Here is a 56,306-nt window from a genome sequence, read left to right as displayed (position 1 = left end):
CTGGCGTAGTGCACCAGGGTGATACCGAGATCAGCGCAGACGATGGCCAGCAGCGCCTGTAGCGCGAATGGCCACTGCAGAGGCCAGGCCTGCCACGGAATGATTGCCGCCAGCAGCGGCACCGCCGCGATCGACAGCAGGTTCAGGCTTTCATTGACCAGTGCATGCAGGGCGTCACGCAGGCTGTCGCCGTGGTCGTGATTGAACGCGGGGTCATACGGCCACGCGCGCTCGGCGGCGAACGAAACCGCAATGGCGGCCGCCAGCAAGGCCAGCAGCCACAGCGGGTCACCGTGGCAGTGGCCGATCCAGACGACGGCAGTGGCGACGAATCCAAGCAGGAACAGCGGGGCATACAGGCGGAGCATCCAGTGCTTCATGGGCAACCCGGGAAGTGAGGGGCCTGCATGCTGGCGTGGCGTGTGGGTTGCTGGCTTGAACAAACGGCGCAACCCTGCGGGCATCACGCTTCCCACATCCACGCATGGCGTGGATCTACAATGACGCTCTCATCGCGCCCGGGACCGGCATGGACTCCTTCAACCTGATGCGTGCCTTCCGTCGCATCGTCGAACGCGGCGGGCTCGCTCGTGCCGCCGAAGACCTGGGCATGTCGCCGGCCGGGCTCAGCAAACAGCTGCGCACGCTGGAAGCGCATCTGGGCGTGGTACTGCTGCAGCGGACCACGCGGCGCATGAGCCTGACCGAGACCGGCCACGCCTATTACCGCGAATGCTGCCGCCTGCTCGACGAACTGGACGCATTGGAACGTGGCATCGCCGAACAGCGTGGCGAGGTGGCCGGGCGCCTGCGTGTCAATGCACCGCAGTCGTTCGCGCTGAGCACGCTGTCGCCGCTGCTGCCCCGCTTCCTGCAGCAGCATCCGCAGCTGTCGCTGGACCTGGTGATGGAAGACCGCCTGCTCGACGCGGTCGGCGAAGGTTTCGATGTGTCGCTGCGGCTGCGTGCCGAGCTGGATGATTCACGCCTGGTGGCGCGCCGGCTGGCGTCGCTGCAGCAGGTGCTGTGCGCGGCCCCGTCCTACCTGCGGCAGCATCCGGCACCGCAGGCGGTGAACGATCTGCAGGCGCACAGCGTGCTGGCCTACAGCCTGTCCGACTCCCCCGGCAGCTGGCCGTTGCTCGGCCCTGATGGCCAGGTGACGATCACCCTGCCAGCGCGCGTCACCGTCAACAACAGCCTGCTGCTGCGCGACCTGCTGGTGGCCGGCATGGGCATCGGCGCCCTGCCCTCGTTCCTGGCGGCACCCGCACTGGCCCGTGGCGAACTGCAGCAGGTGCTGCCCGACCACCGCTATCCGCCGCGCTTCGTGCATGCGGTCTACCCCACGTCGCGCCATCTGCAACCCAAGGTGCGTGCCTTCATCGATTTCCTGCACGCCGAGCTGCCCGGCTGCGCTGGCCTGGATTCGTAACCGCCAGCGAAAACTGAGCTGCCCGCGGCGTGCTGTTTCGGCCACGCCGCGCTGCCTACTCTGCCGCCTCCCCTCTCACCGATGGCAGGCAGATGTCTTCCGTTCCTTCCCCCGCCACCGCCGCGCCGGTGGTCGATTTCTTCCACGACGTGGTCTGCGGCTGGTGCTTCGTGCTGGCCCCGCGCCTGCAGCAGGCCTGCGCCGAACTCGGCATCCAGGTACGCCACCGCAGCTTCGTGCTGCAGGACTCGCGCGCGCAGATGGTCGAAGTGTTCGGCTCGATGGAGCGCGCCAAGGCGATCATCCTGCGCCACTGGACCGACTGCGCCGCGCATGAAGACACCGCGCGCATCGATATCGAGGGCATGCGCGCACAGGACTTCGAGTATCCGTCCGGCTGGCTCGGCGCACTGGCCTGCCAGGCCGCTGGCATGCTCGGTGGCAACGACGCCCATGGCGCGATGTTCGATGCCGTGCAATGGGCGCACCTGCACCAGCACCGCAACATCGGCGACGCCGAAGTACTGCTGGATATCGCCGAATCGCTGGGCCATCCACGTGGCGCCTTCGCTGACCACATGCGCAGCGACGCAGTAGCCCGGCGCGTGCAGGCCGACCGTGCCGAAGCCGCGACCCTCGGCATCCGCTCCATTCCCACCGTGATCGGCGGCAACGGCCTGCGCCTGCAGACCCTGCCGCTGCCACACCTGCGCCAGGCCCTGGCGCCCCTGGTCGCGGCCAGAGCCGCGCCCTCCACACTCTGCAAGGAGATTTCCCCATGACCCCACGTACCCTGACCACCGCGCTGGCCCTGCTGCTGGCCGGCACCGCAGCTTCCACCACCGTATCCGCGCACGAACGCGTCCCCTCCGGCCAGCAGGTCGGCACCAGCCCCTGGGGGCCGAAGGACGAGATCGGCCGCCTCAACCTGATCACCGAGGCCTCGCGTGCGGCGATCCTGTCGCGGGTCAGCGGCGGCAAGGCCTATGACCTGGCCACCGAGTACTACGTCGGCATGCCCAGCTGGCAGGATGCCGGCGACCCGCACTACCAGTTCTGGATGACCCACACCCCGCGCGGCACGGTGATGGACGACCCGATGGGCGTGGGCGAGACCATGAACCTCACCCGCAGCTACACCGGCACCGCGTTCTCGATGTACAGCCACACCGGCACCCACATCGATGCGCTGAACCACTTCGGCATCCACGGGAAGATCTGGAACGGCTTCGAGGCCGACAAGCATCTCGGCGATCGTGGCTGGAATGTCACCGGCATCGAGAAGTTCCCGCCGCTGATCGCGCGTGGCGTGCTGATCGACGTGGCCGCCGCCAAGGGCGTGGACATGCTGCCGGACAGCTATCGCGTCACCCGCCAGGACCTGAAGGATGCGCTGGCACGCCAGAAGGTGAAACTGCAGCAGGGCGACGTGGTGCTGATCCGCACCGGCCGCATGCGCCTGTTCGAACAGCCCAGGGCCTACATGGCCAACCCGCCGGGCATGGGCCTGGATGCGGCACGCTTCCTGGTCGAGGACGGCGGCGCGATGATCGTCGGTGCCGACAACCTCAGCTTCGAGACCTTCCCCTCGGAGGTGTCCGACGACTACGTGCCGCTGCACACCTACCTGCTGGCACAGCAGGGTGCGCCGATCATCGAGCTGGTGGCGCTGGACGAACTGGCCCGCGACAAGGTCTACGAATTCGCCTTCATCGGCGGCCCGCTGAAGATCCGCGGTGGCGATGCCGCGCCCCTGCGCCCGGTGGCGTTGCCGGTCCACCCGTAACCGCATCCTGTGGGTGCCGACCTTGGCCGGCACTCCTACCGCCTTCAGCAACCTGAAACCCGGCCCTCGGATTTCATTAGTAATTCTACTTACAACGCGAGTAGCATGTCTGGTCTCAGCCCCTGATACCGGCCCGTCGATACTCGCGCCATGCCCGCCGTTTCCGCCCGTTCCTGCCGTTTCCAGCCCACCCGGCGCCTCCCCGGGAGGATCGGCTGATGGGTGCGGTCGTTGCCCTCGACCGGCTGCTGGACGGGCGCCAGCTGTGGCGCGGCCCGGCCCGCCAGGGCCCAGCCAGCGACCATCTGGCCAGCGGCCATCCGGCACTGGATGCACGCCTGCCCGGCGGCGGCTGGCCGGCCAGCGGACTGTGCGAGGTGCTGCAGGCGGCGCCCGGCGTTGGCGAACTGGCGCTGGTATGGCCGGCACTGGCCAGGCTGAGCCAGCGCGACCGCCCGATCGTCCTGGTCGCTCCGCCCTACCGTCCGCATGCCCCGGCCTGGGCCGCCGCCGGGCTGGACCTGGGCCAGTTGCAGATCATCCACGCCGCGCCGAAGCAGGCACTGTGGGCCGCCGAACAGTGCCTGCGCTCTGCGGCCTGCGCGGCGGTACTGTGCTGGCCGCACCAGGCCGACGACCGTTCACTGCGCCGGCTGCAGGTGGCTGCCGACAGCGGCCAGTGCCTGGGCTTCGTGTTCCGCGAGGCGCAGGCCGCGCGCAATCCCTCCCCGGCCAGCCTGCGCCTGCAGCTCGACCACGGCCAGGTGCGGGTGCTGAAGTGCCGTGGCGGGTTGCCGCCGGCGCAGCCGTTGCCGCTGGCCATCGCCCACTGAGGACGCGCCATGCACTGGGCCTGCCTGTTGTTGCCGCAGCTGGCGCTGGACAGCGTGCTGCGCCTGCAGCCGGATCCGCAGCGGCCGCTGGTCCTGCTGCAGGGGCCGGCGCAGCGTCGCGTGCTGCGCGCGGTCAGCCCGTCGGCACGTGCAGCAGGGCTGCGCCCGGGCATGCTGCTTTCGGCTGCGCAGGTACTGGTGCAGGACATGCAGCTGCACGACTACGACCCGAGTGCCGAACAGCACACCCGGCAGCTGCTGGCCAGCTGGGCCTATGCCTACAGCTCGCAGGTCAGCCTCGATTTTCCGCATGCGCTGGTGCTGGAAATCGGTGCCAGCCGCGCCCTGTTCGGTGACTGGCTGACGATCCAGCAGCGCCTGCGCAACGAACTGCACGAACTCGGCTTCCGCCACCGCCTGGTGGCCGCGCCTACCCCACATGCCGCGCGCGTGCTGGCCAACGTCCACGATGGCCTCGGCCTTGATGCGCAGCAGCTGCCGGCGGCGCTGGCGCAGCTGCCCCTGGCACGTTGCGGCCTGCCCAGCGAGGCGGTGACCGTGCTTGGCCGTTCCGGCCTGCGCACGCTGGGGGCGGTGCTCAAGCTGCCGCGCGACAGCCTGGCCCGGCGCTTCGCCCCCGAGGTCCTGCAGCAGCTGGATGCATTGCGCGGGCTGCCCACCGCGCCATTGCGCTACTACCAGCCACCGGACCGTTTCGATGCGCGCATCGAATTCGAATACGAGATCGAATCCAGCCAGGCCCTGCTGTTCCCGCTGCGCCGCCTGCTGCTCGACCTGGCCGCCTTCCTGTGCTCGCGCGATGGCGGCGTGCAGCGCTTCGACCTGCATTTCGAGCATGACCTGTTGCCGGCCAGCGTGCTGACCATCGGCCTGTTGGCGCCCGAGCGCGATCCCACGCTGCTGTTCGAGATCGCACGCAACCGCATGGAAGCGTTCGCCCTGCCGGCCGGCAGCCGCGCACTGCGCCTGCAGGCCGAGCAGCTGCCGCCGTTCGTGCCCGCCGCGCGTGACCTGTTCGATACCCGGCCGGCGCAGGCGATGCCGTGGAACCAGCTGCGTGAGCGCCTGCGCGCGCGGCTCGGCGATGACGCCGTGCAGCCGCTGGCAGTGCAGGCCGACCATCGTCCCGAACGCGCCAGTGGCACCCAGCCACCGGCCAAGCCCCCGTCGTACTGGCCACTGCGCCCCGGCTGGTTGCTGGATGCGCCGCAACCGCTGCGTGATCCGAGGCTGCGCATCGTCACCGGACCGGAGCGGATCGAATCGGGCTGGTGGGACCAGGCCGACGCGCGCCGCGACTACTACGTGGTGGAAACCGCGCATGGCCAGCGCGGCTGGGCTTTCCGTGACCGCAACAATCCACATGCGCCGTGGATGCTGCACGGCTGGTTCGGCTGAGCCGCCATGCACAGCGAACTGCCCGGCTACGCCGAACTGCACTGCCTGTCGGCCTTCAGTTTCCAGCGCGGTGCTTCGATCGCCGAAGAGTTGTTCGCGCGCGCCGCGGGCCAAGGCTACCGCGCGTTGGCGATCACCGACGAATGCTCGCTGGCCGGCATCGTGCGCGCCTGGCAGGCAGCGAAGACACATGGCGTGGCACTGATCGTCGGCGCCGAATTCCAGGTCGAGGACGGGCCGAAGCTGGCCCTGCTGTGCACCGACCAGACCGCCTATGCCGGGCTGTGCCAGTTGATCACGACCTGTCGGCGGCGGGCTGCCAAGGGCGAGTACCGCTGCCTGCGCGACGATCTGCTCGGCCTGCCCGACGGTTTGTTGTGCCTGTGGCTGGACCGGCAGCCATCCGCCACCGATCTCGAGTTGCTGCGCACCGGCTTCGATGATCGGCTGTGGCTGGCGGTGGAACTGCACCGTGAACACGATGACGCACGCCGCCTGCAGCAGCTGCGGGCCTTCGGCGAACGCCACCGCCTGCCCCTGGTCGCCAGTGGCGATGTGCATATGCACGTGCGCCGCCGCCGTGCCCTGCAGGACACACTGACCGCGATCCGCCACCGCTGCAGCGTGGCCGAGGCCGGCTGGCGCCTGTTTCCCAATGGCGAGCGCCACCTGCGCCCGCGTACCGCGCTGGCCCAGCTGTATCCGCCCGAACTGCTGGCTGAAACCCTGCGCATCGCCGAACGCTGCCACTTCACCCTGGAACAGCTGCAGTACACCTATCCGCGTGAGCTGGTGCCCGAAGGACACGATCCGGACAGCTGGCTGCGCGTGCTGGTCGAGCGCGGCATCCGGTGGCGCTGGAAAGGCGGCATCGAAGCGAAGCAACGCACGCAGATCGAGCACGAACTGGCGCTGATCAAGCAGAAGAACTACGCCTCCTACTTCCTCACCGTGCAGGACATCGTGCGCTTTGCGCGCAGCCAGGACATCCTCTGCCAGGGCCGTGGCTCAGCGGCCAACTCAGCGGTGTGCTTCGTGCTGGGCGTGACCGAGATCGACCCGGCACGCAGCAACCTGCTGTTCGAGCGCTTCATTTCCGCCGAGCGCGACGAGCCGCCGGATATCGACATCGACTTCGAGCACGAGCGTCGCGAGGAGGTGCTGCAGTACGTGTTCAAGCGCTACGGCCGCGAGCGCGCCGCACTGACCGCGGTGGCGATCAGCTACCGTGGCCGCAGCGCGATCCGTGACGTGGCCCGCGCACTGGGCCTGCCGATGGACCAGGTCAACGAACTGGGCGCGGCGATGGACCACTGGGGCGGCAACATCCCATTGCCGGAAACCCTGCGCGAGCGCGGTTTCGATCCGGACACGCCGTTGATGCGGCGCCTGCTGGCGCTGACCGCCGAGCTGATCGACTTCCCGCGCCACCTGTCGCAGCATCCGGGCGGTTTCGTCATCTCCGAGCATCCGCTGTCGACCCTGGTGCCGGTGGAGAACGCGGCGATGGCCGATCGCACCGTCATCCAGTGGGACAAGGACGATCTGGATGCCACCGGCCTGATGAAGGTCGACTGCCTGGCATTGGGTATGCTTACGGCCATCCGTAAGTGCCTGGCGATGCTGAAACAGCATGGCCTGCACGAAGGGCGCATGGACGCCATCCCGCCCAAGGATGCAAAGACCTTCGACATGATCTGCGCCGCTGACACCATCGGCGTGTTCCAGATCGAATCGCGCGCGCAGATGGCGATGCTGCCGCGCATGCAGCCACGCACGTTCTATGACCTGGTGATCGAGGTGGCGATCGTGCGCCCTGGCCCGATCCAGGGCGACATGGTGCACCCCTATCTGGAGCGGCGCCGGATCCTGCGCGAACAAGGCCCGGACGCGTTGAACGACCCGGACAACCCGCTCTACCCACCGCAGCTGGAACGCGTGTTCGCACGCACGCTGGGCGTGCCGCTGTTCCAGGAACAGGTGATGCAACTGGCGGTGGAAGCAGCCGGCTACACGCCGGGCCAGGCCGATGCCCTGCGCCGCTCGATGGCGGCGTGGAAGCGCCGTGGCGGTCTGGAACCGCATCGCGAGAAGCTGCTGGCCGGCATGCTGGAGAACGGCTTCAGCCGCGAATACGGCGAGCACCTGTTCGAGCAGATCAAGGGCTTCGGCGATTACGGCTTCCCGGAAAGCCACGCCGCCAGCTTCGCCCTGCTGACCTATAACAGTTGCTGGCTGAAATGCCATCATCCCGCCGCGTTCACCGCCAGCCTGATCAACAGCCAGCCGCTGGGTTTCTACAGCCCCGACCAGCTGCTGCAGGACGCGCGGCGGCATGGCATTACCGTTCTTCCCGTGGACGTACGCCACAGCGACTGGGACTGCACGCTGGACTTCAGCAGGGGGCCGGCGGCGATCCGCCTGGGCCTGCGCCTGATCGACGGCTGCAACGAAGGTGCCGTGCAGGCCATCATGCGCGAGCGCGCGCGGCGCCCGTTCGACGACGTCGGCGACCTGTGCCAGCGCACCGCACTGGACCGCCGCCAGCAGGGCCTGCTGGCCGATGCCGGGGCACTGCGCGGGCTCAGCGGCCATCGCCATCGTGCACGCTGGGATATCTCCGGCGTGGAAAACCGGCTGCCGCTGTTTGATCAGGCCCGCGCCACTGCCGAAGCCCGCGTGCCGTTGCCCCTGCCCAGCGCCTGGGCGGACATGCAGGCCGATTATCGCAGCACCGGTACCACACTTGGCCGCCACCCGATTTCGTTCCTGCGCGCGCAACTGCGCAGCCGTGGCTGTCTGGACGCTGCACAGCTGGCCGGGCATGGCCATGGCCGTCGCGTGCGCATCGCCGGCCTGGTACGCATGCGCCAGCGCCCGCAGACCGCCAGCGGCGTCACCTTCCTCACGCTCGAAGATGAGACCGGCATGGTCAACGCCGTGGTCTGGCGACACCTGGCCGATCGCCAGCACCGGGTGCTGGTCGATACCCAGCTGATGCAGATCGATGGCCGCCTGGAACGCGTCGATGGCGTGCAGCACGTCATCGTGCAGCGCATGCACTGCCTGGATGAACTGCTGCAGGGACTGCGCAGCCACAGCCGCGATTTCCACTGACGATACACAACGTCACACAACGAACTGGCCATTGCCGGTCCGCATCCGCTATCGTCGGCACATCCAAGGAAGGACGACCCGATGCCCCGTGCGCTGCTGCTGACCACCCTGGTGGTCTCGACCCTCGCCCTGCTGGTTTCCGGCTGGACCGCCTGGAGCCTGCATCGCAGCCAATCGCCACAGCGCATCATCGAAGCACGCGGCCTGGTCATCCGCGATGCAAGCGGCCAGCCGCGGGTGATCCTCGGCGCACCGGTCCCCGACCCGCTCAGCCAGGGCCGCAGCCAGGGGCCGCGCGCCACTGCGCTGTCCGGCCTGATCCTGCTCGATCCCGACGGTTCCGAGCGCGGCGGTTATGGCACCAGCGACCGCGGCGGCGAAGCCCTGCTCACCCTTGACGATGCCACCGGCACCACCGAGGTGTTCAAGGTCGTCGCCAACCCGGACCGCGGCGCCAGCCTGATGGTCAAGCACCAGAACAACACCGGCGCCATGCTCACCTCCTGGCAGGGCAAGCCGGAGCTGATGTTCGTCGATGACAGTGGCCAGTCCTACTACGTGCGCCCGGGCGCCAACGCCGCGCCCTGATCTGCTTGTGTAGAGTCGAGCCATGCTCGACTGCTTCTATCAACAGCAGCCGAGCATGGCTCGGCTCTACAAAGGCGAAGCAACGTCGAGCATGGCTCGACGCTACAGAGCGAACACCGCCGCCAGGTCATCCGCCAGCTGCCGCAGCTGCGTTGCCCCCAGCGCAGCGCAGGTGATGCGCAGGCCATGCCCCGGCGCTGCCACCGCGAACACTTCGCCCGCGCGCACATGCCAACCGCGCGAAGCCAGCGCCAGCACCTGTGGATGGCTGTCGGCCTGCAGCGGCAGCCACAGGTTCAACCCTTCCATCGGCTGTGGCGTCGGTACGCCACGCGCACGCAGCAGCTCCTGCAACGACCGCAGGCGTTGCTGGTAACGCTCACCTGCCGAGGCAATCTTCGCCCGCTGCATTGCCGACGCCAGCACCGACGTCGCCGCATCCTGCAGCAGATGACTGACCCAGCCGGTGCCGGACGCCAACCGCAACCGCAGCCGCATTGCGGTCGCTTCATCGCAGGCCAGCCAGGCCAGCCGCAGGTCCGGACCCAACGGTTTGGACAACGAACGCAGCAGTGCCCAGCGCCGGCCATCCAGCGGCAGTACCGAGTGATAGGCCTGCTGCGAGAGCAGCGCGTAGTGATCGTCGATCAACACCGCAACCTGCGGATAGGCGGCCAGCAGCTGCCGCAACGCCCGCGCCCGCTTCGCATCCAGGCTGGCCCCGGTCGGGTTGTGTGCCCGCGGGGTCAGCAACACCGCGCGTGCACCGGCCTCCAGTGCCTGCCGCAGCGAATCGACCTGCATGCCATGCGCGTCCACCGCCACCGGCAACGGCGCGTGACCCACCGCGTTGAGCACGTTGAGGCTGCCGAGGAAGCACGGATCCTCCACCGCGATGCGATCCCCCGGCAGCAGCCACGCCGACAGCAGGCGTTCGATGCCATCGACCGCGCCATGGGTCAGCTCCAGCGCATAACCCGCCGGGCAGTCCGCATCCAGCGAGGCGCGTGCCAGCGCCTCCAACCTCGGTTCGACCGTGCCCACGCCATACAGCCGTGGTGCGGCCGGGGCCAGGCGCAGGTTCGGCAGCAGGCGTGGATCCGGGTTGCCACCGGCCAGGTCCTGCAGGGCCAGCCCGGGCGTACTGCCTTCACGCGCCAGCGGCGGCGGCAGGCCACGCACCACCGTGCCGCGGCGGCCCGCCGTGCTGGCCAGGCCCGCCGCATCCAGGCGCTTGTAGGCAGCGGCCACGGTGTTGCGGTTCACGCCCAGCTGCTCGGCCAGTTCACGCACCGGCGGCAGCACGCTGCCGGCCGGCAGGCGGCCCTCGCCGATGCCCTCACGGATGCTGTCGAAGATCGACTCGGCACTGTGCCCGGTGATTTTCATTTTGTCCTATGCCAAAATATCTCTTGTCCTGTGCCAGTGTATCCCACCCTGGCCGCCCTGCATTGGAGGTGCCCGCATGCCCCTTGCCGCCGCCGACTGGCCCGTCGCCCAGTCCGTTGAACAGATCGCCGCCAACCTGGTCACGGTGCGCCAACGCATCGCCGATGCCTGCGCCCGCGTCGGCCGGGACCCGGCCAGCGTGCGCCTGCTGCCGGTCAGCAAGACCGTCGATGACGCCCGCATCCGCATGGCGGTAGCCGCAGGCTGCCACGAACTGGGCGAGAACAAGGTGCAGGAGGCACAACGCAAGGCTGAAACGATGGCCGACCTGGGCGTGCACTGGTCGGTGATCGGCCATCTGCAGACCAACAAGGCGCGCTACGTGGCGCGCTTTGCCAGCGAGTTCCAGGCGCTGGACAGCCTGCGCGTGGCCGAAGCACTGCAGCAGCGCCTGCAGCTGGAAGACCGCACGCTGGATGTGTTCGTGCAGGTCAACACCTCCGCCGAACCCAGCAAGTACGGCCTGGAACCCGCTGCCGTCGAGGCCTTTGTGCAGCAGCTTCCAGCGTTCGATCGCCTGCACGTGCGCGGCCTGATGACCCTGGCCATCTTCACCCCCGATGTCGAGCGCGTGCGCGCCTGCTTCGTGCGCCTGCGCGAACTGCGCGACCAGCTGCAGCGCACCGCCCCGCCCGGCCTCGACCTGTCGCAGCTGTCGATGGGCATGTCCGGTGATTTCGAAGTGGCCATCGAGGAAGGTGCCACCGTGGTCCGCGTCGGCCAGGCCATCTTCGGTGCCCGTGCCACCCCGGACAGTTTCTACTGGCCGAACAGCGGAGCACCGGCATGAAGCACGCGGTTGTCCTGCAACACGTTGCCTTTGAAGACCTTGGCACCCTGAAACCGTTGCTGCTGGCGCAGGGCTGGCAGCTGCACGTGCTGCAGGCCGGCGTCGATGTGCTCGATGGCGCCGAAACCGCCGATCTGCTGGTCGTGCTGGGCGGTCCCATCAGTGCCAATGACACAGGGACCTATCCCTTCGTCAACGACAGCATTGCCCTGCTGCAGCGCCGGCTGCAGCGGCAGCGGCCCACCCTCGGCATCTGCCTGGGTGCACAGCTGATGGCGCGGGCACTCGGTGCCAGTGTCGCTCCCAGTGGTGGCAAGGAAATCGGCTTTGCGCCACTGCTGCTGACCGATGAAGGCCAGCGTTCTCCGCTGCAGTCCCTGCAGGGCATTCCGGTACTGCATTGGCATGGTGAAGCGTTCGAACTTCCGGCCGGTGCACGCCGCCTGGCCAGCACGCCGGCCTGCCGTCACCAGGCATTCGCCATCGGCAGCCACGCACTGGCCCTGCAATGCCATCCGGAACTGGACGCCCGCCAGTTCGAGCGTTGGCTGATCGGCCACACGCTGGAGCTGGCCCAGGCCGGCATCGATCCCAACGACCTTCGCGCGCAGGCGCGTCGCTATGGCGCACCACTGGCTGCGGCCGCCACCGCGATGTTCGACCATTGGCTGCAGGACCTGCCGGAGACACCACAATGAACTACCGATTGCAGATCCACCGCGATGGTGCCCACTGGGGTCACTTCGACTGCAGCGGCCCCGATGCCCTGCAACGCATGGACGCCATCGCCGCACAGCTGCCTGCCGATCAGGGCTTCCAGCTGAAACGGCAGAAAGGGGTCAGCGAAGAGCGCATCCTGTCCAGCAATGCCGATGGCCTGCGCGTACTGGCTTCGCAGATCCAGTACCGCGACCTCTGACGATCGTCACGGTAGTGCCGGCCGCTGGCCGGCACCCGACGGGCAACAGATTTGCCGGCCAGCGGCCGGCACTACCCCGGCTGTTCGCCCGCGTGCGAAGCTTCACCCATGCTGACCCTGCAACGCGGCAGCCACCACGGACTGCTCATCGCACCGCGCTGGCCCTCTACCCGCATCCAGCTGGAAGAAGAAGTGCTGCAACGTTTGCTCGACGCGCAGGCATTGCTGCCTGCCGGGCTGGGCCTGCTCGTCACGCGCGGCTTCGAACCCAGCCACAGCCGGCTCGGCGGCTTCCGTCGTGGCGTGCGTTGGCTCGGCATCGCGGTGTTCCGCGCCTGCTATCCGCAGCGCCATGATGAAGTCGATGCCATCTTCGGCGCCAACGGCCACGACATCGATGGCCGTCATATCGATGTCTCAGTGGTATTGCACGGCAAGCGGCTGCGGCTGCTGCCACTGGGCGTGTTCACCCCGCCGCGCTGGCAGCAGCGTCGCACCGCCCGCCATGCCGAAGCGATCGCCCGGGTGAAGCGCAGCCTCCAGCACTGCGGTTTCGAGCTGCATCACAACCCCACCGAAGCCCTGCAGATCCACTGCGATTATCGTCCGCGCTGACCTCGCAGTCGGCCACGCATGCCGTGCCTTGTGCTCACGGATGCAAATGCTTCTCTTTTGCTGTAAGGTGCAGCCGCTGCCCTTGCCGCCGCGGGCTGTTCCCTTTCCCAGTTGTCGCCCGCCCCGTGTCCACGCCTGTCGAACCGACGGATGTCGCGCAGCTGTGCGCGGCCCACTACCAGCCGCTGCACGCCCATGTCCGCCGTAAACTCCCGCAACGCAGCGACGCCGATGATGTCGTCCAGGAGACCTGGCTGCGCGTCGTCAGAATCGCCGCCAGTGGCCTGCTGAGCAATGGCCGCGCCTACCTGTACCGCGTCGCCCACAACCTGATCGCCGATCACTACCGGCAACGCCAGCGCCGTCGCGAAGAGGTGCTGGATGACACGCAGTTGAATGCCATCGCCGATCCTGCGCCGCTGCCCGAGCAGCGACTGCTCGACGCCGAACAACTGCGCCACCTCGACGCGATCATCGCCGCGCTGCCACCACGCTCGCGCCAGGTGTTCCTGCTGGCCCGTGTGGAACAGTTGGCGCTGGCCGAGATCGGGCGCCAGCTGGGGATCAGCCGGCAGACCGCGCACGGCCATCTGCTGCGCGCCCTGGTCGCGTTGCAGCAGGTGCCGGGCGCATGAGCCAGGAGACCATTGCACGCGAAGCTGCACGCTGGTGGCTGGATGCGCACGACGGCGACCGCGATGAGAACGCGTTCGAGCAATGGTGCCGGGCCGATCCACGCCATGCGGCGCAGTACCTGCACCTGCAGGAGTTGTGGCAGGCCGGTGCGGCGACGCCCAGCCTGCAGCGGCAACAGCAGCGCAGGCAACGCCGTCGCCTGCGCGAAGCCGGCATTGCGGTTCTGTTGCTGTGCGCGCTGGGTCTCTACAGCCGCCATGCCTCGCCACCCGTGGCACAGGTACTGCGTACGGCCGCTGGCGAGATCCGCGAGGAAACTCTTCCGGATGGTTCGCATGTCCTGCTGTCACCTGGCAGCGAAGTGAAGGTGCGCATCGATGGGCAGCGCCGCCAGCTCCAGCTGCAGCGCGGCCAGGCCTGGTTCCAGGTCGCCGCCGATGCCGACCGGCCCTTCCAGGTGCATACCCCACAGGGCACCGTCACTGCACTGGGGACCGCATTCGATCTTGCCGTGCAGGGCAACAGCAGTGTGGTCACCGTTACCGAGCATCGCGTGCGCGTGGACAGCGGCAACGCCAGCATGCTGGCCAACGACGGCGAGCAGCTGCGCTTCGATGGGCAGTCAACAGCCCATGCAACAACCACCGCCCCCGGAACACTGGCCTGGCGCGAGCGGCGCCTGCACTGGGCCTCGGCCCCGCTGGCCGACGTCACGCAGGGCCTGGACCGCTGGCACGGTGGGCACACGTGGGTCGTCGGCGAGCAGCTGCGCCAGCAGCCGGTCACCCTGCTTGGCAGTGCCGACGGTGCAGCCAGCAACCGCGACCAGTTGGCCACTCAGTTGCAGGTGCGCGTGCTGCACCTCGGCGCGGGGATACAGGTGTGGCTGCCGCCACGCCGGGAACGGCGTGATGGACCCTGACATCCGGCCTGCGGCTGCGTCTACCCAGGATGACGACGCTCTGCGTCAGCCCCTGGAGCCCCCGATGCTGTGCCCCCGCCCCCTTGTCCTTGCCCTGTCGCTGGCCTGCACCAGCGCCCTTCCGCTGCTGCCCGGCAGTGCCCACGCACAGACCGCCACACGCACCTACGATCTGCCCGCCCAGCCGCTGGCGGCCGCGCTGGACGCCTACAGCCGGCTGACCGGTGTCGACCTGGTGATAGGCGCGGCGCTGCCTGCCGGGCATTCGGCCCCTGCTCTGCGCGGTGACTTCGACGATGCGCAGGCCCTGTCGCGCCTGCTGGCAGGCAGCGGCCTGCGACCGCGCTTCGTCGATGCGCGCCGCGCCGCCCTGGAACCGGCGCCGGCTGAACGCGCCGATGGCAGCCGTCGCACCGGCCCGCTGCGGGTGCAGGGCACTACCGCGCACGGCCAGGCACCGGGGGGCGGCGCCAGCCAGTATGTACCGGCCACCCGCGATGGCTTTGCGCCCTCGGTCGGCAGCGAGCGCGTGGCGATGGCCGAACGCCAGGAAGGCAACAGCCTGCTGCGCTCGATGCCCGGCACCCACAGCTTCCATTCGCGCAGCCAGCCGGGCCTGCAGGTCAACATCCGCGGCATGACCGGTGCCGGCCGGGTCAACACCATGATCGACGGTGTCACCCAGACCTTCCGCAACAATGCCGGGCATGGTTCGGGCGGTCCGTTCGCCTATGTCGATCCCTTCCTGCTGGCCGGTGTGGACGTGCAGCGCGGTGCGGTCGCTGGCGGTGACGGCGCTGGTACGCTGGCCGGCAGTGCCAACTTCCGCACCCTGGATATCGACGATCTGCTGGGTGAGGGCCGTGACTGGGGCCTGCGCGCCGGCTATCGCCATGGCAACAACGGCTATGGCAGCGGCCGCACCTTCGCCGGTGCATGGCGCCACAGCGAAGAAGGTGGCGACCGTCAGTTCGGCCTGCTGGCCGCCGCCAGCAGCAGCCGCAGCAGCGAATACGCGACCGCGCGTGGGCAGAAGAACAGCGCCGACCCCGGCAGCCAGCAGCCCAGCAGCTGGCTGCTGAAAGCACGCCTGCAGCCCAGCGACCAGCATCGGCTCGACCTGAGCCACATGCGTTACGAAAACGACTTCTACCACAACTACCCGTGGCAGATTTCCGCGCGCAACCAGCGCGCCAGCTACCAGTACACGCCCTATTCGCCATGGATCGACCTGCGTGCGACCTTCGCGAGCAACAAGACCCGGCTGTTCTATCCGCCGGTGGAAGATTCAAGCTACATCGGCCGCCGCACCCACAGCAGCCTGAGCAGCTGGACCGTCGACAACACCAGTCGCTTCGACATCGGCGCACTGCAGGCGCGCTGGAACACCGGCATCAAGCACCAGTCGGACATCTATGTGGCCGATACGCCCATCCTGCGCGGTGCCAACCCGCAGGGTCGCAGCCAGCTGGACAGCGTGTTCAGCACGCTGGAACTGCAGTACGACATCTACGCGCTGACTGCCGGCCTGCGCCAGGACCGCTTCGGCATCCGTGGCCACATCCCGGTGTGCTCGGATGTACCCGGCCAGTGCGCGGAGATCAATGGCGGCGACATCGACGTGCGGCGCAGCGAGCGCGCACTCAGCCCGAGCCTGGCGGTTTCACTGCAGGCCACTGACTGGCTGCAGCTGTTTGCCGAGGTCTCGCGCACATCACGGCCGCCGCGCGTGCAGGAGATGTTCTTCGAGAAGATCCCGCTGGAGGACGCCAGCGTCGCCGACGGCATCGGCGCCAATCCGTTCCTGCGCCGCGAGCGCTCGCGCAACCTGCAGTTCGGCGCCAACCTCAGCACCGACTCGCTGCTGGTCGACGGTGATCTGGCACAGCTGCGCATCACCCGCTTCGACAACCGCATCCGCGACTACATCAAGCCGCAGTACCTGCTGATCGTGCATCCGCCGGAAGTGGAACCGTTCGTGGTGCCGATCGACGGCGATCCGCAACTCACTGCCTGGACCGATGCACTGGACGTGGACGACTTCAGCACCACCACGCGCTGGATGAACCACCCCGGCGTGGTGCGCATGCGCGGTATCGAACTGGAAGCGCATTACGCCAGCGAGCACTACCACACCACGCTGAGCTGGACCCGCTCGCACACCAGTGCGCCGGCCATCGAGTTCGTCAACCTGGAAGACATCACCTCCCTGCCCGACCGCTACTGGACGCTGGACGTGGGCGGCCGCTGGTGGCAGCAGCGCGTGCAGGCCGGCCTGCGCGCCGAGTACTCCGGGCCGACCGAGGAAGGCTACGACTTCTTCCAGACCCGCAAGACCGGCGGCACCGGCGTGCTGCTGGACTTCTACGCCAGCTTCAAGCCCCAGGCCAACACCACGCTGTGGCTGAACATCGAAAACCTGCAGAACAGGGCCTATGACAACAACGCCTCGATCGACAGCATCTTCAGCCCAGTCCTGGACCGCGGCAACGGCCGTGGCCGCACCGTTTCGATGGGCGTCAATGTGGCGTTCTAGCCGTCGCTGGCTGCCCGTATGCCTGCTCGCGCTGGCCGCGGTGGCTGGCGCGCAGCCGGCGCCCGGCACAGTGATCGACCTGGCCACTGGCCAGCACCTGGACGAAGCCGCATTCGTGACACGCGCGGCGGACGCCCAGCGGCTGTTGCTGGGTGAACGCCATGATCTCGCCGGAGACCACGCCGCCCAGCGCTGGCTGCTGCAGGCCCTGCAGCGGCAGCGCCCGCAAGGTTCACTGGTGCTGGAAATGATCGCCAGCCAGCGCCAGCCACGCCTGCAGCGGGTGCAGCGCTGGCTGGCCAAGGGCAACCAGGCCGAAGGTGCACGCCTGCGGGAACTGCTGGACTGGGATACGCGCTGGCCGTGGGCCGCGTATGGCGGGCTGGTACGGGAGGCTGCCGATGCAGGCACGCCGTTGTTCGGCGGAAACCTGTCGCGTGCCGAGGTCAACGCGCTGCTGACCTCGACCGAGGGCGTGCGATTCCCGGTGGTCGCTGCCCGCCAGCGCCTGTCGGCGGTGGTGCTGGCCCAGCACGCAGACGCGGCACCGATGCTGGAAGGGATGCTGGCCGTGCAACAGGCCCGCGATACGCGCATGGCGCGGGTGCTGCTCGATGCGCCCGCGCCAGCGCTGCTGGTAGCAGGTCGCTGGCATGTACTGCGCGGTACCGGGGTACCGGGCTACCTGTCACAGGATACGCCTGCGCTGGTGATCGCATTGGCTTCACCGGGTGAAACCGTCGATGCAGCTGATGCCGATCTGCTGTGGGTGCTGGACGATGAGTGAGCGTGGCCAACACTGGCAGGCGATCGCGATCACCGTCGTCCTGCATCTGCTGCCACTGCTGCTGTTGGTGCACTGGGTCGCGATGCCGCCATTGCTGCCGCCGCCGGAGCAGGACGTGCGCATCAGCCTGCGCCTGCTGGCACCGGCCACGCCGCCGCAACCGGTGGAGGAACGCCAGGCCGAGACCCCCAGCCAGGCGCAGCAGGCCCGCGCCTCGCAGCCCACGAAGTCGCCGCCGCCACCCAAGCCTACGGCGGCACGCGAGGGAGAGCTGGCCGCCAGCGAAACGGGTGGGACGGGCCGCCAGCCACTGCCAGTCGCCCCGCCTGCGGCCGCGACCGATGCAAGTCCCGCACCGGCATCGATCACGGCCGCGCCGCCCGCTCCAGACGCGCCACCGGCAGACTTCCAGGCCGGCGCCGCCAGCGACCAGTGGGAAGCCCGCCTGATGGCGCGGCTGGAGCGTTACCGCTACTACCCTGCCGCCGCGCGCTCGCGCCGGCAGCAGGGCACTGCGTGGGTCAGGGCCAGCATCGACCGCGAAGGTCGCCTGCTGGCGCTGCGGCTGGAGCAGTCCAGTGGCCAGCCGATGCTCGATGACGCCGCGCTGCAGACCTTCCGTCGCGCGCAGCCGCTGCCGCCCATTCCCGATGAACTGAAGGCACCGCAGGAGCTGGTGGTGCCGGTGGAGTACTACCTGCGCTAGGCGGCATAAGCCTCCGCCTCGATCTCGAACAGCATGCCGTCCAGCGCCAGCCGCGGCACCGGGATCAGCGTGCAGGTGGGCGCCGAGCGGTTCGGCCAGCGCCGCCGCACCTGATGGGCGATGATGCCCAGCCGGTCTTCGTCGTGGTCCACCACCAGGATGCGCAACCGTGCGACATCGGCCAAGCTTGCCTGCGCCGACCGCAGCGCGATCTCCAGGTTGTCCAGCGCTTGCCCGACCTGTTCCTCGAAACCGGGGGAGAGATGGCCATTGGCATCCTCACCGCCCTGCCCGGCAATATGGATCACCCGCGCGGGCAGGCGCACCACCGCCACGTGCGAGTAGCCGTTGGCCGAAGGATCGTAAAGCCCCGCAGGATTGAACAGTTCCAGCAGGCCATGGCCGAGGCCCGGGGTGGTCAACAGGTTCATGCCGCGCGCCTCGTGGGGGATGCGAGGCAGTCTGCGACCTCAACATTGGTTCAGGTCAAACAGATCCGGTGCAACAGACCGGTCCGCCACGCGCAACGATCGCGCCCACGTGTAGATCCCGGCTCACGTCCACGCCGGATCGGCAGTGAAATCGATGGTCAGCCAGAACGTGCTGCCCCGCGCATCCAGCCGCACGGCGATCTCGTCGCGCATCGCATCGACCTCCCCCACTGAGCCGAGCGGCGTGGCCGGATCAGCCAGCACATGGATCTCGATGAAGCGCATCCGCCCCATCTTCGCCACGTGGCTGGTGAAACCGAGGTAGCCACGCTCGGCCACGAACGCCTGCATCACCTGCTGCACGCGCCGGTCCAGATCGTCCGGCGCAACCTGCAGCACTTCACGCATGGCCTTCCACGCGCTGCGCGCCGGGACCGGCAATACCGCCAAGCTGATCAACGCCAGCACGATCGAATCCAGATACGGCACCCAGTGGTGCCACTCACCGCCATGCAGGACCAGGGCCAGTATGAAGGCCAGCACTACCGCCAGGCTCATCAACCCACCCAGCAGCCAGCCCCGTACATCCAGCCACAACAGCGCCGAGCGCAGGCGCCGCGCCCGCTGGGCGACGAACGCCGCCATCGCCAGGTTGCTGGCACTCAGCAATGCCGCCCACCACAGCGCGGGCCCTAACTTCACCTCGTGCCCGCCCGTGGTCAAGCCGATCACGGCGTTGGCCAGCGCATACACGCAGGCCAGCGACAGGATCACCCCGCCCAGTGCCTCGACCATCGGTTCCAGGTGCCAGTAGCCGTACTGGAAGCGCGGGCTCTGTTCCCGCGCCACCAGCCGCAGTACCGACAGCGACACCAAGGTCAACGCAACGTCGACGAGGCTGTACACGCCGTCGAACAGGATGGCCTGCGATCCCACCAGCAGGCCACCGCTGAAGCCGACCACGCTGACCGCGATGGTGACCCCGATCGAGAACTTCAGGATGCGTTGCTCGCGCGCGGTATCCATCGTTCGCCGAAGGGCCGACCGTCGCCGGTCAGGCCTTCAGTACCTCCACCTTGTACGAGGTCACATCGCCGTCGTGCTCGATGATGAGCCCGTGCACGTCCGACTCGAAGCCGGGGAAGCGGGCATTCTGCTCACGGGCGATGCGCAGCGACTGGATGATCGGCTCATCGCTGTCGCCAAAGCGCTCGCCCGGCATGATGGTCGGGATGCCCGGCGGGTACGGAACCAGCATGGTCGCCGCAATACGGCCACTGATCTGCTCGATATCGACCCGCTCGATCTCGCCCTTCACCAGGTGGTTGTAGGCGTCGGCCGGGGTCATCACCGGTGTCGGCAGATCCACGTACATCTCGCGCATCACCTTGGCCACGGCGAATTCCTGGTTGAACGAATGAAGCGCGTCGCACAGGTCGCGCAGGCCCCAACCGGCGTACGCGTTCGGATAATCAGCCGCCAGCGTGGGCAGTGCCTGGCTCAGCGGCGCGTTGCGGTCATACAGTTCCTTGAATGCCATCAGTTCGGTGACCAGGGTGCTCCACTTGCCCTTGGTGATGCCCATCGAGAACAGGAACAGCACCGAGTACAGGTTGGTCTTCTCCACGGTAATGCCGCGGCCCCACAGGAACTTGCTCAGCACCGCCGCAGGGATGCCCAGCTTGCCCATGCTGCCGTCCATCGCCAGGCCTGGGGTCAGCAGGGTCACCTTGATCGGGTCGATCAGCACATAGTCGTCGACCAGGTTCTCGAAGCCGTGCCAGTGTGCGTCCGGTTGCAGGTACCACTCTTCGCGCTTGGCCACCATCGGCGCCGGCGTATCGCCCTTGTCCAGACTGCGCTCGAGCCTGGTCGGCTGCCATACGCTGAACCACCAGTCGTCGCGCCCCAGGTCATCGCGGACATGCAGCATCGCGCGGCGGAAGGCAATCGCCTCGTCATGCATTTCCTGCACCAGCGAGCGGCCGGCATCGCCTTCCATCATCTTCGAGGCCACGTCACAGGCCGCGATCACCCCGTAATGCGGGCTGGTCGAGGTATGCATCATGAACGACTCGTTGAAGCGCTCGGCATCCAGGTTCCGTTGCGCCGAGTTGCGCACGTGGATCATCGACGCCTGCGAGAACGCCGCCAGCAGCTTGTGGGTGGAATGCGTGGTGAAGATGATCGCATCCTGCTCACGCGGCTTGCCCTTGGCCATGCCGTAGTGGTTCTCGTAGAAAGGATGGAACGCGGCGTAGGCGTACCAGGCTTCGTCGAAATGCAGGAAGTCGACCGCGCTGCCGATTTCGTCGGCAATCTTCTCGGCGTTGTAGCACAGGCCGTCGTAGGTCGAGTTGGTCACCACCGCGATGCGCGGCTTGGAGCCAGCCTGATAGGCCTTGCTGGCCAGCGGATTGGCGGCGATGCGCTGCTGCAACGATTCCGGCGTGAACTGATCCAGGCTGATCGGGCCAATGATGCCGTGTGCATTGCGGCTGGGGGTGAAGTACACCGGTACCGCGCCGGTCATGATCAACGCATGCAGCAGCGACTTGTGGCAGTTGCGGTCGACGAACACCACGTCGCCGCGCGCCACCGTGCCATGCCAGACGATCTTGTTGGCGGTGGAGGTGCCATTGGTGACGAAGAAGGTATGGTCGGCACCGAAGTTGCGCGCCGCCTCTTCCTCGGCATCCTTGATCGGGCCGGTGTGATCCAGCAGTGAGCCCAGCTCCGGCACCGAGATCGACAGATCGCTGCGCAGGGTGTTCTCACCGTAGAACTGGTGGAATGCACGGCCCACCGGTGACTTGGTGAACGCCACACCGCCGGCATGGCCCGGCGTGTGCCAGGAGTAGTTCGACTCGGCCGCATGGTGGATCAACGCCTTGAAGAACGGGGGCAGCAGGTTCTTCATGTAGTCTTCGGCCGCGCGCATCACCTGCCGCGAGATGAAGCTCTTGGTGTCTTCGAACAGGAAGATGAAGCCGTGGATGTATTTGAGCAGCTTGCTCGGCACCTTCTCGATGGTGCGGCGCTCGCCGTACAGGAACACCGGCAGGTTGGCGCGGCGCGCGCTCTGCTCGCGCAGGAAAGCGGTCAGGCGCTGGAACTCGCCATCCACCTCTTCACTGCCGTCGATCGAGATCAGCACCGCCGAGGCCGCCACGTAGGTGCGGGCGCCGGCCCGGGCATCATCCAGGTTCAGCCCGCACAGCACGCGCTGGTCATTGCTGCGCAGCTCTTCCACCAGCGCACGGATCAGGATGCCGCCGATGCGCGGCGACTCGTAGTCGTTGTCGATGACAATGACCGGATAGTCCAGGGACTTGAAGTACACGTCGATTCTCCTTGTCGAACTCAGGAATGCCGGGCGCCGGCGCTGATGGCCGATGCCTCGCGGGCGCGCTGCCGCTGCTGGCGGCGCTCCTCGCTGAAGAAGGGATAGAACACGGTGATGAACAGCACGAACAGGAAGGCGTACTGCACGATGGTTCCCGACGAGCCGTAGATCGCCCACAGGCAGTACACGACGGTCAGGCTGGTGAGCGTCCAGAACGCACCGGTGTGGACCAGGGTGTGCGAGCGCTCGACCACGAAGTAGCAGGCCACGCACGAGTAGATGTAGGGCAGCAGGGTCAGCACCACCGCCGCCGACGTGATCACGTCGAACTGGGCCGATGCGGTTTCCGAGGTGGAGGTGACCAGCACTGCCAGGGTCATCAGCACGGCCACGATCAGCACGCCCTTGACCGGCACGTCGTCCTTGTTGGTCTTGCTGAAGATGCTCGGGAACAGGCCATCATCGGAGGCCGCCTTGGCACTCTGCGCGGTCAGCAGGATCCAGCCACCCAGCGAACCGGCCGCGCCGATGAACGCGCACAGGCTGACCAGTGCACCGCCCCAGCCACCGACGGCCTTGGCCGCGGCCAACGCGAACGGTGCGTCGGACACCTGCAGTTCCGCGTTCGGCACCATGCCCATGATCACCGACGAACTGGCGATGTAGGCGATGGCAGCCAGGAACACGCCGGCCAGCGTCGCGCGGGCGACGTTCTTCTCCGGATTTTCGACCACACCGGCAGTCACCGATGCAGACTCGACGCCGATGAAGGCCCACAGGGTCAGTGCCGCGGCGCTCGAGATCGCACCGAAGTTCGACTCGCCAGACACGTTGTAGGCGCCCTTGAAGATGTCGGCATCGAAGAAGAACCAGCCGAAAATGGCGATGCCCAGGATCGGCACCAACGCAAAGCTGGTGGTGACCGTCTGCACGCGGCTGACGAAGTCCGGGCCGATCACGTTGGCAAAGCTCAGTGCCCACACCAGCACCAGCACCGCGATGCAACGCACCAGTGGCTCGGACAGGATCGGGAAGAAATAGCTGAAATAGCCCACCGCCGCGATCGGGATGGCGACGTTGCCGATCCAGTTGGCGAACCAGTAGATGGTGTTGGTCTGGAAGCCCATGTACGGCCCGAACCAGTCGCGCGCGTAGGCATAGGGACCGCCCGCCTTTGGGGCGAGCTTGCCCAGCTTGGCGAACACGAAGGCCAGCAGCAGCGCACCGGCGGTGGTGATCAGCCAGCCCCAGATCGAGGCGGTACCGATCTTGGCCAGGCTGGACGGCAGCAGGAACACGCCTGAGCCCATCATGTTGCCGGCGACGAGGAAGGTGGCTCCGACCACCCCGATTTTCTTTGCTTCTGCCATGACGATCTCCGGTACTGGCATGAGCCCGGCAGCACCGGGCGTGGGGACGGTTGCGCTGGCTTACGACCGCTGGCGCCTATTTGATGAAGTTGTATTGCAGGCTGCCCTGCACCCGGACCGTGTCGCCGCGTGCGCCGCCCTGCTGTTCCAGGCGGCCGTACAGCAGCTCCATGCCCATCGTCCACGACGGCGCGGGGCTCCAGATCAGGTTGAATACGCCGTACCGGCTCTGCCGGAAGGCATCGGCCGCCAGTGCGGCATTCCGCTCCAGGGTCAGCTGGCCGAAGATCAGGTTCGATCGCCACAGCTCGGACCAGTAGTGGGTATAGCCGACGAAGCCGCCGTGCAGGTCCAACGCGTCGAGGCGGCCATCGGCACCGACCACCGCGTCCAGCCCGGAGCCGGTCAGGTCGGCGGTATAGCGGCTGAGACCGCGCCCTCCCAGCGCACCGAACAACAGCAGGTCGCGCTCGCCCACCGACGCCGAGCCGCTCAACTGCACGCCGCCAGCCATGCGCCGGTCGCGCTCGTTGTCACCGTCGTATGCCAGGCTGCGTGCCACTGCGCCCAGTTGCAGGTGGCCCCAGTCGCGTTCCATGCGCGCAGTGACGGTCACGTCCGGCAGACGGTTCACTGCAGCGCGCTCTTCGCTGGCACCGGCAAGTTCGGTCTTCGGATCTTCGGCGGCGACGGTCAGGGTGTTGCCCTTGCCCAGCGCAAAGCTATGGTGGATGCCGGCCACCAGCAGATAGCCCGCGCCGCCTGGACCAGCGAAATCCAGCGTGTCGGGCAGGCTGTCCGGATCCATGAAACTGGAATAGCCATAGCCGGCATAGGTGTTGCCGAGCTGGCCATAGGCGTGACGCAGCCGGAATTCGTAGCCATCGCTGCTGCCGAAGAAGTCGTTTTCCAGGTAGAAGCGGAGGTTGCCGTGCGTGGTCGGGCGCCGCGCCTCGAAACTGAAGCGGGTCTGCTTGGCGTGGATGTTGAAGTTGGACACGTCACGGTGGCTGCCACCGACCGGCATCGACGAAGGAATGAACTGGTCCTCGTCACCGGCTGCGCGGGAATCCGCGATGGCATCCAACTTGGCATAGCCGCCGATGCGGATCACCGTATCAGTGCCGGGAATGGCAAAGAACCCCTTCAGATCGGGATCGGTCGGGCCCGCGGCACTGTCCGGACGCGATGCCGCCGTGGATGGATCGGCGACCGAATCGCGTTGTGGCAATACGGGCTGGGCGACACCCGGCACCTGGGTGGGATGGATCACCCCCGTCGTGGCCGCTGTGGGGGCGAAAGATAACGCTCCGGGCTTCGCCTGTGCCTGCGGCTGCGCCTGGACAGGCGCATGATCCCGCTGCTCCAGCCGATCCAACCGCTGCTGCATGCCTTCCAGCGCCTGGCGCATGGCGGCAATCTCACGCCGCAGTGCCTGCGCATCCTGCGCATCACCCTGTTGCGCGTACGCCGGCATGACCGCCAGTGCCCCGAGACATGCCAGATTCAGTACCGCCATACGCATTGCATCCTCCCCGGACGAACACTCGCATCACGGTTCCGGAGCGCACGCATGCGCCGCCCTGGCCTCGCGTTGCCGTTGCTGGAAATGCGGGTACTGCGTCGACGACACCAGTCAGCCTGCACGCGGCAGACAACAGGACAATGACACTGCCCTGCCTCTATCCATGTCGCTTCCATCAAGGCCGCGCAGCCAGAGAGATGGCGACCGCAGCAGTCTGGGTAACAATCAGGGAGTGAGAGTGTCGTGAATGGCTGTGCCGACCTGCCCGCATCCGGGCAGCCGCGGCGCGGCATCCATGGCGCGTTGACGCTGTATTCCATGCGTCACAGGCTAGTCCGCCTGTCGTTTTTGGCCTTGATTGGAATCAAGGCGTGATGTTTGATCTCAGTCACGATTCAGCCGTGACGACGAACAGCCCATGCGCAAGCAGTTGTGTTCGCCTGGGGCTTGGAACGCAACAGGCCCGCACGTCACCATGCGGGCCTGTGGTCGACATCATGATGCAGGCTCAGATCAGCGCGGGCCGAGCACCGTCTGCAGGTCATCCCCCTGCGGCAGACCGGCGCGGCGCTGCACCTGGCCCTGCGCATCCTGGAACAGGATACCCGGCGTGCCCTGGAACCCCATCTCGACCATCAGCACCTGGTTGGCGTCGAGCTTGCCCGCGATGTCGCGGCTGATGCTCGGCAGGGCCTTGATGCCGCCACGGTCGAACTGGTGCTCGTTCTGAAGCAGGGCCGCGCTCGGGTCACGCGCGGAGAGGATCGCTGCCGCCTTGGCCGGACTGTCCTCACGGATGACGCCGACCATGATGTGGCGCAGTTGTACCTTGCCTGCATCCACCCACGGACGCGCCGCCTCCCAGAATTTGTGGCAGTAAGGGCAATTGGCATCGCTGAAGGTGTAGACCACGCGTGGCGCATCGGCCTTGCCGTCAGGCACCCACGCGCTGGCTTCCAGCTTGCTCCACATCCTGGCGGACATCGGCGAGGCGACCAGCTTCTCAACCGCCTCTGCGGCTACATCATTGCCTTCCGCGTCGAACAGACTGCCGACCAGTACGTGCTTGCCATCGGCAGTGACATAGGCCGCCGCCGGCTGCTGGCCACCGACCACGCCAGCGAAGCCCCGCAGGCCTTCGGGGGCATCGAACTCGGCAACGACCTCGAAACCGTGCTTCTCGATGCCCTTCAGCACCGCAGGGCGGTCGCCCTTGTTGGCAGCAGCTGCGGCGCTCGCGGCCGGTGGCGCAGCGCTCTTGCCCGGCGGCGTCTGTGCCTGGCTGCAGGCGGCCAATGCCAGCAGGACCGGCAGCAACAGCACCGCGGGGGCGGCGCGCAGGGAAGTCGACAACATGGGAACTCCGTAGTGAGATGCCCGCGCAGGCTACCGCAGCCGACGCAGTTTGTGTTCAAGACCGGCTGCCGTCAGTTCGCCGAGGTGCAGCTCTCGCAGGCGCCCTTCCGCGTCGAAGAACAGGGTCGAGGGATAGGCCTGCACGCCCAGCGCCGTAGAAGCCGCAGCGTCGCCGTCCAGCAATACGTTGTCCAGCATAAGGCGTTCGCGCGCAACAAAACCCTGGACCTCGTCGAGGGTTTCACCCTGATTGAGGAACACGAACTGCACCTCCGCATGCGCCTCCTGCGCGGCTGCCAATACCGGCATCTCGCGTCGGCAGGGACCACACCAGCTGGCCCAGAGGTTCAACACCAGTGGCTTGCCACGGAACTGCTGCAGATCAACCCTGCCCCCCTCCAGGTCAGCAACCTGCACTGCTGGCAGGGGCATCTGCCGCGCCTGCCATGCGGACAGCAGTTGGCTGCCACCCGCCCACAGCAGCACCCCCGCCAACGACGCGCCCAGCACGGGCATGCGTAACGCCCGCCACGGGCGTAGTCGCCACAGCCCCCATGCCAATCCCGCAACCAGGACGATCACCAGGTGATAACCGCCATCGGCAATCTGCAGAATGCCCCACGGCGCCTCGCGGTACAGCGTGAAGTTCAAGGCTACGAAGCTGATGCGGCCGCACAGCAGGCCGACCAGCAACATGTCCAGAACCATGCTGGGTGCAGAAGGCAGCGGCATGCCGTCCTTCCTGCGTGACCACAGGCGAGCCACAGCCATCGCCAGCAAAACGCACGCGAGAATCAACACCACCGGCATCGGCACCGGCCCAACGCTCGACATCAAACCACCTGTTCAATCGTCCACTGACTGCATGGTCGAAGTGTCGCGCCCCGGTTGCAAGCGCGACGATGTTGGCGCCGTCAGGCCGCGCTTCGCCCGTGTTGCATCACCGACGGCGATTGCAGCCCACGCAGGCTGCCCGCCACCGATGGCATCAACGGCCGCTCGCGGCGCTTGCTGTTGACGTGACGCCGATAGTTGGCTGGCGTCATGCCCACGATGCGTAGAAACAACCTGCGGAAAGCACTCTGGTCAGCGTAGCCGACGCCCCAGGCCACCTCGTCGATGCCTGCTCCCTGCTGCAACAGGGTCTGGGCCTTGGCGATGCGCAGCCGTTGGCAGTATTCGATCGGCCGCAGGCCGGTGGCCTTGAGGAACCGCCGCTGCAGCGTGCGCGGCTCCAGCCCGGAAACCTCGCAGATCGCGGCAAGCGTGGCGCCGCGTGCGGCCGTGGTGTGCAGCCAGCGCTGCGCCTTCAACACATCACGATCGCCATGTGCGAAGTTGGCACTGAAGCGTTCAAGATCCTGCTGGATCGTGGCGGGCACGGTGATGCCCAGTTGCTGCGCGACCGCGCTGGCCACGCCCTGCCCATGCAGCCGGTACAGCAGGCGCAGCCCCAGGAAGCGCCAGGCCTGGACCCCACCGACCGTCAGCAGGTCGCCGTCATCCACCAGTGCCCGCTCGCTCGGCACCCAGCTCGCTGCCTGCGCCAGCAGGCCTGGATGGCGCCCCAGATCGGGGCCACTGACCGTGCGTCCCGCCAGCAACCCTGCCCGTGCGAGCACGCTGACGCCATCACTGGCAGCGGCCAGCAGGCTGCCGCCGTCGTAGTGTGCGCGCAGCCAGTCCAGCAGGACCTCGTCCGCGCGCAGGCACGCGCCGGCACTGATCTGGCCGGGAACCGCAATCACGGCCGGAATGGCCGCATCAAGCATTTCCGCACCGGCAATACGATGCACACCGGTCTGGCTGGCCGGCACGATCCAGCGGGTGACCAGCACCCGCTTGAACGGCCGACGCTGCTGCTGGGCCAGGCGATTGGCAACGTGCGCCATTTCGGCCAGAACGGAGGCGGCGGACGGATCACCTCCGGGGTACTCGACCACCGCGATCTCGACGAATCCTTCGTTCCTGAATCCTTCCACAGCCCCTCCTCGCTTCGTTGCAGGCCATCGAACGGCCGGTTCAGGCGAAGGGTAGGAACTGGGCCAGCGGCGGGGCTATGAAGAAAGTTGCAAAGTGCCCTGAATGCGCGCACCCGGACCCAGCCTTGACTCTCGACCAGACTCCATCCTTCAAAATGACCGGCAGCATCCGCAGGAATCCGCCATGAACATTGGACAACTGGCCCGCCAGGCGGGCGTGCCGATCGATACGGTGCGCTACTACGAACGGCAGCAGCTGCTGCCGACCGCTGCCCGCTCGGCGGGCGGTTACCGCATCTTCGGCGAGCAGGACCTGCGCCGGCTGCGATTCATCCGCCGCGCCAAGGCACTGGGCTTCAGCCTGGAAGAGATCGGCGATCTGCTCGCACTGAGCGATCACCACTCACAGGACATGGCCAGCGTGCGCGATACCGCGCAGGCACGCCTGCAGGACATCTCACAGCGAATGACGGAGCTGCAACGCATGCACACCGCACTTTCGCAGCTGGTCGACGCCTGCCCCGGCCACGGCACACTGGATCAGTGCCCAATCCTGGCGGCGCTGACCGACGGCGCCGACTGAGTACGTGTGATCGTCGTTCCCTTCGCAACGCGCGTGAAGAAAAGTGCAACAAATGCTTGCCAACCCTCTGGGGCAAGGCTATTATTTCGCTCCTCAGCGACGTGGGGCCATAGCTCAGCTGGGAGAGCGCCTGCATGGCATGCAGGAGGTCAGCGGTTCGATCCCGCTTGGCTCCACCAATCTTTCGGCATTAGGCCGTCGAAAGGTCGCTAAAGAACATTGATGAGAATTGCGTCCCCATCGTCTAGAGGCCTAGGACATCACCCTTTCACGGTGGCGACCGGGGTTCGAATCCCCGTGGGGACGCCACTCATCACGAACAACGAGGACCCGGCCGATAACCGGGTCTTTTTTGTTCACCGCCTACCGGCATTCAGGTTGTGGCGTTGCGGTTCCCCTGCCCTTGGTGGCAAAGGTTGAACCGGGACGAAAAAAAGTTCGAAAAAAGCTTCCACAAACGTGAACACGCAGGTATGATAGGCGGCTCGGTAACACGGGGCCATAGCTCAGCTGGGAGAGCGCCTGCATGGCATGCAGGAGGTCAGCGGTTCGATCCCGCTTGGCTCCACCACTTTCGACATTAGGCCGTCGAAAGTTCTACAACTTGAAGTTTTTCGTGCGTCCCCATCGTCTAGAGGCCTAGGACATCACCCTTTCACGGTGGCGACCGGGGTTCGAATCCCCGTGGGGACGCCAGTTTCAAAACGGACTCTGCTCCTGGCAGATATCCAGAGTTTCATGGGGCCATAGCTCAGCTGGGAGAGCGCCTGCATGGCATGCAGGAGGTCAGCGGTTCGATCCCGCTTGGCTCCACCACTTCGACATTAGGCCGTCGAAGGATCTACAACTTGAAGTTTTCGTGCGTCCCCATCGTCTAGAGGCCTAGGACATCACCCTTTCACGGTGGCGACCGGGGTTCGAATCCCCGTGGGGACGCCAATTCTTGAAAACCCCGGCTTCGGCCGGGGTTTTTCTTTGCCCGCGATCTGCCATCAAACCGCCCTGCGCGTAGATGGCTTCACCCCGCCCACGGCTCAGAACCGCCGATACATCCCGATCGATGCCGGTGCAGTCGGTTCGAAACCAAACTGCGCATACAGCCGATGCGCCTCGCCATCGGCCAGCAGGCTGACGTACGCCGACGGCGGCAGGTTGGCCTGCATCCAGCCGTCCAGCCGCCGCATCACTTCCTTGCCCAGGCCCTGCCCCTGCAAACGCGGCAGCACCGCGATATCACAGACCTGCAGGTGGCAGCCGCCATCGCCGACGATACGGCCCATCGCCACAAGTTCTGCACCTTGGTAAGCGCACACGCCGAACAACGTATTGGGCAGTGCGCGGGCGGCTGCTTCGCGGGACTTGGCGCTGAGGCCTGCGAGCACGCGCAACTGGCAGTAGTCCTCGACCGTGGGTACGGCTTCGCGGAACTGGCAGGTGATGGAATCATTCATGCGGCATCTCCGGATGGGTCGGGCTATCCTGCCGCATCCACGTCGCAGCCGCTGCGACCCAGGCCCACAGAGTCCCATGTGCTATTCCGCCCTGATCCGCGCTGACTACGCCAAACTGGTACGCGAGTTCGGCGCCATCCTGTCGCTGGAGGACTTCGCCGAGCTGTACGCACACGATCCGGGCAAGAAGCGGCCGAAGACCCCGAAGGCGATGGATGACGGATTCGCCGGTGCGCGTACCGAACAGGGGCGGGACATCGTGGCGAAGATCCAGCAATGGCATGCGCAGGAGCAACAGGCACTGGAGGCCGAACTGGCCCGGCAACGCGAACGACGCGATATTGCCCATGCCACGCTGGCCACCCGGCCCACGCAGAAGGCGCGCAACGACCTGCGCGTGGCCGGCAACCGCATCGAGCGCGCACAGGCCCGGCTGGAAGACCTGCATCGGGTACAGCTGCTGCCGCGTGACAACCGCATTTTCCCCGGCACCTACGCACCGGTGATGGTCAGCGAGAACGGCCAGCGCGTGATCAGGCCGATGCGCTACCAGTGCCGGCTGCCGGACAAGCCGGCGCGCAACGACGTGCTTTACCCCGGCACCTACAATGCGCGGCGCGACAGCCTGGAAGGTTACTGGCGGGGTGCGTTCGGACTGCGCCATGGCGTGGTGGTGGTACAGGCGTTCTACGAGCACGTGCCCCGCCACGCCATCGCCGGCCGCACCCTCGGTGCCGACGAAAAGGAACAGGACGTGGTACTCGAATTCCGTCCCGATCCGCCCCGCGACCTGCTGCTGGCCTGCCTCTGGGCAGAATGGGAAGGACCGGAAGGCCGCCTGCTGTCGTTTGCCACGATCACCGACGCACCGCCCAGCGACGTCGTCGCTGCCGGGCATGACCGCGGCGTAGTGCCGATCCGCAAGGAACACCTCGACGCCTGGCTCAACCCCGAACCGGATGACCTGGCGCGCCAGTACCGCATCCTCGACGACCGCGAGGAGATCCGTTACGTGTACGAGGAAGCGGGCTGAGCGCCGGACGCAATTGAAAAACCCCGCCTGGGCGGGGTTCCTGGATCAGGGATTGCCGCCGAACATCGCAGACGCGAGCATTCCCCCCCCCCGGCAGTATCCCCTGCAGGTCCGTGGCGGACGGCTCAGGCCTTGACGCTGGAGCGACCCACCGCACGCGCCAGCGCACGTGACAGATCAGCCGACAGGTACGGCTTGACCAGCAGCAGGCCGGCCAACATCGGCGCCGGCAGCTGCTCGGCCAGCATCCCGGTGGCCAGCACGAACGGAATGCCACGTGCCGAAAGCGCTGCAGCCACCGGTTCACTGGTCTCGTTGCGGGCCAGCCGGTAGTCCAGCAGGGCCACGTCCGGCGTGCTCTGCTCCAGCAGCTGCAGGGCTTCGAACACGCTCGCTGCAAGCCCGACCACAGTCGCGCCGGCATGCACCAACTGCATCTGCAGCAGGGCCGCACTCATTTCGTCGTTCTCGACCACCAGCACCCTCAGGTCCTGCAACACTGTCATCGGCTACCGCTCCTGGAGGCAATTGCACGCTGGAAGTATAGCTACCAAGGAGCCAATGCCGACAGGAACCGCCCTCATAGGCCCTCCTACTATGCATCGCCTGCCGACCTCGGTTACACTCGCACGCTGCCTGCCGGTGTGGCGGAATGGTATACGCAGCTGACTCAAAATCAGCCGGGGGTGACCCCATGAAGGTTCGAGTCCTTTCACCGGCACCACTGCATCAAAGGCCAGGTCCATGACCTGGCCTTTTGCATTCCCCGGGCCAGAGCGCCGACACTGGCAGGCATGCCCCAGCATGTCCTGCCCACGCTTGCCGACAGCCTTCCCGCGCGCTTGCGCATCCTGCGGGCGTCCGATGCCGCCGCCTGGTCCCACTACCTCTCGCTGCCAGGCGTGATCGAGCACACCAGTTGGGGCGACGTTTCCGAACAGGCGCTGGCGCAGCAGATCACCCGCTATCTGGCTGATGCATCCGATCAGCGCTGGGCGCTGGTGGACGCCGACGACCAGCTGATCGGCACCGTCGGCCTGAACGGCATCGACCCACGGCATGGCCGCGGCGAACTCGCCTATGACCTTGACCCACGCTGGCAGGGACAGGGACTGGCCACGCATGCGGCGCGAGCGGTACTCGACTGGGCGCACGGCACCTGTGGGCTGGTTCGCGTCCAGGCGACCGTTCTGGACAGCAATGCCCGCTCGATCGCCCTGCTGGAACGCCTCGGCATGCAGCGCGAGGGGTTGCTGAGCGCCTATCGCCATGTGCGGGGACAGCCCCGCGACTTCTGGATGTATGCCCATATCGAAGACGCTGTGTCATCCCGCTGAAATTCGAATGTGACGCCCAGCAAGGTTTCAAATAGACCGGGCGCACACTTTTCTTGCCAGCCTCACCTACTTCTGCCTATCGTGATCCCAGCCGGATCTGGGGGCGGGGGAATGCATGACGTTGCGTGCGGCACTGTTTTTCATGGTCGCGCACGCGCTCGTCATTGCCTTGATCGGCCCGCAGGACCCGATTGGCTCCTACCTGATGCTGATCACCGCGCCGCTTCTGGCCGCCATGGCCTTCGTGCGGCGCGCGCGCGACAGCCAGGCGGCCTGCAAATGGCGAACGCTGGGCGCTGCCGTCGGCCTGTTCTCTCTGGCCTTGCTGGCCCTGCTGTATCGCAATGTGGCCGGCCTCGGCCCTGCGCAGATGACCGTATCGTCGCTGATCCTGTACGTGTTCTACCGGATCCCTCTGACCTACGTGGCTGCCAGCCCGGGCGGCGGCAACCGCGGTATCCGTGCGGTGGACCTGATGATCATCGCGCTGCTGTGGCTGCTGTACTTCGAGCATACGCGGGCAATGGCGCACCTGAACACCGCCTTGTGGACGCAGTGCCTGCACACCATGAGCAACGTGCAGAACAGCCTGGTGTTCTGCTTCGCGCTGATCCGCTTCCTTGCCGAGGACAATGCCGACCGCCGCGACTTCTTCCGCACGTTGACGATCTACGCGCTGAGCTACTTCCTGCTGGCGTTCTACATCAACACCTGGCAGCCGCAGGTACCCGAGGGTGGCTGGGGGGACCTGCTGATCAGCGGATTGTTCGTGCTGCTGGCGATGCTGGCCGGCAGCACGCACCGCCCACCGGCGGAGGCTGTGCCGCGCAGCCTCCGTCGCGTCGTCGATGCCGGCGTGCCGCTGATGCTGCCGTTGCTGCTGATGATGGTGGCTCTGCTGGTGGCACGCCTGCAGCCGGCCCTGGCCACAGTGGGGTTCATCGGCGCCATGCTCGGCTATGCCCTGCGCAGCGTACTGACCCAGGTGCAGATCCAGCGCGAGCGCGACGAACTGGCGCTGCTGGCCCGGCGCGATCCGTTGACCGGTCTGGGCAACCGGCGCAATTTCGATGAATCGCTCGGCAGCGCGCACGGCCGCGCCCGTCGCCAGGGCGTGGGGCTGGCGGTGCTGATGATCGACATCGATCACTTCAAGCGACTCAACGACACCTACGGCCACCCGGAAGGCGATCGCCGCCTGCAGGCGGTCGCCGCAATCCTCGATGGCTGCCTGCAACGCGGTAATGACCTCCTGGCCCGCTACGGGGGCGAGGAGTTCATCGCCGCCCTGCCCGCGCCCGACGCCGCCCATGCCCTGAGCCTGGGCGAGCGCCTGCGCGCCGCCGTGGAAGCCGCCGCCCTGCCCGCCACCGAGGCCCACGTGACCATCAGCATCGGCGTGGCCTGGCAGGCTGCGCATGAGGCGGGCGACCCGCGCGGCCTGGTCGAGCGGGCCGACCAAGCCCTGTACCAGGCCAAGCATGCCGGCCGCAACTGCGTGCATGCTGCCCCGGCCATCGAGGCCGGGGAACAACACGCCAATCGGCGCGCCTAGACCGCGCGCAGCACCGCCCCACCGTGCAGGTGCCCGGCCCCGCCCTGCACCCGGAAGCTGGCCACCGTCTGCAGCAGCTGCGCCGACTGCTCTTCCATGCTCCGCGCTGCGGCCGAGGCTTCCTCGACCAGCGCGGCGTTCTGCTGGGTGCCCTGATCGATCAGATCGACGGCATGGTTCATCTGCTGGATGTCGTCGCTCTGCTGCTGCGCGGCCGTGCTGATCTCGGACATCAGATCACTGACACGGCGCACATTGACCACGATCTCGTCCATGGTGCGTCCGGCGCTCTCAACCTGCGCGGTACCGGCGCCGACATTGGCCACCGACGCATCGATCAGCTGCTTGATCTCCTTCGCGGCACTGGCCGAGCGCTGCGACAGTTCGCGGATCTCGGTGGCGACCACGGCGAAGCCACGCCCGTGTTCGCCCGCACGCGCTGCTTCCACCGCCGCGTTCAACGCAAGGATGTTGGTCTGGAAAGCAATGCCGTCGATCACGCCGATGATGTCGACGATGCGCCGCGAGGACGCGTTGATCACGGCCATGGTCTCGACCACTTCGTGCACCACGTTGCCACCGCGGGCAGCGACATCAGCAGCACCACCGGCCAGCTGACTGGCCTGCCGTGCGTTGGTCGCGGTGCGCTGCACGGTCTCGGCCAGGCCCTTCATCGACACCGCAGTCTCCTCCAGCGACGCGGCCTGCTGCTCGGTGCGCTGCGACAGATCGCTGTTGCCCTGCGCGATCTCGGTGGCACCGACGGCGATGGTGTCGGCGGCGAACTTGATCTGGGCGATGATCGCGGCCATCGCCTCCACCAACGAATTCACGCCTTCGCACAGCTCGGCGATCGGCCCGTTCTTGTCGGCAGTGGCCACGCGCCGGGTCAGGTCGCCCTCCTTCGCGGCCGCCACCACTTCACGGGTCTGCGCCACGGCACGTTGCATGGCCTGGTTCTCATGCACCTGCGCGGTGATGTCGGTGGCGTACTTGACCACCTTGAACGGCTTTCCGTTGAGATCCAGGATCGGGTTGTAGGACGCCTGGATCCAGACCTCGCGCCCGCCCTTGCCGAGGCGCCGGTACTGGCCGGCATCGTATTCGCCACGGCCGAGCTTCTCCCAGAACTGGCGATACTCGGCACTGCCACGATACTCGGGCTCGACGAACAGCGAGTGGTGCTGGCCACGCACGTCGTCCAGGCTGTAGCCGGTGGCGGCCAGGAAGTTGTCGTTGGCCGAAAGGATGCGGCCGTCCATGCCGAACTCGATCACCGCCTGCGACTTGTCGATCGCCGCCAGCTGCCCGGCCGAGTCGGCTGCCTGCAGCTTCTGCGCAGTGATGTCGGTGGCGAACTTGACGACCTTGTAAGGCCGCCCCTGCCGGTCCAGCACCGGGTTGTACGAGGCCTGGATCCAGATCTCGCGCTGGCCCTTGCCGAAGCGCCGGTACTGGCCAGCGTCATATTCGCCACGCCCCAAGCGCGCCCAGAAGTCGCGGTACTCGGCGCTGCACGCCTGCTCGGGGTCGACGAACAGGGAATGATGCCTGCCCTGGATCTCCTCCAGCCGGTACCCCATCGCCTGCAGGAAATTGTCATTGGCCTGCAGGATGGTTCCGTCGAGCGCGAACTCGATGACGGCCTGCACGCGATGCAGCGCGGCCACCTGCGCCTCCAGCTCGGTGCGGTCGGTCATCGCCTTCGCTGTGCCGGTGCGTTGCTGCGGCGCCAGCACGCCAAGCAGCGTACGCCACGGCGACCATCGGGTATGCAGCTCGTCCGGCGCCTGCGCGCCTGCCATGAAGCCTGGAATGAGCATTGTCTGATCCTCGGTGTCCGGTAAGCGGTTGTGACCCGCCGGGCGGGATGCCCGGCGGCAACATCAGTTGCCAGGGACTACAGGTGCCCACGGCACCTCTCGAGCGACTGCCAAGAACGTCTGCTGCGGGTGCGATCGGCATCTGGGGCGGCGGAGCACACTGCGCGGACCACCCATCGAAGGCAGCCTGGGGTCCTGCGGCGGGTGACTGGAGCGGGATCCAGAGGGGATATCGGCGATGCCGTCGGCCGCTTTAGCGGCATTCCGCGACGTCCGTCGCAACTCCGTCCATTGCAGGCGGAATGCGGTGGACGATTGCCGTGTACTTCACGCCTTTTTCACGAGCCTCCGCCCTCACACCAAGGCATTGGGCCAATGAACGGCTGGACCGGATCCGTTCCGCCACCGGTTGGCGGAACGCTGTACAGCGCAGGCGCCGGGAGGCAGCCGACCACATCGCCCACACAAGGATGCAGCTCAAGGAAAAAAGGTTTACATGACCGATGCGGGGTTCGCCCGCAGGGGAAAACGACCAGCATGAAGGTCCCGCAGGATGCTCATCTACATGGAGATCGCATGTTCCCTCGCTTTGCCAGCCTTCTTCTCCTGGCCCTATGCAGCAGCAATGCGCTGGCCACCGGCACCGCCTATCGACCGGCCTTCCACCCGGACCAGCTGAAGGGACCGCCCGCAGGACGCCCGAACGAAGTGCTGGTGCTTGGCAGCCCACACCTGTCCAGCCTGCCGGAGACCTTCACGCCGGCGATGCTGGAACCTCTGCTGCAGCGCCTGGAAGCCTGGCGGCCCACCGCGATCGCAGTGGAGAACCTGTCCGGCCTGCAGTGTGACTTCATGCGCCGCAATCCGGCCCGATACGCGGAGAGCGTCGCGGACTACTGCGTCGATCCGGCACCGGCGCAGGCCGCCACCGGTCTGGACGTGCCCAGCGCCAACGTGGAAATGGAACGCCTGCTTGCAGATTGGCCCAAGGCGCCAAGCGCTGCCCAGCGACGTCGCTTGGCTGCAGTCTTCCTGGCTGCGGGCGAGAGCAGCTCGGCAGTCGTCCAATGGCTGCGGCTGCCCCGGGAAGAACGCCGTGCGGCCGACAGCCTGACTCCGGAGCTGGTGCAGTTCCTCGACACGCGCATGACCCGCCGCAACGAGGCCGTCCTGGTGGCCGGCGTGCTTGCCGCACGCCTCGGACTGGAGCGCCTGTGGTCGGTGGACGACCACACTGCGGATTCGCCCATACCGGAATCGCAGCAGAAGGCCTACGCTGCCGCCATACGCGGCGCCTGGGACAACGCCTTCGTCAAAGCACGCAGGGCGGCTGATGAACGGCTCGGAGCCAATCTTGTTCAGCCGGAAGGATTGCTCGCGATGTATCGCGCCTACAACGCACCCGAGACCGCGATGGTGGCGTTCAACAGCGACTTCGGCGCGACGCTTGTCGAACCCTCACCGGAAGGCTTCGGCCGCAACTACCTGGGCTACTGGGAAACCCGTAACCTGCGCATGGTCGCCAACATGCGCGACGTGCTCGGCCAGCATCCAGGCACCCGCATGCTGACCATCGTCGGCGCGTCACACAAGGGCTATTACGAGGCTTACCTCAACCTGATGCATGACGTGCAGCTGGTCAGTTCGGATGAAGTACTGCGCTGACGCAACTGCGCATGGGGGATGCGGTAACCATCCGCCGCATCACTCCACCGCGTTCCTGCCCGCCCGCCACAGCATGATGCTGGCGGCACCGATGCAGGACAGCGTGAACACCAGCAAGGCGACCGCGCCGCCCTGCAGCACCGGCAGCAGGGCCTGCGCGTGCAGGTCGCCGCGCAGCTGTTCCGCACGCAGGCAGGCGGCCAGGGCCAGGCACCAGCCGACCATTGCCGGGGCGTAGGCACGCAGCGTCACCGGGTTGCAGACATTCATGGGACCACCTGTAGGAGGGGAGGTGCGCGGAGTATTCGCGCACGCCCTCTCACAGGTTGAGATCAGCCCTCGGTCGGATCGATGTCGCCGCCCGGCAGCTCACTCGCCTCGCCCTGTACCTGCACGTTGTTGCGGCCCATTGCCTTGGCCCGGTAGCACTGGGCATCGGCCGCCGCCACGGCCTGGTCGACGCTCATCCCGCCCGTCAAGGGTGCGATGCCGATGCTGGCGCCCACATGCAGGCGGTCCTGGTCCCACGGAATCGACAGTGACGCAAGGGTGTGCAGCAGCTCGCCGCCAATGCGCGCTGCACGACGCGGCGTGCAACCGGACAGGATCACCGCGAACTCATCGCCACCCAGCCGCGCCACCACATCCGAATCCCGCACGCCGTGGCGCAGCACGCTGGCCACCGCCCACAGCACGGCGTCACCGGCCAGATGGCCCCAGGTGTCGTTGACCGGCTTGAAGCGGTCCAGGTCGATGTACATCAGCGAGGCGGCCTGGCCGGTACGCTCCACGCGGGTGATCGCCTGCTGCAGATGCACCTCGAAGCCACGACGGTTGCTCAGCTCGGTCAGCGGATCGATCTCGGCCAGGTGGCGGGCTTCGCGCTGCCGCGCCCGCTGCTGGGTGTCGTCGCGCAGCACCCACACCGCGCCGCGCACATGGCCCTCGTCATCGCGCAGCCAGGCGTGGGTCAGATCGACCGGGATCGTGGCCGTGCCCAGGCGCAGCAGAAGGTCGGCATGCAGGTCCACCGCATTGCTTTCCGGGTCCAGCAGCACGGATACATCAAGCACCGAGCCGGGCGCGTATTCGGTGGTCAGCGCCAGCACGTCCTGCACGTTGTGCCCTGCCAGCGACAGCGCGCCATCACCGGCGAGGGTGCGGACAGCAGCGGCGTTGGCGTAATCGATACGACCGTCCAGACTGACGCTGAGCACCAGATCGGCCACGGCATCGAGGGTGATGCGGCTGCGCTGCTCGCTCTCGAACAGGCGCTGTTCGCTGCTGCGCTGGGCGCTGATGTCCTGGATCTGCGACACGAAATGCAGCGGCTCGCCATGCTCGTTGCGCACCAGCGAGACCGACAGCCGCGCCCAGATCACCTTGCCGTCGCGATCGAGATAGCGCTTTTCCAGGTGATAGTGACTGCGCCGCCCGGCCAGCAGATCCTGCACCAGGGCCAGGTCGGCCTGCAGGTCATCGGGGTGGGTCAGGCGTTGGAAATCAACCTGCAGCAGTTCCTCGCGGGGGTAGCCCAGGATCCGGCACAGGGCGTCATTGACGTCCAGCCAGCGCCCCTCCAGCGACACCAGCGCCATGCCCAGCGCCGCCGACGTGAACGCACCGGCGAATTTCTCCGCCGCCAGGCGTGCTTCGGCACGTGCCTGCAGGATCTCGGTGATGTCGATGGACATGCCGACGTAGCCGATGCGAGCGCCGCCGGCACCATCCATGCGGCTGATCGACAGGCGCACCTGGCGTGGCTGGCCGTCCTTGCGCCGCAATGTCCATTGCCTTGAATAGGTCTGCGCATCGGCACGGGCGCTGAGGGCTTCAAACGCGCCCGGCAGGCGTCCGTCCGCAGCCGCCAGCGGGCGCAGCCATGCCGCCAACTCGTCCGGATCGTGGAAATCACCCAGTCGCCGCTGTCCGACCACTTCCTCCGCGCTGTATCCCAGCAGGCGTTGCGCACCGGTATTGAACAGGGTAATGGTGCCTTCGGTATCGGTCGCGATTACCGCCACCTCGTCGGACGCATCGACCACGGCCTGCAGCCGCTGCCGGCTTTCGGCGGCGTCCTGCCGCGCCTGCTGCAGCTCGGTCACGTCGGCATGCGCACCGGCCATCCACAGCGGTCGTCCCTGCCCATCCCATTCGAACACGCGGCCACGGTCGTGGATCCATATCCACTGGCCGTTCTTGTGGCGCATGCGGAGCAGGCAGACATAGTTGTCGCTGCGGCCTTCAAAATGATCCTCAAGTGCCGCGTCGGACAGGACGATGTCATCGGGATGGACCAGCTTCAGGAACGTCTTCTGGCACACCGGCTCCAGCTCTTCCAGGCGATAACCGACGATCTCCGCCCAGCGCGCATTGACCCGCATCTCGCCGGTCTGCACGTTCCACTCCCAGGTGCCGGCGGCGGTGCCGTCAATGATCATCGCCAGGCGACGACGCTCTTCGGCCAGCGCCTGCAGGCGCCGCTCCAGCAACCCGTTGCCGTTGGTTCCCTGGCCGGCCATCAACCCGTACCCCGGCCCGCACAGGGAGGCCGCGGCCGCAGCGCGACGCTGCAGACCTCAACGAAGACGACGGGTCCTGCTGGCGTCATGGCCCTCCCCAGCAACAGCGGGGTGGCCGGACGCCTCCCCTCAGGCGCAAGTGTGCGCAATCACGGGGAAAATCGACAAGTCCCCCGCCACGAATCAAGCGTGACGGGGAACACGGTCCTCAACTGCGCTTGGCGCGGGCGAAGGCCTCGGCCAGGGCGTTGTTGGCCGGGGGCGCGGACGCGGCGGGACGGCCTCCATTGCCCTGGCCCCGGTTCGGCCCGCGGTTCTGGCCGCCTGCATCGCGGCGCGGACCCTGCCCATGGCCGCGCTCATCACGCTGGCCCGGGCGGCTGGTGGCTTGGCCGGGGGTATCGTCCAGTCGCCGGGTCAGGGCGATGCGCTTGCGCGCCACGTCCACCTCCAGCACCTTCACCTTGACGATATCGCCGGCCTTGACCACGTCGCGCGGGTCCTTCACGAACGTATCGGACAGGGCCGAAATGTGGATCAGGCCATCCTGGTGCACACCGATATCGACGAAGGCACCAAAGGCCGCCACGTTGCTTACCACACCCTCGAGCACCATGCCCTCGCGCAGATCCTTGATGTCCTCGACGCCCTCGGCGAAGCGTGCCGCCTTGAACTCGGGGCGTGGGTCTCGGCCCGGCTTCTCCAGTTCCTTGAGGATGTCACGCACGGTCGGCACGCCAAAGGTGGCATCGGTGAACTGCTCGGCCTTCAGGCCGCGCAGGAAGCTGCCATCACCGATCAGCGCCTTGATCGGGCGCGCGGTGCTGGCCACGATGCGCTCGACCACCGGGTAGGCCTCGGGGTGTACCGCCGAAGCATCCAGCGGCTCATCACCGTCGGCAATGCGTAGGAAGCCCGCGCACTGTTCAAAGGTCTTCTCGCCCAGGCGCGCCACCTTCAGCAGGTCCTTGCGGCGCTTGAACGGGCCGTTCGCATCACGGTGGCGCACGATGTTCTCGGCCACCGTGGCCGACAGGCCGGACACCCGCGACAACAGTGCAGCCGAAGCGGTGTTCACGTACACGCCCACCGCGTTCACGCAGTCCTCCACGCGGGCATCCAGCGCGCGCGCCAGACGGTACTGGTCCACATCGTGCTGGTACTGGCCGACACCGATGGCCTTGGGTTCGATCTTCACCAGTTCGGCCAGCGGGTCCTGCAGGCGGCGGGCGATCGACACCGCCCCACGTAGCGACACGTCCAGCTCCGGGAACTCCCTGGCCGCGAACTCGGACGCCGAGTACACCGACGCGCCGGCCTCGCTGACCACCACCTTCTGCAGCTTCGGGTTGCCAGCGGCCTTGATCGCTTCGCCGGCCAGCTTGTCGGTTTCACGGCTGGCGGTGCCGTTGCCGATCGCGATCAGTTCCACGTTGTGCTTGGCGCACAGCTGCTTGATCGTCTGCAGCGACTGCTCCCACTGGCGACGCGGCTCGTGCGGGTAGATGGTGTCGGTGGCCACCAGCTTGCCGGTGGCATCGACCACGGCGATCTTGCAGCCGGTGCGGATGCCCGGGTCCAGTCCGAGCACGGTCTTCGGGCCGGCGGGTGCCGCCAGCAACAGGTCCTTCAGGTTGTCGCCGAACACCGCGATGGCCTCGGCTTCGGCCTTCTCGCGGGCCTGGTTGAACAGGTCCAGCAGCAGGTGCGTGTGCAGCTTGGCGCGCCAGGTGAGCCGGCAGGCGTCCAGCAGCCAGCGGTCGGCGGCGCGGCCCTGGTCGGCGATGCCGGCCCTGCGCGCCACGCGCCCTTCGGCGTACTGGTGGCCGGCCTCGGCATCACTGCCGGGGTCCAGCTCCAGGAACAGGATCTCCTCGCGGCGCGCACGGAACAGCGCCAGCAGCCGGTGCGAGGGAATCTTCGCCAACGACTCGGCGTGATCGAAGTAATCGCGGTACTTGGCGCCTTCGGTTTCCTTGCCCTCGGCCACGCGCGCGCGGATCACGCCGGTTTCGCCCAGCCAGGTGCGCAGTTCGCCGACCAGCGCGGCGTCTTCACCCCAGCGCTCCATCAGGATCGCGCGCGCACCTTCCAGCGCAGCCTTGGTGTCGGCCACGCCTTTGTCGGCATTGACGAAGCTGGCCGCAAAGCTCTGCGGGTCCTGCGTCGGGTCGGCCAGCAGGCCATCGGCCAGCGGCTCCAGCCCCGCCTCGCGGGCGATCTGGGCGCGGGTACGGCGCTTGGGCTTGTACGGCAGATACAGGTCTTCCAGACGGCTCTTGGTATCGGCGGCCAGGATGTCGTTGCGCAGTTCGTCGCTGAGCTTGCCCTGTTCGCCGATGCTGGCCAGCACCGCTGCGCGACGGTCCTCCAGCTCGCGCAGGTAGGTCAGGCGCACTTCCAGGTTGCGCAGCTGGGTGTCGTCCAGGCCGCCGGTCACTTCCTTGCGGTAGCGCGCGATGAACGGAACGCTGGCGCCCTCGTCGAGCAGGCCGACGGCGGCGCGCACCTGGGCGGACTGGGCACCGATCTCGTCGGCGATGGTCTGGGCGATCTGCTGGGCGAGCGCGCTCTGGGCGTTCTTGGCGTCGTGCATTGCTTCAGGTCTGTGCCGCATTACGGGAAGACCCCATTCTGGCAACCCGCGACGGAGCCGGACAAGGCATTGACAGGGCGCAAGGTTCAGCGGCGTAGCCGGATTGGACGCCGGCATCCTGGCAAAGCGCGGGCCCGGACTGGCCCTGGGCTGGGATGCCGGCGCGGGCGCGCGATGGTGGGCGCGCCCTGCCGCGTGTTACGAAGGTCAGCGGTAGTGGCGGGCGGCGCGCTGCATGACGATCTCGTCACGCATGCCTTCCAGGGCCATCAGGCGGACCTTGCCGACACCCTGCAGTTCCATGAACCGCTCCGTGTAGAACTCCGGCCCCAGCGCGGTGTCGGCGCGGGATTTGCTGAAGCCGTAGGGCACCACGCCCTTCTCGCCATCCTTGCTACCACCGACATAAAGAACGATTGCCATGTGATGTATTCCTCCAAATTGCTACTGCGTACTGCACTCGATGAGCGATGCTGCGAGCTCATCGAGGGAGAGCTTACCGCGTCGAACCTGACTGGAACGTCACGAAGGCTAATGACGATCGGTTGCATGCAGATGACGGCGGGATCGCAGCAGAATGCTTACGGATCTTTAACTTCCGGCTAACGAATCAGTACGGGATTCCCGCCAACGGCGCAGCCCCTCGTGGGTGGTTTGGTTGGTCGCGGAAAGCCGGTTTCCTGTGGGCTGGCCGGGAGGGTGGGTAGGCCGGGGACGCCGTGAACCCATCCATGGGGGCTTGGCCGCGGCATCCATGCCGCGGACACCCCGCCCTACCCACCCTCCCGCCCGCTGACAGATTCCTGGTGCCTGCCGCCACCCACGGAGAATAAAAAGAAGATCAAAAGCAGAAGCAGCCGGGCTGGCCGCTTTTTTGTTGTAGAGCCGAGCCTGCGCTCGGCTTCGCGAGCTGGCCTGAAAGCAGCCGAGCGCGGGCTCGGCTCTACACGAGCAAGCGCAGCGCGCGACCCGCTTCTGCTGTTCTTTTTCTTTTCCGTGGCTGGACGCGGCCGGGAACTGTCAGCGGCCGGGCGGGATGGGTTCGCGGGACCGTTGGCGCCATGGATGGCGCCATCGAGCCCCCATGGATGGGTTTACGGCGTGTCCCGCGAACCCATCCCGCCCGGCCCAATCGCATGAAACGTATTCCGCGACCACGCCACGAGGGGCTGCGCCGTTGGCTGGAACCTACGGCCACCAGCCGTGCCCGAACCGGGCAAAATGATCGGCCGCGCGCTCGAATGGATTCCGCGCACTCACCCCGCCACACAGCAGGTACACCGGCAGGTACAGCGGCCCCAGTACCATGTACTGGTACACGTGCGCACGTTCGTGATCATCCAGCCGGATCAGCGGTTCCACGCCCCACCCCGCCTGATGCGCATAGGTGCGGCAGGAAATGCCCAGGTCATGGCCGGTATGCAGGATCACGTTCCCCAGCGTGATCGCCCCGCCTGGCCCCCACGGCCAGCGGTCGAACACCAGCGCACAGTCGCGCGCGCTCCAACGCAATGACGCGCCGCCGAGCATACCGGCCAGGCCGCCAATCAGGCCGAGCAGCGAATTGGGCAACGTCCATGCTGCGCCCAGCATCTGCAGCGCACGCAGCCACAGCGGCCAGGGTCGAGCGGCCGTGTTCAATCGGCCTCGTTCGGCATCAGCAGCCACAGGATCAGGTAGATCAGAATGCCGGGGAAGGCGGCCGAGCCAATCGATATCAGCACGAACACGATCCGCACCAGCGTGGGGCTCCAGCCGAAGCGGTGGGCGATGCCGCCCATCACGCCGGCAATCATGCGGTCGTTCAATGAACGCGACAGCGTGCGCGGCGTGGTGTTCATGGCGGTTCTCCTGGGCTGCGGGAAAAAGCAGTCGAGCATGGCTCGACTCTACACCGCCCCCATGTCTACGGCGTGCGGTGGCGCAGGGCCTGCAGGCGTGCGCCGAACCAGGTGGCTGCGGTCTGTTCAGGCTGACCCGGGCACTGGATGCGGTAAGGCTTGCCGCTCATGCTGCTCTGGCTGGCGGCGCGCTCGATGAACTGCTCGGCGCTGTCCACCATGTCCTTCTTCAGCAGGTAGTCGTACTTGCGCTGCAGATGGGCGCGCGCATCGCTGCCGTCGTACCAGCTGCCATTGCGCTGGAACCGGCACTGCGAGCCGTCCAGGCTGGCGATCAACTGGGCGATCTCCCGCCGTGCATCCGCACTGGGTGCGGCCTGGGCAAGTGGCGCTGCCAGCAGTACCGCAAGAATCAACAGAATCCGGTACGTCATCATCCCCCCAGGTCAGTCGAGCAGGGCCCGACTCTACAGGTCGCGCGCCTTCAGCCAGCCATCGATCGTGGCCGGCACTTCGCGCTGCGCGCGGCCGGACACGTAGATACCAATATGGCCACCGCGGAAACTGGACTCGGTGTAGTCATCCGTACCCAGGCGCCCGCGCATCGCGCGCGAGGCGTCCGGTGGCACCAGATGGTCCTGCTCGGCGTAGATGTTCAACACCGGCAGCGTCACCTGCGACAGATCCACCGCTTCGTCGCCGATCCGTACCGTGCCCTTCATCAGGCCATTGGCCTGGTAGAACTGCTTGATGAAATCGCGGAACGCCTCGCCCGCCAGGTCCGGCGAATCGAAGATCCACTTTTCCATGCGCAGGAAGTCCTCCAGCGCCGCCTTGTCATCGAGGATGTCGAGCAGGCCCACGTACTTCTGCACGTTCAGGCGGAATGGCTTGAGCATCAGGTAGCTGGCATTCATCAGGTCGGCCGGGATGTTGCCCAGCGTGTCGACCAGCAGGTCCACGTCCACCTGCCGCGCCCAGTGCGAGAGCATGTTGTCGGCGGTCTGGAAATCGACCGGGGTGACCATGGTGATCAGCTTGCCCAGCTTCTGCCGGCGCAGCGCCGCGTAGCACAGCGCGAACACGCCACCCTGGCAGATGCCGAGCAGGTCGACCGGGCTACCACTGCGCGCACGCAGCGCATCCACCGCGCCGTCGATGTAGCGCAGCAGGTAGTCCTCCAGGGTCTGGAAGCGCTCCGAGCGATCCGGGTAGCCCCAGTCCAGCACGTAGACGTCCTGACCCAGCGCCAACAGCTTCTGCACCAGGGAGCGGTCGGCCTGCAGGTCGACCATGTACGGCCGGTTGACCAGCGCGTACACGATCAGCAGTGGCGTGCGCCGGGTCGGCGCCTGTTCGCCGACGAAGCGGTACAGCACCACCTTGCCGTCGCGCCAGACTTCCTCGCGCGCGGTCACGCCATAGTCCACGTCTTCCACCTGCGGCAGCAGCTTCAACCCCTCCATCAGCTTGCGCTGCATGGCCAGGGTCTCCTGCATCAGGTCATCGGCGTTGAAGCCCAACGGTCCCTTCATCGGTCACTCGCCCGTGAGGAGGTGCGAGATTGGGGCTTTTTCGCAGCCGCCTTTTTTGCAGGCGCCTTCGTTGCCGGTGCGGTCTTCTTCGCGGCCTTGCGCGCGGCAGGCTTCACTTTTGCCGGCGCCGGCTGCGCAACCGGATCGACCGCAGCGGTTCCGGCCTGCACTGCCACCTGCGCCTGCAGGCGGCGCAGGCTGCGCTCCAGCTCGGCGATACGGCGGTGTGCGGCATCCATCTCGCTGCGGGTCGGCAGGCCGATACGTTCACTCATCTGTTCCACCTCGCGCTGCAGGCCGGCACGCAGGCGCATCTGCGCGTTGCCCAGCGAGGCGTACACCTGCTGGAACGGTTCGGACATGGCGACCTTGGCGTAGGCCTCCTCGGCCACTTCGATCCACAGGTCGAACATCGCGCGGGCGCTGGTCAGCTGGCTGCCCGGCTGTTCGTGCTCGGCCAGGCGCTGCTCGAACAACGCAAAGGCCTCGTCCAGTGCCCGCTTGATCAGGTCGACATAGGCGCGCGAATGCTGCTGGTATTCTTCCTGCGCACGCAGCAGGGCCTGCCAGCGCGCCTGGTGCTCGCGGCCGGGGCCGAATGCCGGGCTCTGCAGCCATGGGCCCGCCTGCAGCTGGAACTGCTGCAGCCATGCGGCGAATTCGGGCACGGCGGCGCCGGCGTGGGTGCTGCCACGGGCCCCTTGCAGCATCCATTGCAGCATGCCATCGCCCTGCCCCTGCACCGCCTCACGCCAGGCCTGGGCCACATCGGCACTGCTGGCGTCGCGGCCGGCAAACCGAGCGGCGACCTCCTGCATGGTGCCGTACCAGCTCCCGGCCTGTTCGCGGAACCGGCGCACGGCATCTTCCGGCGCGCCTGGGCCCTGTTCCGGCAACAGCTGGCCCCACCAGTCGAACAGGCGCTGCCAGCTGCCCGGGTCGTCGCCCGCCGGTGCGCTGGGCGTGCCCGCGTGGCGCAGGGCATCGCCCCAGGCGCCGAAGTACTGCCGGGCCAGGGTCTCGAAATCACTGCTGCCGGCGTCGTGGGCCGAGCTGGTCATCGCAGGCCTCCGCAGGGCTGGCTCATGGCTTGGGAATGCGCAGGGTCTTGCTGATCATCAGCGACCCGGACAGGGCGAACAGCAGCACCATCGGGTGCAGCTGCCACGGGCCGATCTGCCACTGGCCGAACCAGATGTTCTGGCCGATGGCATCGGTACCGGCGGCGATCGCCAGCACGATCACCAGCACCAGGCTGGTCGGGATAGGGGTGCCTTCAAAATACGTGACCTTGCCCTCGTCGCCGGTCATTGCCTCGGCGGTGACGTTGTAGCGCGCCAGGCGGCTGACGCCACAGCAGACGAAATAGCTCAGCACCAGCCAGTCCCAGCCGCCCTGCATGCCACATGCATAGGCCAGCGCCGCCGGCGCGACGCCGAACGAGATCACGTCGGACAGCGAATCCAGCTCGCGCCCCAGGGTGGAGCTGGACTTGCGCCAGCGCGCGATGCGGCCGTCGAGGGCGTCGAAGATGAAGGCCAGCGGTATCAGCGCCATGCCGAACAGCAGGTAGCCGCGCTCGCCGTCCTGCAGGAAGCGCATTGCGGCAAACACCGCACCGGTGCCGCAGAAAGCATTGGCCAAGGTGAACCAGTCGGCCAGCTGGAATTCGCGCAGCATCGAGAAGTGACGTTTCATGGGGTCTCACGGAGCATCGAGGCCCACAGGTTACCGCGAGCGCCGCTGCCGGCGACAGCGCCGGCAGGCCGCGGCCTTCACTGCTCCCTCACGCACCCTCACCGGCGGTGAATTTTTCGCCACCCATCTTGACAGCCTAGGGGGGTGGCGCCTGTCGCGGTTTATCCACAAAGTTGCCCACGCGTAATCCACACCCCCTGTGGACAACCAGATCTCACCGACTGCGACGCTGGACATTTCCTCATCACCTTGCAGCGGGGTTTCCCTACTTCCCAAGCCGCAAGGTCAGCGCTATGGTCATCGGCGGACCCGCCGCCGCCACGTCCGAATCTTTTCGATGGACGACGACGATGCTGGATGCTTCCACCCTGGCCGCGCAGCTGCGGCAGCCCCATGGCGACGCCGCACTGGCGGTGGCCGACTCGATGAACCGCAGCAACAGCGCCCTGAACCTGGCCGCGATCGGGCTGCTGGCGGTGGCGGCCGGCGAACGCATCCTGGAGATCGGCCCCGGCAATGCGGCCTTCGCGCCCCAGCTGTTGCAAGCGCCGGGCAGCCAGTACCTGGGCGTTGAACTGTCCGCCGCCATGGTCGAGGCCGGCAACCGGCGGCTGGCCAGTGCCGGCCTGGGCGACCGGGCCGCGATGCGGCTTGGCGATGCCCATGCGCTGCCGGTGGACGAGGCATCCGTGGATGCCGCACTGGCGGTCAACACCCTGTACTTCTGGCCCAACCTGGCCCCGGTGCTGGACGAGCTTGCGCGCGTACTGCGCCGGGGAGGGCGGCTGTGCCTGGCGTTCGGCGATGCGGCCTTCATGCGCAGCCTGCCGTTTGCCGCCGATTTCCAGCTGCACGAACTGGACGCAGTTGAGCTGGCGATGCGCGTGTCGGGATTCAACATCTCGGCCTGGCGCAGCCATCGCGAAACTGCTGCCGGCAATGACGGGCAGACGCGGGAGAAGCATTTCCACCTGCTGCTGGCGCATCGGCGCTGATTGCCGCCGGGCATGGCCCGGCGCTACCCGACCCGCATCGGCGTGGATTTTCGCCGGATGCGATCCGACCGAGCGGTGGAGCCGGCCGCTGGCCGGCTGCCCCGGCAATGGCGCTGCGGTCAGGCCGCCGCCGGCAACCGGCTGCGCCACCTCGCGAAACACATCATCTGCAACACCAGCATCGCCACCAGTCCCAGCGGCCACGCCCACCACAGGCCGGTCAGCCCGTGCCGCGCCTGCAGCCACATCGCCAGTGGCAGCTCCAGCAGCAACACCGCTGTCATGCCCAGCAACGCCGGCAGCAGCACAGTCCCGCTGCCGCGCATCACGCCGACCAGCACCGTGGTGCCGCCCATCGCCAGCACGCCCCACACCACCGTGCGCAGCTGAAGTGCGGCCAGTTCGCGCACCTCCGGCGCCGCCAGGATCAGGCCGGTCAGCCACGGCGCCAGCGCCATCACCAGCAGCACCACGACCGTCAGCATCGCCAGGCCCAGCAGCACCCCGGTGCGGGCAATGGCGGGCAATCGTGCCGCACGTCCTGCCCCCATCGCATGCGCGGCGAGGATGGTGGCGGTGATGCCCAGCGACATGGCCGGCAGCTGCACCCAGCTCATCAACTGGTTGACCGCACCGTAGGCCGCCGTGGCGGTGTAGCCATAGCGGTTGATCCAGCCGAGCAACACGATCTCGGCAATGGCCAGGCTGAGCATCTGCAGCGAGGACGGCACGCCGATGCGCAGCATCGAACGAATGATCGCGCCATCGAAACGGATGGCCCGCAGCAGCTCATGGCCGGGTGCCAGCGGATGCCCCAGGCGATGCCAGCTCCACAGCAACCAGACCAACGCCAGCAGCGAGGCAAATGCTGCCGACACCGCGGCACTGGCCGCGCCCAGCTGCGGCAGGCCGCCCCAGCCGAGGATCAGCAGTGGCGTGCACAGCAGGCCGAGCACGGTCGCCAGCAGCAGCGCGTGCAGCGGCGTCTTTGCATCACCCACCGCGCGGCTCACGGCCGTCGCCAGCCACAGCAGGAAGAACACCGGCGCACTCAGCAGCAGCACCCGCGCATAGACGATGGACTCACCGAGGACCGGCGCCGGCGTCCCCAGTGCCGCCAGCATCTGCGGCGCGAACACGCCGCCCACGCCCATCACCAGCAGCGACAACAGCAGGGCAAGCGCCACCGCGCTGCCGGCCACGGCGCGTGCCCGCTGCGGTTGGCCAGCGCCCCAGGCCTGGCCGATCAGCACCATTGCGCCCGTCGCCAGGCCCATCACCAGGGCCATCAGCAGGAAGAACACCGGGAAGAACGCAGCGGCGGCAGCCACCGCCTGCGTGCCAAGCAGATGGCCGAGGTAGACGTTGTCCAGCGTGCCGGCGGCCAGCTGCAGTGCATTGGTCATCAGCATGGGCAGCAGCAGGGCCAGGTAGGTGCGCCACAGAGGCGGCGCGACCAGGGGCGTGGGATGTACAGGGGAGTTCATGGGGTTCTCTGGGCAAGGCGCTGCCCTGCCCGGCGTTTCCACCAGCAAAGCAAGCACAGGGGACCGGGCCGTGGCCCGCGATCAGGTGGCGCCGCCGTTCAACGACGGCGCGATGGATCAGCCGTCAGCGCTGTCGAACGCCAGACGCAGGGCGTGGTCGCGCACATCCCTGGGCCAGGAATGCAGCACCGCTTCCAGGCCCGCACGGTCGTGCGCGAACAGCACGCGGATGGCCTCCTCGAAGCCCGGCAGGTCGCCGGCGATGGTCTGCAGGAAGTGATAGGCGCGTTCGGCATCGCGACGCCGGCGGTCCTTGTCCGCACCGGCGCGGCTGGCCGTCTCCACCAGTTTTCGCAATGCCACCGAGGCGCCGCCCGGCTGCTCGGCCAGCCAGGCCCAATGGCGCGGCAGCAAGGTCACTTCACGGGCGACCACGCCCAGCTTGGGGCGGCCACGGCCACGCGGGGTCGCAGCGTCTTCGGCAGTGATTTCGGCATCCGCCTCGTCAGAGGGGGGAAACGCTTCGGTTACCCGCGCCAGCAGTTCCTCGTCACTGCCGCGCGTATCGAAATCGCGGGTGCGACCGGTGGCGTTGTCGAACACCAGCAATGGTCCGGCAGCGTTGTCGGCGCGCAGCCGCTTGAGCGCCAGTGCCGCCACTTCCGGGCTGCCGCAGGCAACGAGGCGATGGCCGTCGAAACAACTGAAAGGAGGGAGTCGGGACGCAGGCATGGCAATGGCATCAGAGGTGATGCGCGAATATTGCCCGGGTAATTTATGACTGTCAATATTGCCCGGGTATTAATCGACCAAAAGAGCGTGCCAACCCAGATTGGCACTCCCCGGAATGGTTGGCACCTCCCCGATTCACCGGGTCACAGCCGGCTGTAGGACCAACTGACCATGCGCCCGTCCTTGTACGGCATAACCCCGTGGAACGGGCGCGGGTCGGCGTCGAACACCAGCGGCAGGAAGTTGCGGTCGCCTTCCCACATCGGCAGCGTGTCCAGCTTGTCCAGATCTACCCACTCCAGCGTACCTTCGTGGTTGCCGCCGTGCGGGGTACCTTCGAAGCTGTCGATGACGAACACGAAGCCCAGCCAGTCCTCACCGTGCTTGCCGAATCCCGGCCAGCTGATGGTGCCGCGCAGGCGCATGCCGGTGCAGTCGATGCCGGCTTCCTCGGCGATCTCGCGACGCATGCCTACCGCGACGTCTTCAGTCGGTTCGATCTTGCCACCCAGCCCGTTGTACTTGCCCAGATGATGGTCACCGGGGCGCGTATTGCGATGGATCATCAGCACCTGGCGACGATCGGGCGACAGCACGTAGCCCAGGGTGGCGACGATCGGGGTGTACGGCATGGGCAGCATCCAGCGGCAGGTGAGCCGTGGATTATGGCCGATCAGCGCACCAGCGACAGGCGGCGTTCGGCGGGCGCCGCGACGCCATCGGCATCGCGGCGCAGCGTGGCCACGCCGTGGCCGCGCTCGGCCAGGTACTCCAGCCACTTGCCGAGGAAGGTGTTCATCCGCATGCGGTGGCTGATCAGCTCCGCCGGCGGCGGGTACAGCCCCATGGTGTCCTGCCAGCGGCGGCCGACGTAGCAGTGGGTGGTCTCGGCCTGGCGCGCGTCACGGTACAGGCGAACATAGGCCGATGGATCAGGCTCGCCAGTGACCGGGTCGGCCAGGTCGTAGGTCAGCCGCAGTTCCACCGTGTAGCGGTGGCACTCGATCACGTCCAGGCGAACGTCCAGGCCATCGCCGACCGAGGAGACGTAGCTGCCCGTCATCAGTCCAGCCGGTTCGAACAGGCGCACCAGATGGCGGTAGTTCTCCGCGTACAGGCCCATGAGCCAGCTCAGCCGGCTCAGGCGGGGAATGCGTTCGGTACGGGGCAAGGCTCGGGCCATGGGTCGATCCTACACGTTGGTGCTTCAACGTGGGGGCGGGATCACCCCGACCAAAGGGGCTCGGTATCGACCAACGGTCGATACCCACCGTGCAGGAGGGTCGATGCCCCAGCGCAGGAGGGTCATCACCCCGGAGGTAGGCCACGACCGTTGGTCGTGGCGCACGGATCAATACAGCTCGCGCTGCAGCCCCAGCGTGGCCAGCACCTTGCTGGAAATCTCCTCGATCGAGGTATGCGTGGTGCTCAGGGTCGGAATCCGCTCCATGCGGAACATGGTCTCGGCCGCGGCCACCTCGCGCTTGCAGGTGTCCAGGTTGGCGTAGCGCGAGTTCGGGCGGCGCTCCTGGCGGATCTGCTGCAGGCGGTCCGGGTCGATGGTCAACCCGAACAGCTTGCGTCGGTAGTTGCGCAGGCGCGGCGGCAGGCGGTCGCTTTCCAGGTCCTCGTCGGTCAACGGGTAGTTGGCCGCGCGCACCCCGTAATGCAGGGCCAGGTAGATGCAGGTGGGCGTCTTGCCGGCGCGCGACACCGCCACCAGGATCACGTCGGCATCGTCGTAGTTCACCGCAATGCCATCGTCATGGGTCAGGGCGAAGTTCATCGCGTTGATGCGGCGGTGGTAGGTATCGAAATCGACCATGCCGTGGGCCTGGCCGACCCGGGCCAGGCGCGGGCTGGCCAGTTCACGCTCCAGGGGCTCGATGAACGGCGCGAACACATCCAGCATCAGCGCCCCGCTGTCGGCCAGGATCAGGCTCAGGCTCTGGTCCACGCAGGAGTTCACCACGATCGGCCGGACCTGGTAGCGCTCACCTGCCGCCTGGATCCGGGCGCAGGCTTCACGCGCTTTTTCGGGGTCGTCGACAAACGACATTCGGTCGGTAATGAAGCTGAATCCGGAGAACTGGGTCAGCAGGCTATGCCCAATGGTTTCAGCGGTGATACCGGTTCCATCGGAAACGTAGAACACCGGACGGATGGTCGACATGCGCGCTTTTACCCCCTACGAAGCTTAAAAAGGCCGCCAGCACAAGCTTGTGCCGACGGTGCTCTGCCCGGCATCATATCGGCTTCTTCCTACGGACGCGGCCACTCAGCCCGCCTCGGGCGATGGCCAAACGGAGCATCGCGCTTGAACGAGAACATCCTGTGGTTGCACGAACTGCGTCTGGCCGATCTGGCCCGCGTAGGCGGCAAGAATTCGTCCCTGGGCGAGATGATCGGCAACCTGGCCGGTCTGGGCGTTTCGGTGCCGGGCGGTTATGCCACCACCGCTGAAGCCTTCAAGGACTTCATCGCGCACAACGACCTGTCCAAGCGCATCTTCGACAGGCTGGCCACGCTGGACGTCGAGGACGTCAATGCGCTGACCGCCGCCGGCAAGGAAATCCGCGGCTGGGTAATCGACGCCCCGCTGCAGCCGCAGCTGGACCAGGACATCCGCACCGCCTATGCCAAGCTGAGCGCCGAGAATGGCGGCGGCGACGTTGCCGTGGCCGTGCGTTCGTCTGCCACCGCCGAGGATCTGCCGGATGCGTCCTTCGCCGGACAGCAGGAAACCTTCCTCAACGTGACCGGTGCCGACGACGTCGTGCACAAGGTCAAGGAAGTGTTCGCCTCGCTGTACAACGACCGCGCCATCGCCTACCGCGTGCACCACGGTTTCAAGCATGAGGACGTGTTCCTGTCCGCCGGCGTGCAGCTGATGGTGCGTTCGGGCGTCGGCTCCTCCGGCGTGCTGTTCACCCTGGACACGGAGTCCGGCTTCCGCGACGTGGTGTTCGTCACCTCCTCGTTCGGCCTGGGCGAGATGGTCGTGCAGGGCGCGGTCAATCCGGACGAATACTACGTCTACAAGCCCACCCTGCAGGCCGGCAAGCCGGCGATCCTGCGCCGCTCGCTCGGCAGCAAGGCGATCCGCATGGTGTATTCGGATGTCCCCGGTGAGCGCGTCCGTATTGAAGACACCCCGGCCGAACTGCGCACCACCTTCTCGATCAGCGACGAGGACGTGCAGGAACTGGCCAAGCAGGCGCTGGTCATCGAAAAGCACTACGGCCGCCCGATGGACATCGAGTGGGCCAAGGACGGTGTCAGCGGCAAGCTGTTCATCGTGCAGGCGCGCCCGGAAACGGTGAAGTCGCGCAGCCACGCCACCCAGATCGAGCGCTTCGCGCTGACCGAGAAGGGCGGCAAGGTGCTGGCCGAGGGCCGTGCCGTCGGCGCCAAGATCGGTTCGGGCGTGGCCCGCGTGGTGAAGACGCTGGACGACATGAACCGCGTGCAGCCGGGCGACGTGCTGATCGCCGACATGACCGATCCCGATTGGGAACCGGTGATGAAGCGCGCCTCGGCCATCGTCACCAACCGCGGTGGCCGCACCTGCCACGCCGCGATCATCGCGCGCGAGCTGGGCGTGCCAGCCGTGGTCGGTTCGGGCAACGCCACCCAGTTCATCGAGGATGGCCAGCTGGTCACCGTCAGCTGCGCTGAAGGCGATACCGGCTTCATCTACGAAGGCAAGCTCGGCTTCGAACGCACCACGACCGATCTGGGCAACATGCCGCCGGCCCCGCTGAAGATCATGATGAACGTGGCCAACCCGGAACGTGCCTTCGACTTCGGCCAGCTGCCGAACGCCGGCATCGGCCTGGCCCGCCTGGAAATGATCATCGCCAGCCACATCGGCATCCATCCGAATGCGCTGCTGGAATACGACCGCCAGGACGCCGCGACCAAGAAGAAGATCGACGAGAAGATCGCCGGCTACGGTGATCCGGTCAGCTTCTACGTGGACCGCCTCGCCGAAGGCATCGCCACCCTCACCGCCTCGGTTGCACCGAACCCGGTGATCGTGCGCCTGTCGGACTTCAAGTCCAACGAGTACGCCAACCTGATCGGCGGCAGCAACTACGAGCCGCACGAAGAGAACCCGATGATCGGCTTCCGCGGCGCCAGCCGTTACGTCGACCCGAGCTTCTCGGCCGCCTTCGCGCTTGAGTGCAGGGCCGTGCTGCGCGTGCGCAACGAAATGGGCCTGGACAACCTGTGGGTCATGATTCCGTTCGTGCGCACCCTGGAAGAAGGCCGCAAGGTCGTCGAGGTGCTGGAACAGAACGGCCTGAAGCAGGGCGAGAACGGCCTGAAGATCATCATGATGTGCGAAGTGCCGTCCAACGCACTGCTCGCCGATGAGTTCCTGGAGATCTTCGACGGCTTCTCGATCGGCTCCAACGACCTGACCCAGCTGAGCCTGGGCCTGGACCGCGACTCGTCGATCGTCGCGCACCTGTTCGACGAACGGAACCCGGCAGTGAAGAAGCTGCTGTCGATGGCGATCAAGGCAGCACGTGCCAAGGGCAAGTACGTTGGCATCTGCGGCCAGGGCCCGTCCGATCACCCCGATCTGGCCGAATGGCTGATGCAGGAAGGCATCGAGTCGGTGTCGCTGAACCCGGACACCGTGGTTGATACCTGGCTGCGCCTGGCCAAGCTGAAGGCCAACGGCTGATGCCGTGATGGGCTGACGTCGCTTTCATCGACGTCCGCCCATACTGCTGCTGCACGCAAGCCCCGCCTCTGAAGTGACCCCCGAGACTTGGACAGGGGTCAGGCGGCCGATTGGGCCTGTTGGGCCTGCTCCCGGTACTGTACCGGGCTCAGGCCCTTCAATTTCAATTTGATGCGCTCCTGGTTGTAGTACTGGATGTATTCCACCAG

At 67.0% G+C, this 56,306-nt stretch carries 52 protein-coding genes and 7 tRNA genes (1 of these 59 running past the window's edge); 30 read left to right on the top strand and 29 right to left on the bottom strand.

The window, feature by feature from the left end:
- Positions 1–368, bottom strand: the 5' end (the start) of a protein-coding gene (locus AC5P9W_RS12435) for a sterol desaturase family protein (RefSeq protein WP_227844431.1). It extends 511 nt beyond the left edge of the window; the window shows 368 of its 879 coding nt (coding positions 1–368); its start codon is at positions 366–368; its stop codon lies beyond the left edge, outside the window.
- Positions 369–484: 116 nt separating this feature from the next.
- On the opposite strand from AC5P9W_RS12435, the gene AC5P9W_RS12430 reads away from it, so the two are divergent.
- The 7 genes from AC5P9W_RS12430 to AC5P9W_RS12400 all read left to right on the top strand — a co-directional run bounded on the left by AC5P9W_RS12430 (position 485) and on the right by AC5P9W_RS12400 (position 9,178).
- The gene (locus AC5P9W_RS12430) at positions 485–1,435 is read left to right on the top strand and encodes a LysR family transcriptional regulator (RefSeq protein ID WP_329842057.1); all 951 of its coding nucleotides are present in this window, start codon (positions 485–487) and stop codon (positions 1,433–1,435) included.
- A 92-nt stretch (positions 1,436–1,527) separates the two neighbouring features.
- Positions 1,528–2,217 (top strand): DsbA family protein, encoded by a 690-nt coding sequence (locus tag AC5P9W_RS12425; RefSeq protein ID WP_329842059.1) that lies wholly within the window; start codon positions 1,528–1,530, stop codon positions 2,215–2,217.
- Positions 2,214–3,221, top strand: a complete 1,008-nt coding sequence (locus AC5P9W_RS12420; protein ID WP_134735607.1) for a cyclase family protein — start codon at positions 2,214–2,216, stop codon at positions 3,219–3,221. The genes AC5P9W_RS12425 and AC5P9W_RS12420 overlap by 4 nt, the downstream gene beginning before the upstream one ends.
- 218 nt (positions 3,222–3,439) lie before the next feature.
- Positions 3,440–4,054 (top strand): translesion DNA synthesis-associated protein ImuA, encoded by a 615-nt coding sequence (gene imuA / locus AC5P9W_RS12415; protein ID WP_019660229.1) that lies wholly within the window; start codon positions 3,440–3,442, stop codon positions 4,052–4,054.
- Positions 4,055–4,063: 9 nt separating this feature from the next.
- The gene (locus tag AC5P9W_RS12410; protein WP_019660230.1) at positions 4,064–5,473 is read left to right on the top strand and encodes a Y-family DNA polymerase; all 1,410 of its coding nucleotides are present in this window, start codon (positions 4,064–4,066) and stop codon (positions 5,471–5,473) included.
- 6 nt (positions 5,474–5,479) lie between these two features.
- Positions 5,480–8,590, top strand: a complete 3,111-nt coding sequence (locus AC5P9W_RS12405) for an error-prone DNA polymerase (protein ID WP_134730719.1) — start codon at positions 5,480–5,482, stop codon at positions 8,588–8,590.
- Positions 8,591–8,671: 81 nt separating this feature from the next.
- A complete protein-coding gene (locus AC5P9W_RS12400) occupies positions 8,672–9,178 on the top strand; it encodes a hypothetical protein (RefSeq protein ID WP_206621731.1) in 507 nt (168 codons plus the stop codon).
- Positions 9,179–9,280: 102 nt separating this feature from the next.
- On the opposite strand, the gene ptsJ is transcribed toward AC5P9W_RS12400, so the two are convergent.
- Complete coding sequence (ptsJ, locus tag AC5P9W_RS12395) at positions 9,281–10,567, bottom strand: MocR-like B6 salvage transcription factor PtsJ (RefSeq protein WP_495219284.1); 1,287 nt, start codon at positions 10,565–10,567, stop codon at positions 9,281–9,283.
- A 76-nt stretch (positions 10,568–10,643) separates the two neighbouring features.
- Here ptsJ and AC5P9W_RS12390 point away from each other — a divergent pair, with 76 nt between their 5' ends.
- The 9 genes from AC5P9W_RS12390 (at position 10,644) to AC5P9W_RS12350 (ending at position 18,538) form a co-directional block, all read left to right on the top strand.
- Complete coding sequence (locus AC5P9W_RS12390) at positions 10,644–11,417, top strand: YggS family pyridoxal phosphate-dependent enzyme (RefSeq protein WP_155029754.1); 774 nt, start codon at positions 10,644–10,646, stop codon at positions 11,415–11,417.
- Positions 11,414–12,115, top strand: a complete 702-nt coding sequence (locus AC5P9W_RS12385) for a glutamine amidotransferase (RefSeq protein ID WP_019660234.1) — start codon at positions 11,414–11,416, stop codon at positions 12,113–12,115. Before AC5P9W_RS12390 ends, AC5P9W_RS12385 begins: the two co-directional genes overlap by 4 nt.
- Positions 12,112–12,336, top strand: coding sequence for a hypothetical protein (locus AC5P9W_RS12380; RefSeq protein WP_459390097.1), 225 nt, complete (start codon positions 12,112–12,114; stop codon positions 12,334–12,336). The genes AC5P9W_RS12385 and AC5P9W_RS12380 overlap by 4 nt, the downstream gene beginning before the upstream one ends.
- 108 nt (positions 12,337–12,444) lie before the next feature.
- Positions 12,445–12,951, top strand: a complete 507-nt coding sequence (locus AC5P9W_RS12375) for a hypothetical protein (RefSeq protein ID WP_021204503.1) — start codon at positions 12,445–12,447, stop codon at positions 12,949–12,951.
- A 125-nt stretch (positions 12,952–13,076) separates the two neighbouring features.
- Positions 13,077–13,586, top strand: a complete 510-nt coding sequence (locus AC5P9W_RS12370) for an RNA polymerase sigma factor (protein WP_134730729.1) — start codon at positions 13,077–13,079, stop codon at positions 13,584–13,586.
- Positions 13,583–14,509 (top strand): FecR family protein, encoded by a 927-nt coding sequence (locus tag AC5P9W_RS12365; RefSeq protein ID WP_155029755.1) that lies wholly within the window; start codon positions 13,583–13,585, stop codon positions 14,507–14,509. The genes AC5P9W_RS12370 and AC5P9W_RS12365 overlap by 4 nt, the downstream gene beginning before the upstream one ends.
- Before the next feature lie 64 nt (positions 14,510–14,573).
- Entirely contained in the window at positions 14,574–17,045 is a 2,472-nt protein-coding gene (locus tag AC5P9W_RS12360; protein WP_495219283.1) for a TonB-dependent receptor, read from the top strand.
- Complete coding sequence (locus AC5P9W_RS12355; RefSeq protein ID WP_495219281.1) at positions 17,032–17,832, top strand: ChaN family lipoprotein; 801 nt, start codon at positions 17,032–17,034, stop codon at positions 17,830–17,832. Before AC5P9W_RS12360 ends, AC5P9W_RS12355 begins: the two co-directional genes overlap by 14 nt.
- A complete protein-coding gene (locus AC5P9W_RS12350; protein ID WP_019660240.1) occupies positions 17,825–18,538 on the top strand; it encodes an energy transducer TonB family protein in 714 nt (237 codons plus the stop codon). Before AC5P9W_RS12355 ends, AC5P9W_RS12350 begins: the two co-directional genes overlap by 8 nt.
- Here AC5P9W_RS12350 and AC5P9W_RS12345 read toward each other — a convergent pair.
- The 8 genes from AC5P9W_RS12345 to AC5P9W_RS12310 all read right to left on the bottom strand — a co-directional run bounded on the left by AC5P9W_RS12345 (position 18,535) and on the right by AC5P9W_RS12310 (position 28,548).
- Complete coding sequence (locus AC5P9W_RS12345) at positions 18,535–18,969, bottom strand: RidA family protein (RefSeq protein WP_019660241.1); 435 nt, start codon at positions 18,967–18,969, stop codon at positions 18,535–18,537. The genes AC5P9W_RS12350 and AC5P9W_RS12345 overlap by 4 nt on opposite strands.
- A gap of 123 nt (positions 18,970–19,092) precedes the next feature.
- A complete protein-coding gene (locus AC5P9W_RS12340; protein ID WP_019660242.1) occupies positions 19,093–19,995 on the bottom strand; it encodes a cation diffusion facilitator family transporter in 903 nt (300 codons plus the stop codon).
- Positions 19,996–20,023: 28 nt separating this feature from the next.
- Complete coding sequence (locus tag AC5P9W_RS12335) at positions 20,024–22,312, bottom strand: Orn/Lys/Arg family decarboxylase (protein WP_019660243.1); 2,289 nt, start codon at positions 22,310–22,312, stop codon at positions 20,024–20,026.
- Positions 22,313–22,332: 20 nt separating this feature from the next.
- Positions 22,333–23,685 carry an arginine/agmatine antiporter gene (gene adiC, locus AC5P9W_RS12330; protein ID WP_495219279.1) on the bottom strand — a complete coding sequence of 451 codons (1,353 nt, stop codon included), beginning with the start codon at positions 23,683–23,685 and terminating at the stop codon, positions 22,333–22,335.
- A 76-nt stretch (positions 23,686–23,761) separates the two neighbouring features.
- Positions 23,762–25,210 carry a DcaP family trimeric outer membrane transporter gene (locus AC5P9W_RS12325; RefSeq protein ID WP_164145156.1) on the bottom strand — a complete coding sequence of 483 codons (1,449 nt, stop codon included), beginning with the start codon at positions 25,208–25,210 and terminating at the stop codon, positions 23,762–23,764.
- Positions 25,211–25,723: 513 nt separating this feature from the next.
- Positions 25,724–26,566: a thiol:disulfide interchange protein DsbG gene (gene dsbG / locus AC5P9W_RS12320; protein ID WP_134730743.1), complete on the bottom strand. Its 843-nt coding sequence runs from the start codon at positions 26,564–26,566 to the stop codon at positions 25,724–25,726.
- Positions 26,567–26,596: 30 nt separating this feature from the next.
- Positions 26,597–27,400 (bottom strand): TlpA disulfide reductase family protein, encoded by an 804-nt coding sequence (locus AC5P9W_RS12315; protein WP_021204509.1) that lies wholly within the window; start codon positions 27,398–27,400, stop codon positions 26,597–26,599.
- Between the two features lie 80 nt (positions 27,401–27,480).
- Positions 27,481–28,548, bottom strand: a complete 1,068-nt coding sequence (locus AC5P9W_RS12310; RefSeq protein WP_019660248.1) for a GlxA family transcriptional regulator — start codon at positions 28,546–28,548, stop codon at positions 27,481–27,483.
- A 184-nt stretch (positions 28,549–28,732) separates the two neighbouring features.
- Here AC5P9W_RS12310 and AC5P9W_RS12305 point away from each other — a divergent pair, with 184 nt between their 5' ends.
- The 7 genes from AC5P9W_RS12305 to AC5P9W_RS12275 all read left to right on the top strand — a co-directional run bounded on the left by AC5P9W_RS12305 (position 28,733) and on the right by AC5P9W_RS12275 (position 30,070).
- Positions 28,733–29,131 (top strand): heavy metal-responsive transcriptional regulator, encoded by a 399-nt coding sequence (locus AC5P9W_RS12305; RefSeq protein ID WP_111099246.1) that lies wholly within the window; start codon positions 28,733–28,735, stop codon positions 29,129–29,131.
- 103 nt (positions 29,132–29,234) lie between these two features.
- Positions 29,235–29,310 (top strand) — tRNA-Ala (locus AC5P9W_RS12300).
- A 54-nt stretch (positions 29,311–29,364) separates the two neighbouring features.
- Positions 29,365–29,440: transfer RNA gene (locus AC5P9W_RS12295), tRNA-Glu, on the top strand.
- A gap of 186 nt (positions 29,441–29,626) precedes the next feature.
- A tRNA-Ala gene (locus AC5P9W_RS12290) sits at positions 29,627–29,702 on the top strand.
- Between the two features lie 49 nt (positions 29,703–29,751).
- Positions 29,752–29,827: transfer RNA gene (locus tag AC5P9W_RS12285), tRNA-Glu, on the top strand.
- Positions 29,828–29,871: 44 nt separating this feature from the next.
- Positions 29,872–29,947 (top strand) — tRNA-Ala (locus AC5P9W_RS12280).
- Positions 29,948–29,994: 47 nt separating this feature from the next.
- Positions 29,995–30,070: transfer RNA gene (locus AC5P9W_RS12275), tRNA-Glu, on the top strand.
- A 95-nt stretch (positions 30,071–30,165) separates the two neighbouring features.
- Here AC5P9W_RS12275 and AC5P9W_RS12270 read toward each other — a convergent pair.
- Positions 30,166–30,582, bottom strand: a complete 417-nt coding sequence (locus AC5P9W_RS12270) for a GNAT family N-acetyltransferase (protein WP_072167443.1) — start codon at positions 30,580–30,582, stop codon at positions 30,166–30,168.
- A gap of 76 nt (positions 30,583–30,658) precedes the next feature.
- Here AC5P9W_RS12270 and AC5P9W_RS12265 point away from each other — a divergent pair, with 76 nt between their 5' ends.
- Positions 30,659–31,615 (top strand): SOS response-associated peptidase family protein, encoded by a 957-nt coding sequence (locus AC5P9W_RS12265; protein WP_188250200.1) that lies wholly within the window; start codon positions 30,659–30,661, stop codon positions 31,613–31,615.
- A 125-nt stretch (positions 31,616–31,740) separates the two neighbouring features.
- On the opposite strand, the gene AC5P9W_RS12260 is transcribed toward AC5P9W_RS12265, so the two are convergent.
- Positions 31,741–32,121, bottom strand: a complete 381-nt coding sequence (locus tag AC5P9W_RS12260; RefSeq protein ID WP_188250199.1) for a response regulator — start codon at positions 32,119–32,121, stop codon at positions 31,741–31,743.
- 132 nt (positions 32,122–32,253) lie between these two features.
- Between AC5P9W_RS12260 and AC5P9W_RS12255 the strand changes: the two genes are divergently transcribed.
- The 3 genes from AC5P9W_RS12255 to AC5P9W_RS12245 all read left to right on the top strand — a co-directional run bounded on the left by AC5P9W_RS12255 (position 32,254) and on the right by AC5P9W_RS12245 (position 34,507).
- Positions 32,254–32,339, top strand: a tRNA-Leu gene (locus AC5P9W_RS12255).
- A gap of 70 nt (positions 32,340–32,409) precedes the next feature.
- Positions 32,410–32,952 carry a GNAT family N-acetyltransferase gene (locus tag AC5P9W_RS12250; RefSeq protein ID WP_005417127.1) on the top strand — a complete coding sequence of 181 codons (543 nt, stop codon included), beginning with the start codon at positions 32,410–32,412 and terminating at the stop codon, positions 32,950–32,952.
- Positions 32,953–33,067: 115 nt separating this feature from the next.
- Complete coding sequence (locus AC5P9W_RS12245) at positions 33,068–34,507, top strand: GGDEF domain-containing protein (protein WP_188250198.1); 1,440 nt, start codon at positions 33,068–33,070, stop codon at positions 34,505–34,507.
- Here AC5P9W_RS12245 and AC5P9W_RS12240 read toward each other — a convergent pair.
- Positions 34,504–36,330: a methyl-accepting chemotaxis protein gene (locus AC5P9W_RS12240; protein ID WP_495219276.1), complete on the bottom strand. Its 1,827-nt coding sequence runs from the start codon at positions 36,328–36,330 to the stop codon at positions 34,504–34,506. The genes AC5P9W_RS12245 and AC5P9W_RS12240 overlap by 4 nt on opposite strands.
- A gap of 576 nt (positions 36,331–36,906) precedes the next feature.
- Here AC5P9W_RS12240 and AC5P9W_RS12235 point away from each other — a divergent pair.
- Positions 36,907–37,995, top strand: coding sequence for a DUF5694 domain-containing protein (locus AC5P9W_RS12235; protein ID WP_171952757.1), 1,089 nt, complete (start codon positions 36,907–36,909; stop codon positions 37,993–37,995).
- 39 nt (positions 37,996–38,034) lie between these two features.
- Here AC5P9W_RS12235 and AC5P9W_RS12230 read toward each other — a convergent pair whose 3' ends face one another.
- The 10 genes from AC5P9W_RS12230 to AC5P9W_RS12185 form a co-directional block, all read right to left on the bottom strand.
- Complete coding sequence (locus AC5P9W_RS12230) at positions 38,035–38,265, bottom strand: hypothetical protein (protein WP_019660256.1); 231 nt, start codon at positions 38,263–38,265, stop codon at positions 38,035–38,037.
- 62 nt (positions 38,266–38,327) lie between these two features.
- Positions 38,328–40,517 carry a PAS domain S-box protein gene (locus AC5P9W_RS12225; RefSeq protein ID WP_495219274.1) on the bottom strand — a complete coding sequence of 730 codons (2,190 nt, stop codon included), beginning with the start codon at positions 40,515–40,517 and terminating at the stop codon, positions 38,328–38,330.
- A 208-nt stretch (positions 40,518–40,725) separates the two neighbouring features.
- Positions 40,726–43,113 carry a Tex family protein gene (locus AC5P9W_RS12220; RefSeq protein WP_019660258.1) on the bottom strand — a complete coding sequence of 796 codons (2,388 nt, stop codon included), beginning with the start codon at positions 43,111–43,113 and terminating at the stop codon, positions 40,726–40,728.
- Between the two features lie 207 nt (positions 43,114–43,320).
- Positions 43,321–43,536 carry a hypothetical protein gene (locus AC5P9W_RS12215; protein WP_005410085.1) on the bottom strand — a complete coding sequence of 72 codons (216 nt, stop codon included), beginning with the start codon at positions 43,534–43,536 and terminating at the stop codon, positions 43,321–43,323.
- Positions 43,537–44,301: 765 nt separating this feature from the next.
- Positions 44,302–44,754 (bottom strand): hypothetical protein, encoded by a 453-nt coding sequence (locus AC5P9W_RS12210; RefSeq protein ID WP_151356488.1) that lies wholly within the window; start codon positions 44,752–44,754, stop codon positions 44,302–44,304.
- A complete protein-coding gene (locus tag AC5P9W_RS12205; RefSeq protein WP_329842076.1) occupies positions 44,751–44,954 on the bottom strand; it encodes a PspC domain-containing protein in 204 nt (67 codons plus the stop codon). The genes AC5P9W_RS12210 and AC5P9W_RS12205 overlap by 4 nt, the downstream gene beginning before the upstream one ends.
- Positions 44,955–45,019: 65 nt before the next feature.
- Positions 45,020–45,388, bottom strand: a complete 369-nt coding sequence (locus AC5P9W_RS12200) for a YfeK family protein (RefSeq protein WP_026347052.1) — start codon at positions 45,386–45,388, stop codon at positions 45,020–45,022.
- Positions 45,389–45,421: 33 nt separating this feature from the next.
- A complete protein-coding gene (phaC, locus tag AC5P9W_RS12195; protein ID WP_111104125.1) occupies positions 45,422–46,489 on the bottom strand; it encodes a class III poly(R)-hydroxyalkanoic acid synthase subunit PhaC in 1,068 nt (355 codons plus the stop codon).
- Positions 46,486–47,550 carry a class III poly(R)-hydroxyalkanoic acid synthase subunit PhaE gene (gene phaE / locus AC5P9W_RS12190; protein WP_206621991.1) on the bottom strand — a complete coding sequence of 355 codons (1,065 nt, stop codon included), beginning with the start codon at positions 47,548–47,550 and terminating at the stop codon, positions 46,486–46,488. Before phaE ends, phaC begins: the two co-directional genes overlap by 4 nt.
- 22 nt (positions 47,551–47,572) lie before the next feature.
- Positions 47,573–48,187, bottom strand: a complete 615-nt coding sequence (locus tag AC5P9W_RS12185) for a CDP-alcohol phosphatidyltransferase family protein (RefSeq protein WP_019660264.1) — start codon at positions 48,185–48,187, stop codon at positions 47,573–47,575.
- A 350-nt stretch (positions 48,188–48,537) separates the two neighbouring features.
- Here AC5P9W_RS12185 and AC5P9W_RS12180 point away from each other — a divergent pair, with 350 nt between their 5' ends.
- Positions 48,538–49,182 carry a class I SAM-dependent methyltransferase gene (locus AC5P9W_RS12180; protein WP_227844450.1) on the top strand — a complete coding sequence of 215 codons (645 nt, stop codon included), beginning with the start codon at positions 48,538–48,540 and terminating at the stop codon, positions 49,180–49,182.
- Between the two features lie 119 nt (positions 49,183–49,301).
- Here the strand turns inward: AC5P9W_RS12180 and AC5P9W_RS12175 are convergent, their stop codons facing one another.
- From AC5P9W_RS12175 to ppsR, 5 genes are all read right to left on the bottom strand, one after another.
- Entirely contained in the window at positions 49,302–50,669 is a 1,368-nt protein-coding gene (locus AC5P9W_RS12175; protein WP_329842077.1) for an MATE family efflux transporter, read from the bottom strand.
- Positions 50,670–50,786: 117 nt separating this feature from the next.
- Entirely contained in the window at positions 50,787–51,401 is a 615-nt protein-coding gene (locus tag AC5P9W_RS12170) for a DUF2239 family protein (RefSeq protein WP_021202814.1), read from the bottom strand.
- A gap of 143 nt (positions 51,402–51,544) precedes the next feature.
- Positions 51,545–52,033 (bottom strand): NUDIX hydrolase, encoded by a 489-nt coding sequence (locus AC5P9W_RS12165; RefSeq protein WP_329842080.1) that lies wholly within the window; start codon positions 52,031–52,033, stop codon positions 51,545–51,547.
- A gap of 41 nt (positions 52,034–52,074) precedes the next feature.
- Positions 52,075–52,584, bottom strand: coding sequence for a DUF1249 domain-containing protein (locus AC5P9W_RS12160; RefSeq protein ID WP_134730765.1), 510 nt, complete (start codon positions 52,582–52,584; stop codon positions 52,075–52,077).
- 168 nt (positions 52,585–52,752) lie between these two features.
- Positions 52,753–53,574 carry a posphoenolpyruvate synthetase regulatory kinase/phosphorylase PpsR gene (ppsR, locus tag AC5P9W_RS12155; protein ID WP_005417170.1) on the bottom strand — a complete coding sequence of 274 codons (822 nt, stop codon included), beginning with the start codon at positions 53,572–53,574 and terminating at the stop codon, positions 52,753–52,755.
- A gap of 144 nt (positions 53,575–53,718) precedes the next feature.
- Here ppsR and ppsA point away from each other — a divergent pair, with 144 nt between their 5' ends.
- Entirely contained in the window at positions 53,719–56,097 is a 2,379-nt protein-coding gene (gene ppsA, locus AC5P9W_RS12150; RefSeq protein ID WP_329842083.1) for a phosphoenolpyruvate synthase, read from the top strand.
- A gap of 98 nt (positions 56,098–56,195) precedes the next feature.
- Here the strand turns inward: ppsA and AC5P9W_RS12145 are convergent.
- Positions 56,196–56,306: IS3 family transposase (locus AC5P9W_RS12145; RefSeq protein ID WP_288042072.1), on the bottom strand; the 111-nt coding region annotated here is incomplete at its 5' end.

The organism is Stenotrophomonas sp. YJH_SMC_33 (genome assembly GCF_059372295.1).
Note: the sequence above shows the minus strand (reverse complement) of the source record. Positions and strands in the feature narration are given on the sequence as shown.

Bases quoted from the DNA above. Each gene is read 5' to 3' on its own strand.
- AC5P9W_RS12430 (WP_329842057.1), top strand. From the start codon at position 485: ATGGCGTGGATCTACAATGACGCTCTCATCGCGCCCGGGACCGGCATG.
- AC5P9W_RS12425 (WP_329842059.1), top strand. From the start codon at position 1,528: ATGTCTTCCGTTCCTTCCCCCGCCACCGCCGCGCCGGTGGTCGATTTC.
- AC5P9W_RS12420 (WP_134735607.1), top strand. From the start codon at position 2,214: ATGACCCCACGTACCCTGACCACCGCGCTGGCCCTGCTGCTGGCCGGC.
- imuA (WP_019660229.1), top strand. From the start codon at position 3,440: ATGGGTGCGGTCGTTGCCCTCGACCGGCTGCTGGACGGGCGCCAGCTG.
- AC5P9W_RS12410 (WP_019660230.1), top strand. From the start codon at position 4,064: ATGCACTGGGCCTGCCTGTTGTTGCCGCAGCTGGCGCTGGACAGCGTG.
- AC5P9W_RS12405 (WP_134730719.1), top strand. From the start codon at position 5,480: ATGCACAGCGAACTGCCCGGCTACGCCGAACTGCACTGCCTGTCGGCC.
- AC5P9W_RS12400 (WP_206621731.1), top strand. From the start codon at position 8,672: ATGCCCCGTGCGCTGCTGCTGACCACCCTGGTGGTCTCGACCCTCGCC.
- ptsJ (WP_495219284.1), bottom strand. From the start codon at position 10,567: ATGAAAATCACCGGGCACAGTGCCGAGTCGATCTTCGACAGCATCCGT.
- AC5P9W_RS12390 (WP_155029754.1), top strand. From the start codon at position 10,644: ATGCCCCTTGCCGCCGCCGACTGGCCCGTCGCCCAGTCCGTTGAACAG.
- AC5P9W_RS12385 (WP_019660234.1), top strand. From the start codon at position 11,414: ATGAAGCACGCGGTTGTCCTGCAACACGTTGCCTTTGAAGACCTTGGC.
- AC5P9W_RS12380 (WP_459390097.1), top strand. From the start codon at position 12,112: ATGAACTACCGATTGCAGATCCACCGCGATGGTGCCCACTGGGGTCAC.
- AC5P9W_RS12375 (WP_021204503.1), top strand. From the start codon at position 12,445: ATGCTGACCCTGCAACGCGGCAGCCACCACGGACTGCTCATCGCACCG.
- AC5P9W_RS12365 (WP_155029755.1), top strand. From the start codon at position 13,583: ATGAGCCAGGAGACCATTGCACGCGAAGCTGCACGCTGGTGGCTGGAT.
- AC5P9W_RS12360 (WP_495219283.1), top strand. From the start codon at position 14,574: ATGCTGTGCCCCCGCCCCCTTGTCCTTGCCCTGTCGCTGGCCTGCACC.
- AC5P9W_RS12355 (WP_495219281.1), top strand. From the start codon at position 17,032: ATGTGGCGTTCTAGCCGTCGCTGGCTGCCCGTATGCCTGCTCGCGCTG.
- AC5P9W_RS12350 (WP_019660240.1), top strand. From the start codon at position 17,825: ATGAGTGAGCGTGGCCAACACTGGCAGGCGATCGCGATCACCGTCGTC.
- AC5P9W_RS12345 (WP_019660241.1), bottom strand. From the start codon at position 18,969: ATGAACCTGTTGACCACCCCGGGCCTCGGCCATGGCCTGCTGGAACTG.
- AC5P9W_RS12340 (WP_019660242.1), bottom strand. From the start codon at position 19,995: ATGGATACCGCGCGCGAGCAACGCATCCTGAAGTTCTCGATCGGGGTC.
- adiC (WP_495219279.1), bottom strand. From the start codon at position 23,685: ATGGCAGAAGCAAAGAAAATCGGGGTGGTCGGAGCCACCTTCCTCGTC.
- AC5P9W_RS12325 (WP_164145156.1), bottom strand. From the start codon at position 25,210: ATGCGTATGGCGGTACTGAATCTGGCATGTCTCGGGGCACTGGCGGTC.
- dsbG (WP_134730743.1), bottom strand. From the start codon at position 26,566: ATGTTGTCGACTTCCCTGCGCGCCGCCCCCGCGGTGCTGTTGCTGCCG.
- AC5P9W_RS12315 (WP_021204509.1), bottom strand. From the start codon at position 27,400: ATGTCGAGCGTTGGGCCGGTGCCGATGCCGGTGGTGTTGATTCTCGCG.
- AC5P9W_RS12305 (WP_111099246.1), top strand. From the start codon at position 28,733: ATGAACATTGGACAACTGGCCCGCCAGGCGGGCGTGCCGATCGATACG.
- AC5P9W_RS12270 (WP_072167443.1), bottom strand. From the start codon at position 30,582: ATGAATGATTCCATCACCTGCCAGTTCCGCGAAGCCGTACCCACGGTC.
- AC5P9W_RS12265 (WP_188250200.1), top strand. From the start codon at position 30,659: ATGTGCTATTCCGCCCTGATCCGCGCTGACTACGCCAAACTGGTACGC.
- AC5P9W_RS12260 (WP_188250199.1), bottom strand. From the start codon at position 32,121: ATGACAGTGTTGCAGGACCTGAGGGTGCTGGTGGTCGAGAACGACGAA.
- AC5P9W_RS12250 (WP_005417127.1), top strand. From the start codon at position 32,410: ATGCCCCAGCATGTCCTGCCCACGCTTGCCGACAGCCTTCCCGCGCGC.
- AC5P9W_RS12245 (WP_188250198.1), top strand. From the start codon at position 33,068: ATGACGTTGCGTGCGGCACTGTTTTTCATGGTCGCGCACGCGCTCGTC.
- AC5P9W_RS12240 (WP_495219276.1), bottom strand. From the start codon at position 36,330: ATGCTCATTCCAGGCTTCATGGCAGGCGCGCAGGCGCCGGACGAGCTG.
- AC5P9W_RS12235 (WP_171952757.1), top strand. From the start codon at position 36,907: ATGTTCCCTCGCTTTGCCAGCCTTCTTCTCCTGGCCCTATGCAGCAGC.
- AC5P9W_RS12230 (WP_019660256.1), bottom strand. From the start codon at position 38,265: ATGAATGTCTGCAACCCGGTGACGCTGCGTGCCTACGCCCCGGCAATG.
- AC5P9W_RS12225 (WP_495219274.1), bottom strand. From the start codon at position 40,517: ATGGCCGGCCAGGGAACCAACGGCAACGGGTTGCTGGAGCGGCGCCTG.
- AC5P9W_RS12220 (WP_019660258.1), bottom strand. From the start codon at position 43,113: ATGCACGACGCCAAGAACGCCCAGAGCGCGCTCGCCCAGCAGATCGCC.
- AC5P9W_RS12215 (WP_005410085.1), bottom strand. From the start codon at position 43,536: ATGGCAATCGTTCTTTATGTCGGTGGTAGCAAGGATGGCGAGAAGGGC.
- AC5P9W_RS12205 (WP_329842076.1), bottom strand. From the start codon at position 44,954: ATGAACACCACGCCGCGCACGCTGTCGCGTTCATTGAACGACCGCATG.
- AC5P9W_RS12200 (WP_026347052.1), bottom strand. From the start codon at position 45,388: ATGACGTACCGGATTCTGTTGATTCTTGCGGTACTGCTGGCAGCGCCA.
- phaC (WP_111104125.1), bottom strand. From the start codon at position 46,489: ATGAAGGGACCGTTGGGCTTCAACGCCGATGACCTGATGCAGGAGACC.
- phaE (WP_206621991.1), bottom strand. From the start codon at position 47,550: ATGACCAGCTCGGCCCACGACGCCGGCAGCAGTGATTTCGAGACCCTG.
- AC5P9W_RS12185 (WP_019660264.1), bottom strand. From the start codon at position 48,187: ATGAAACGTCACTTCTCGATGCTGCGCGAATTCCAGCTGGCCGACTGG.
- AC5P9W_RS12180 (WP_227844450.1), top strand. From the start codon at position 48,538: ATGCTGGATGCTTCCACCCTGGCCGCGCAGCTGCGGCAGCCCCATGGC.
- AC5P9W_RS12175 (WP_329842077.1), bottom strand. From the start codon at position 50,669: ATGAACTCCCCTGTACATCCCACGCCCCTGGTCGCGCCGCCTCTGTGG.
- AC5P9W_RS12170 (WP_021202814.1), bottom strand. From the start codon at position 51,401: ATGCCTGCGTCCCGACTCCCTCCTTTCAGTTGTTTCGACGGCCATCGC.
- AC5P9W_RS12165 (WP_329842080.1), bottom strand. From the start codon at position 52,033: ATGCCGTACACCCCGATCGTCGCCACCCTGGGCTACGTGCTGTCGCCC.
- AC5P9W_RS12160 (WP_134730765.1), bottom strand. From the start codon at position 52,584: ATGGCCCGAGCCTTGCCCCGTACCGAACGCATTCCCCGCCTGAGCCGG.
- ppsR (WP_005417170.1), bottom strand. From the start codon at position 53,574: ATGTCGACCATCCGTCCGGTGTTCTACGTTTCCGATGGAACCGGTATC.